Below are 57,671 nucleotides of genomic sequence, written 5' to 3'. Positions count from 1 at the left end.
TGGGCCTCGCACCAAAAGGGAACTCTTTTGCACTCCCTTTTTTTCAATCCCTTCTTTACCTTCGTGCAGTTTTAGGCTAATCTTGCGAAGTAACCTAGTGGTTTGAACAGAACCATGGTGCACATTTCTGCCAAAATAGCTCAGGGGTAGAGCAGCTCACTCGTAATGAGCAGGTCAAGGGTTCGACTCCCTTTTTTGGCTGAGGCGGTCCTTCGGGATCGCCTTTTTTGTCCCCAACACATCAACATAGGCCACTGGCCCCAAGATGAGAACCCCCAGGCTTCCTGCCTGGGGGTTCATACCAATTACTCGTAAAAAGATACAGACCTATTTCTTGCTATCCTTGGCAATGAGGGCAGCCTGGGCAGCAGCAAGGCGGGCGATGGGAACGCGGAAAGGAGAGCATGAGACATAGTTCAAACCAACCTGGTTGAAGAATGCAATGCTCTTGGGATCCCCTCCATGCTCACCACAGATTCCCAGCTTGATATTGGGGTTTGTTGACCTGCCAAGCTTGCTTGCCATGTCTACCAGCTTGCCTACACCATCAATGTCAATGGTGGCAAACGGATCGTAGTCATAGAACTGCTTGTCAATATCGTTCACATAGGGCCCAAGGAAGGAAGCTGCATCATCGCGACTGAAACCACAGGCCATCTGGGTGAGGTCGTTTGTCCCGAAGCTGAAGAATTCAGCTTCCTTGGCGATCTCATCAGCAGTAATGGCAGCTCGTGGCACCTCGATCATGGTACCGATCTTGTACTCTACATGCATCCCCTGCTCTTCGAAGATCTTCTCGATCACCTCAAGGGCTACCTTCTTGCAGAATACGAACTCCTTGTAGTTTCCTACCAGGGGAATCATGATCTCAGGATGGACCAGGATACCCTTTCGCTTCACGTTGATGGCAGCCTCGATGATGGCCCTGACCTGCATCCTCAGAATTTCAGGATAGATGATGGCCAGACGGCAACCACGGAAACCGAGCATCGGGTTGAACTCATGGAGTGAACTCGACTTCTGTGCAACTTCCTCAACGGTGATACCCATCTGCAGTGCCAGTTCATGGCGGCTGGTGTGGTCATTGGGAAGGAATTCATGCAAAGGAGGATCGAGCAGGCGAACTGTAGCCGGCCTACCATGCAATTCAATGAAAATAGCCTCAAAGTCGCCACGCTGCATAGGCAGCAGTTCAGCAAGGGCCTTCTCCCGTTCGACCACGTTGTTCGCAAGGATCATCTTGCGAATGGACATGATGCGGTTTCCGCCAAAGAACATGTGCTCAGTCCTACAAAGACCAATACCTTCGGCTCCGAGGGCAACTGCCATCTTCGTATCGTTGGGAGAGTCTGCATTGGCATAGACACCGAGGGTCTTCAGCTCATTTACATACCCCATGAAGATCTTGTAGTTCTGGAAGATGCTTGACTCGGACTCTTTCATGTTCCCATTGAGCACCTGCACGATCTCAGAGGAACGGACAGGGATCTTTGTGGCATAGATGGCTCCGGTAAAGCCGTCAATGGACATGTAGTCCCCTTCGCTGAGTCTGTGGCCATTCACCTCAAGGGTCTTCTTGGTTTCGTTGATATGCAGTTCTCCTGCACCGGAAACGCAAGGGCATCCCATGCCTCGTGCTACTACTGCTGCATGGCTTGTCATACCACCACGACTGGTAACGACGCCCTTTGCAACGGCCATACCGCCAATATCCTCAGGGCTGGTCTCAGAACGGACAAGAATGACATCCTTACCTTCTGCAGCCATCTCCTCTGCCTTGGCAGCGGTAAAGTAGATCTGCCCGGATGCTCCACCTGGGGAAGCATTCAGGCCACGGGTAACCTCTTCAAGGCCCTGGTCACGAATGCTCTTGGTGTCCAGGACAGGGGCAAAGAGCTTGCCGAACTCACCGGAGGGCACGCGGCTGACCGCAATCTCCTTGGTGATGAGCCCTTCATTAACCATGTCCACCTGGGTTTTCAGCCAGCTGAAGATGGTTCTCTTTCCGTTACGGGTCTGCAACATGTAGAGCTTGCCTTCCTGGATGGTGAACTCCACGTCCTGCATGTCATGGTAGTGGTTCTCAAGGATGCTGCGGATATCCACCAGCTGCTGGTAGACCTCGGGATTGACATCGCGGAGGGTTTCAATGGTCTTGGGGGTTCTGATACCGGCTACGACGTCTTCGCCCTGGGCATTCATCAGGTACTCACCATAGAACTTGTTCTCCCCTGTGGAGGGGTCGCGGGTAAAGGCAACACCGGTTCCGCTGGTATCGCCCATGTTTCCATAGACCATGCTCTGGATGTTGACAGCGGTTCCCAGAAGGCCCCTGATGTCGTTCATCTGGCGGTATTTCTTTGCCCTCTCATTGTTCCAGGAGTGGAATACCGCATTGGTAGCCTTGAACAGCTGGTCAATGGGGTCGGTAGGGAAAGACTCTCCGGTAAACCGCTTGTAGATCCTCTCGTAACGTACGATCACTTCCTGGAGGTTTTCGCTGCTCAGATCGGTATCCAGGCTCTTTCCTACGGAATCCTTCACATCCTGCAAGGCACGTTCGAACTCATGGTGGGGAACTCCCATGACAACATCACCGAACATCTGGATAAAACGACGGTAACTGTCCCATGCAAAACGAGCATTGTTTGTCTTGGCAATCAGGGCCTGTACGGAGGTAGGGGTAAGTCCAAGGTTGAGGATGGTATCCATCATACCAGGCATGGACGATGCTGCACCGCTGCGAACCGACACAAGCAAGGGGTTTTCGGAATCCCCTAGTTTGGCACCCATCAGTCTTTCCAGTTTGGCAAGGTTCTCAAGAACCTCTTCACGCATACCTTCAGGATATGTTTCCTTGTTTGCACTGTAATATGCACAAGCCTCGGTACTGATCGTAAAGCCCGGAGGTACTGGTAGCCCGATGCTGGTCATCTCTGCAAGGTTTGCACCCTTGCCGCCGAGAATATCCTTCATCTGGGACGTGCCATCAGCTTCTCCGGAGCCAAAAAAATAGACATACTTGGGTTTCTTTTTAGCCATAATTGACTCCTCTTTTCTCATTATTCATATTGACCTTGAAATCGTAGCTGTTAGGAGGAAGAGTGTCAATGAAAATCTTGTCCAAACCCATTTTTTGGAATTACAATTGCTTATTAGATAAATATTTGACTATTTTATTTTTGGAACAATATTTCAATTTTTAATTTACCGTAGATTCAAGAAATAGCCTCACTGTGCAATAGTATTGACTTCATAGATTATCATCGGTGATACCTTGGAAAATAGTAGTTTTTAGAAATGCAACAGAGGTAAAACTCAATCTAGCCATTTTACTGTACAAAGAATCAGCATAGCCCTATTCCATAAAAAATGCCTCCCTACTCCCCTGAAATCGAGGAAAGAGAGGCAAAAAAACCAATGCATGTACAGCTTATGGTTGCTTTCCGATGTAAGCCAGGATGCCTCCATCGACATACAACACATGGCCGTTGACAAAATCAGAAGCAGCAGAAGCCAGGAAAAGTGCTGGGCCTGTAAGATCCTCAGGGGTTCCCCATCTCTCTGCAGGGGTCTTGGCAATGATGAAGCTGTCGAAAGGATGGCGCGACCCATCAGCCTGCTTTTCCCGAAGGGGAGCGGTCTGGGGGGTTGCAATGTAGCCAGGTCCGATGCCATTGCACTGGATGTTGTACTTGCCATACTCACTGCAGATGTTCCGGGTAAGCATCTTCAGCCCACCCTTTGCAGCTGCATAGGCACTGACGGTCTCCCGTCCAAGCTCGCTCATCATCGAACAGATGTTTATGATCTTGCCACTTTTTCGCTCCATCATGGAAGGCAGCACAGCCTTGGCAACGATGAAGGGGGCGGTAAGGTCGATGTCGATCACCTTGCGCCAATCTGATGCAGCCATCTCATGCATGGGGATGCGGCGGATGATGCCGGCATTGTTCACCAGGATATCCACAGGACCCAGGTCGGAAGTGATGAGCGCGTTGGTCTTTACCACAGCCTCTTCATCGGTTACGTCGCAGACATACCCCTTCGCCTCGATACCAGCTTCCTTGTAGGCAGCAAGCCCTTTCCCGACCAACTCAGCGTTGATATCGTTGAAAGCAATCTTTGCCCCAGCCTGTGCATAGGCACAGGCGATGGCAAACCCAATTCCATAGGAAGCCCCGGTTATCCAGGCCACCTTCCCTTTCAGGGACAATAAATCTTTATGATCCATAGTTATACTCCTACCTCAAATCCTCGGTCTTGACCCAATCCATATCGGTGTAGGTGCGGTTTTCGCCACACATCGACCAGATAAAGGTGTAGTTGCTTGTCCCTACCCCACTGTGGATCGACCAGGATGGGTTGATGACAGCCTGCTCGTTATGCACTGCGACATGACGGGTCTGCTGTGGTTCACCCATGAAGTGGAACAGGGTCTGGTCGCTGGGGATGTCAAAGTAGAAATAGACCTCCATCCTGCGCTCGTGGGTGTGTGCCGGCATGGTATTCCAGACGCTGCCCACCTCAAGTTGGGTAAGCCCCATGGAAAGCTGGCAGGTATCGAGCACATCGGGGTGGATGTACTGGTTGATGACCCTGGCGTTGCTCAGTTCAGTCGACCCGGCCTTCACATGCTTTGCATCGGCAAACACAATGTGCTTGGCAGGGAATGCATGGTGGGCAGGAGTTGAGTTCATGTAGAACTTTGCGGGCTTCGAGGAATCCTTGCTGGAGAAGAGGACCTCCTTGGTACCCATGGGCAGGTAGAGGCCATCGAGGCTTACGATATCATAGGTAACACCGTCGGCCTCGACCAGGCCGTCACCACCAATGTTGATGATGCCAAGCTCACGCCTCTGCAGATAGTAGTCAACGCCAAAGTCAGCCATTGCGTTGATGTTCATAGCCAGGTTGAGCTTTTTCTTGACGGGCATTGCCCCCATGGTCACGATCCTGTCAATGTGCGAATAGACACCAGAAACATTGTCAGGCCTGAAAATATCTGTGATGAGAAACTCCTTGCGAAGTTCTTCGGTCGTCATTCTCTTGAATGCTTCCTTTCCGGTTGAATAGCGAATATCCATGTATATAACTCCTTAGTTAGTATTTTTTTCCTTTTCCCTGATTACATCAATAGCATCTTTCTTCATGGTTTTCAATGCATTCTGCAGATGATACATATCATTGCCAAGAATCAACATGTTGATTCCCCGCCCAATTGCGGCCTCTATGTTCTCCCTCGTACCAGGAACAACAGGGCACATGACGGCGATCCCTCTCTTCTGGCAACCTTTTGCAAGCTTGGTATAGGCATCAGCTACCCGAGGGTCCTCTGTTGCATATCCTACCTTGGCACCGATTGAGAGTGAATAGTCGATAGGCCCGAAATTGATACCATCGACGCCTGGGACATCGAGAATTTCATCAAGGTTGTCAGTAAACTCAAAATCCTCGTCCATTGGGATGACCAACGTCTCGGCATTGCTCTTTGCCACATAGTCTGACCATGAGAAAGTGGGGCCACCGAAGCCAGCACTGCGTACATTGGACTCAGCGCCCCTTCTTCCCAGAGGAGGGAACTTGGCAGCACGTACCATATCCTGGGCATCTTCTTTAGTCCTGGTATGGGGAACGACAATCCCTTCGGCACCCATTTCCAAAACCTTGCGTATCTCCACCTCATCGGTTCCTGTCACCCTGACCACAGCAGGGATATGTGCAAGCCTTGCAGCCATGATGAGCTTTTCCATATTGTTGGGACCATCAAGAGGACAATGCTCAAGATCGAGGTAGACAAAGTCATATCCCCAGTTTCCTATTGCTTCGACGGCACAGGCAGCTGCAGTAAAGCAGGTAATACCAAATACCGGGCCTTTTTTCATTCTTTCACGTAGAGTCATACTATCTCCCTCGTCATCCCATCAAGGATGGCAACCACATGCTAAAGGCAGGAACAAAGGTGATCAGCAGCAGGACAACAATGTTACAGATAATAAAGGGAAGGGCTCCCCTGAAAATCTCAACAATCTCCATATTGCAGATCTTGCTAGCGACGTTAAGGCACATTCCAACGGGAGGAGTAACCAACCCAATTGCAAGGCCCACGATGATGATGGCACCAAACTGCAGTTCACTCATGCCAAACTGCTGCATCACAGGCAACAGTATCGGGCTGATAAGCAGGATACAAGGCGTCACATCCAGGAAGGTACCCAAAACCAGGATGAGGATGTCCAAGAAAAGGAAGACCATCCAACTAGGGATATGGGAGTTCAACAAAAAAGAGGCAATTGCTACAGGAACCTGCTCAACAGCCAGAATCCAGGTAAAGATCATGGTGAATCCACCGATGATCATGATGGAGCTGGACATCATGAAGGTTTTCTTGAGGGCGTTGCCCACTTCCTTCCACTTTAGTTCCTTATAGACGAAGAACCCCAAAATAGCTGCATAGAGCACTGCAATTCCTGCAGACTCACTGGCTGTGGCAATACCAAACGAAACGGTGACAATAATCAGGACAGGCATCAGCATGGCCAAGGAACCATCCTTGGTAATCTTGATGATGCTCTTTGTATCAATCTTCTCCTTGACTGGATGGTATCCCCGTTTCCTGGAGATCACATAGGTCAGGATAAGCTGGGTAACACCTACCAGGATGCCTGGGATCAGGCCTGCCAGGAAGAGCTTTCCAACCGAAGCGCCGCTTACCATCGCGTACATAAGCATGGGGACACTGGGTGGAATGATCATACCGATCGTAGAGGACGCTACGGTAATACCAGCAGCAAACTTCTTGGGATACCCTTTCTTGACCATGTCAGGAATGAGAATGCTTCCCAAGGCGGAGGTGTCGGCAACTGAGGATCCTGAAATGCCCCCAAAGATCATCGATGCAACCACGTTCACCTCCCCCAGCCCTCCTCCCAGAGGACGGACAAGCAACATGGAAAAATCTATGAGACGCCGGGTAAGGCCACTGTGGTTCATCAGCTCACCGGTGAGCATGAAAAGAGGCATGGCGATGATGATAAAGCTCTCTGTCCCCGACCAGACCCGCTGGGGGAATGTCATCAGGAAAGTAGGGTTTGTCATCAACATATACAGAATTCCTGAGCTTCCGATCGCATAGCCTATTGGAACGCCAATGACCAACAACACGATCAGGGCAAAAAACATCATTGACAGTTCCATTAGGCTTCTCCCTCCAAACCAAGTTCGAAATCTTCCTTATATCCTTTTACGGGCTCAGCGATAGGGACATACAGTTTGAGTATGTTGACGATCGCATAGAAGATGGTGATGACAAACGAAACCGGCATGAGACCATAGTAGAATCCTCGGGGTATTCGAGTAGCAGGTGAAGGAACCTTCCCTACCTTCTGGATCATCCGGATACTGAAATAGATCATGAAAACAGAGACAATGATAATGAAAACCTGTGCAAGAATGCTGCAGACCCTCTTTGCTTTCTCAGGCATCTTGTCGGTAAAGCTGTTCACTGCAATATGCTCGTTTTCACGAAGCCCCAGGGCAGCACCAAAAAATGTCGTAGCTACAAAGACCATGGTAAGCAACTCTTCAGACGATACGAAGGCGATGGAGAATACATAGCGAAGGATTACCGAAATAATGACCCCACATGCAAGAACGCCAACCAGTGCCTTGCCAAAAATCGAAAGGGCCTTGTCGAGGCCAAGAATACATCTATTCATACAATCTCTCTTCCCATTCTCATGCAAAGGTAGCCCGCTCCAGGTAAAGAGCGGGCCCTTCATGCAGTTATTTACTTACAATTGCGCGCATTTCATCCAAGTCAGCCTGGGAGAAAATCCCCTTCTTGACAAAATATGCATATACGGGTTCGCAAGCTTTTACAAATTTCTCTACTTCGGCAGCAGTTGGCTTGTAGATCTGGACACCACCCTTCTCGATCATGTCGTAGTAGTAGTCGTTCATTTCCCTTCTGTACCTGTTCTGCTCGTCTGTGAAAATCCAAGCCCCGTCCTGAATGATCTTCTGAAGGTCAGCAGGCAACTTGTTCCACAGTTCAAGGTTGATGTCAATCGGCTCGGGATGGAACTGGTAATCGATCATGGTCATGTACTTCTGGACTTCGAAGAACTTCATGTCACCGATGTTTGCAAGAGGATTCTCTTCACCGTCGGCAACGTTGGTCTTGAGGGCCATGTAGGTATCACCATACGGGATCGATACTGGGTTGGCACCGAGGGCCTCCATGCTCTTGATGATGGATTCAATCGGTGGGGTCCTGATCTTCAGGCCTTTCATGTCAGCAGGGCTCTTGATCGGGCGGACGTTGTTGGTAAACTGGCGGGATCCACCATCACCGATGGCGAGCATCTTGATGCCGTATTGCTCCGCAGATTCCATAATTCTTTTGCCCAAGTCACTGTGGGAAACTTTCATCAAGTCAGCCTGTGTGGGGAAGAAGAAAGGCATGAGGTAGATTTCCAACATGGGGGACTGTGAAGCAAATACACCACCAACGAACATCTCAAGGGTACCAAGCTTCATGGCCTCAATCATGTCATTCTCGTTTCCGAGGGTTCCTGCAGGATAGATCTCAATCTTCAATCTTCCCTTGGATTCCTTTTCCACGTAGTCCTTGAAGGTCAGCAAGGCCTTGTGCCTTGTTGCTTCAGTAGTCGATGCATGCCCTACTTTAAGGGTATACACTTTGTCAGTTTTTGTTTCAGTCTGTCCGGCTGAGAACAAAAATGGGGTCACCAGCAGGACACAGAGTGCCAACATCACCAGTTTTTTCATCGATTCCTCCTATCTTTAGTCCCACAATGTGGAACTCAATACCAAAAACAATACACAAAACAAACAAACATATGAAAATCTAGTCATATTTTCATTTATATTCCGTATTGCGGAACACTATTTCATTATACGGCTCATTTAGGAGTTGTCAAGCGCTTTTAAATAGAATATATTGTCCAGTGAAGGAGGCCTTGTTGTGGCATCAGCATTAAAAGTACAGTCAGTTGACAGGACCTTTGATATTTTGGAATTTCTGGCCAATGAGCAGAACGGGTGTACCCTCGCACAGATATCGGAAAAGCTCGACCTCCCCAAAAGCACATCGCATAGGCTCCTGGGAGTATTGCTCCAAAGGCAGTTCGTGCGGAAAAACAATGAGAACAACCGATACCGGCTAGGACCTGGGTTCATTGCCCTCTGCAGCCAGTACCTCAACAGCCTCGAACTGAAAACCGAAAGCTCCCCATTCATGGAGGAGCTGTCGGTCAACACAGGGAACGTGGTATTTCTTGCCATTCGCCAGGATGACAAGATGGTCTACATCGACAACAAGGAACAGATCAACAGCCTGCGCAAGTATGCGATCATCGGCCAGACCAAACCCCTGTACTGCACATCTTTGGGAAAATCCCTGCTGATGGGACTTTCCGATGACCAGATCAGGATCTTGCTGAAGAACGAGAAGTATGAGAGACGGGGTCCCAATACGATCGGCAACATCGAAAGCCTGTTACAGGACATACGCGAGTGCCGAAGACGTGGTTGGTCCTTGGATGACCAGGAAGCGGAACCTGCCATCAACTGTGTGGCAGCCCCGGTGTACGACTACCGCGGCCAGGTCATCGCAGCGATCAGCACCTCCTGGGTCCTTGCCCAACACCCTGAGATGAGGCCTGAGGAGATGGCTGTGAAGGTCATGAAGTGTGCATCCAACATATCCTTCAACATGGGATACATCGGTAGCTCCACCAGAACCTGACAGAAACATGCAAGGGTTGGCGCAACCCAGTACATATAGGTTACAATATTGTACATGGAGATACAAAAAACCGGGCAGTCAGACTGTCCGGTTTTTGTATCTATGTTGATCACACCTCTAAAGGGTGTTGTTTACGCTATGTAGCTCTCAAGGATCTTGCTCTTCTGAGGGGTCTTCAGTCTTTCGAGGGCCTTCTTCTCGATCTGTCGGATCCTCTCCTTGGTAAGGTTGTAGATCTCCCCAATCTCCTTGAGGGACATGGGAATCTTGCCGTCCAGCCCAAAGCGAAGCTCGATGATCTCCCGCTCCTTGTCGGTCAGGGTGGAAAGGACCAGGTTGATATCCTCCTTGAGGGAGACATCCAACAAGGAATCCTCAGGAGAGAGGGAACCATCCTCGATGAAGTCGCCCACACTGCTGCTGCCGGTATCATTGAAGACCGGAGCATCGAGGCTGACCAGGTCCCGGCTGATGCCGAGGAGGTGATTTACATGCTCAGGATCGAATCCCGTGAGTTTTCCGATCTCTTCAGCAGAGGGGTCCTCTGTACTGAAGTCGCTCATCAAGGAGCGTTGTGCCTTCTGTATCTGCAAAAGCTCATTGGTCCTGTTCAGAGGCAGGCGGACCGCCCTACTCTTCTCGTTGATCGCCTTCATGATTGACTGGCGGATCCACCACACAGCGTAACTGATGAAGTGGTAGCCCTTGTCGGGGTCGAACTTTTCCAAGGCGGTCATAAGGCCGATGTTTCCCTCGTTGATGAGGTCCATCAGCGGGAGGCCCTGGTTCTGGTATTTCTTGGCAACATTGACCACAAACCGCAGATTGGACTCGATCATCCGCTTACGGGCAAACTCGTCTCCATCCACCACTCGCTTGGCGAGGCTGAACTCCTCTTCTTTGGTAAGCAAGGGAATCCTGTTGATTTCCTTCAGATATATGCTAAGGATATTTGCATCGTCGTATGCTGCGCTATCGGTACTGTTGTTCAACATAGTTCTCTTGGTCTTCATGAGCATCGCCTCCATGGGTTATGAAAAGGTAGATGCAACTTATGTGCCAACTATGTTTACTGTACAAGTATCTTATTATTGGAAATGAAATTAAAAGTTTCTATTAGTTTTGGTTTCAGAAAAACCATGGGAGATAGCCCAAAAGTTCCCTACTTTTGGTGTCAAAAGGATACAGAGAGGGAAAATCACTCAAATATAGGGTTAAAATGACCCTTTTGAGGTAATTGTCTTCAACCTATGGCGCAATCCGACCCATCATCCTCAAAACACCAGGGAAAATCGAGCTCCAAGGAGGCAAACCAGGATGCGAGGTTGTCCGTATGGAAGGGAAGCTCGCTCTCCTCAAGGGCCTTTCGGATCTCCTGGTACTCGGACTTCAAGAAATCATGGATCATGTCACCCTCGCACAACGAACAGCTTATCTGTTCCTTTCCCATCAGATAGATGGAAAACTGCCGTCTGAAGAAATCCAGCCAATCCTTATCCTTGCAGGTATGTGCCTTTCCCCGAATGAGAAACGCATCGGTGTAGCAACCCAAGGAGCTGACCAGGTTCTTCGTCCGTGCAAACAGGTATGCCATCTCATAGAAATACTGCCAAAGCTCTTCCAGTGTAGGTTCTGCACACAAAAAGGTTGCTTTGGATGGCTTCATAAGTTGGGTGTTCTCGTTTGTTGCACTGTCCATAACTAGGATGCCTCGTTCATCCAGACCTAATATAGTAAGGGCTCGCAATACCGGCAAGTGAAATAGCAACAAATTGCACAGTGCGCAAACCTTGCACACCGAGAGACATACCCACACTGTAGGAGGTGCTCAGAAGCAATGCTTCCCGGTTTTATGTGCGAAATCGGTATTCGCTGAAATAACCTTGCCTCTACAGTGGTAATTCACTATATTATCGGAAGCGAAGACAAACCTTCGCAATCACAAGTCATTCAATTGTTTGGAGGAAGATACGATGAAAATTAAGCCTTTGGCAGACAGAGTATTGGTGAAGATCGAAGAGGTGCAAGAAAAGACCGCAAGCGGGATTTACATTCCTCAGACTGCACAGGAAAAGACCCAGATCGGGACTGTCATTGCAGTCGGTGAAGGCACAGACAAGGTCAAGATGACCGTAAAGGTCGGCGACAAGGTCATGCATGACAAGTACACCGGTACCTCAGTAAAGGCTGACGGACAGGAATACCTGATTCTCAGCATGAAGGACGTGCTCGCTATCATTGAGTAGCCCATCCTCATTGAAGGACAAAAAAAGTGGAGTTGGCAACAACCCCACTTTTTTTGTCCTTATTTGCCTGCATAGAGAAAATTCTCGATCTTGTCGCAGATGCCAGCCGTCTCCGTATCGGGATGGAAGCTCTCAGGAAGGGCCCGCATCATATACTGGCCGTAATTCTTCTTTATCACACGGCTATCGAGGATGAGAACCACCCCGGTATCGACGGTATTGCGCATGAGCCTTCCAAACCCCTGCTTGAGCTTCATGGTTGCCTCCTTGAGGGAGAGCTGGTAGAAGCCACTGCCACCACTATTGTCTATGGCCTCGCACCTCGCCTTGAATACAGGGTCAGTCGGAACATTGAAAGGAAGCTTGACAATGACTACCATGCGAAGCGTATCGCCTGGGGCGTCAACCCCTTCCCAGAAGGAGGAGGTGGCAAACAGGGTGCTGTCCTTCTCTGCAATGAAGCGATTGAGCAGGGTATAGCGGTCCATGTCGCGCTGGCTGAAAAGGGTCAGACCCTCCTTATCGAACCTAGGCTGCAACCGTTCCTTCACCTTCTGGAGCATGGAGTAGGAGGTAAACAAAACCAAGGCACCCCCACCTGTGGAGAGGATTGCGGAAAATACCGTCTCACACATGTAGGAGACATACTCCTCTTCATTATCCTTTGCCAACATGGGGGCATCCATGGGGGTTAGCAACATCAGGCGGTTCTGGTAATCGAACGGGGAGGAATAGGTGGCGGTGAGATAGGGCCGGTTCTCATCATAGGGCAGGCCTACCCTACTTCCCCAGAAGGCAAAGGCATCGTTCAAATCCAAGGTTGCCGAGGTGCAGACCACCGTGGCAAGTTTCTTGAAGAGGGCCTCCACCAGGATCGGTGCGATGGATAGTGGGGTGATACAGACCTGTACCGACCGGGTATTCCTGAAGGATTCCGCATTGAACCAATGGATTTCATCCCCCCACAGCGAAAAATTGCAGAACTGGGTCAACACCTCGCTCATCTGGGCTATCCTCGTGCCACGGACCATCAGTTCGTTGACCTTGGTCGCAAACTCCTCAGGAGCCTTGGTGTGTTCGATGAAATACCCTATCTTCGCTGCAAGGCGGCCACTTGCCTGGGCCACCTTGGTCGCCTGTTGGGCAAACTCAGCTAGGCGGCTCTGCTGCTCGGCCTTGATCAGCACTGGCTGGAAGTCATTCTTCTGGAAGATTCCCAGAAGATACTGGTCCAAGGTCCCCACCTCCCCGCTCAGCAGATGGATGTCATCCCTGATGCGGTCGAACAGTTCAGGATCGGGGGAGAACTCCCCCAGCTGGTCAAGCAGGGATTTGGCGGCAAACCTTCCCGAACGCTGGATCCAGGAGATCTGACGGAGCATCTCCTTGGCGGTATATTCGGCAGTAAAGTAACTGGTGGCATTCTGCTCGATATTGTGGGCCTCGTCGATGATGAGCCGATTGTATGAGGGAAGCACGGCCTCCTCATCAAAGCCTATTGAGCTTTCGTGCCTGCTTTGGGCATCGGTGAACAACAGGTGGTGGTTGCTGACGATGATCCTCGCTTCCTTGATCTTCTGTTTTGCCTTGAAGTAGAAGCACTCATGGAAATACTCGCACTTGTGGGTGTTGCACAGGTCCCCATCGCAGAGCACCTCAGACCACAGCTCGCCGAGCTTGCCGGGGTAGTCGCTGCGCAGTCCTGTATCGGTGCTGTTCGCCCACTCGTTGAGCTGGTACAACTCACTTTGGGGGTCCTGGGCAAGCAGGGACACGTCGTTGCGAACGGCTACCAGCCTCTGGATGCAGAGGTAGTTTGACCTGCCGACAGCCAAGGCTGTCTTGCAGGAGAGGTTGAGCAACCTGAAGAGCATCGGTATGTCCTTCTCGTAGAGTTGCTTTTGCAGATTGATGGTCGAGGTGGCTATGACAGTCCGTTCATCCGGGTTCTGCATCGCATGGTAGAGGGCAGGAACCAGGTAGGCGAAGGACTTGCCGATGCCTGTCCCTGCCTCTATGGCAGCGATGGCATTGGTTTCGTAGCACTCGCGCACAAGGTCGGCCATAAACAGTTGGCCTTCACGATATTCATAGGAGGGGAAGTACTTTTCCAGGCTTCCCCCCTTGTCAAAGATCTCGTATATGTCATTCTTCGTCAATTTGGTATTCCTGTAGTTTTCTGTGCAGTGTCTTGCGTCCTATGCCAAGGACATCGGCAGCCTTGGTCTTGTTTCCCCCACACATGACCAGGGTGGAGATGATCAGTTGCTTTTCGGCTTCCTGCAGGGTAATGCCCACATCGAAGGAGAGCTGGGCAGACCTGTCAGATCTTCCCACCGATGGGGGAAGGTCGTCAAGCTCTATCATGGAAGAGCGGGACAATACCACGGAACTCTCGATGCAGTTGCGTAGCTCCCGTATGTTGCCCGGCCACTCATAGGCAAGCAAGGCCTTCTTTGCCGCATTGGAGAAACCTTCGATGGTTTTGTTGTTCTCCTGGGTAAACTGGGTAAGGAAGGATGTCATCAGCAAGGGGATGTCATCCTTTCGGTCACGAAGGGGTGGCACATCAAGATGGACGACATTCAGCCTATAGTAGAGGTCCTCACGGAAAGCTCCCTTCTCGATCTCCTTGAGCAGGTCCTTATTCGTTGCACAGACGACCCGCACATCGACGGTAAGGGATTTTTCTCCCCCTACCCGTTCAAAGGACCTCTCCTGCAACACCCTGAGCAGCTTTACCTGGGTAGCCGCGTTTATCTCCCCGATCTCGTCAAGGAAGATCGTTCCCCCGTCGGCTAGCTCAAAGCGCCCCTTCTTCTGGGCTGTGGCTCCGGTAAAGGAACCTTTCTCATGGCCGAACAGCTCGCTTTCCAGCAGCGATTCCGAGAGGGCGGCACAGTGCACCTTGATGAACGGACCCTTGGATCGGGTGCTCAGCTCATGGATGGCATCGGCTACCAGCTCCTTTCCCACCCCGCTCTCCCCGGTGATCAGCACCGAGGCCCTTGTTGGGGCTACCTGGGCCACGGTATCCATCAGCATGACCATCTTCTGGCTCTTTCCGACGATGCGGTCATACCGGTTGCGCGCCTTCAGGGCTGCAACCTCAGCCTTCAGCTTCTCATGCTCGGCATAGAGGTCCGTCGTGGAAAGTGCCTTCTTCACCACGAGGGAGAGGCGGTCAAGGTCAACCGGTTTGGTGAAGAAGTCTATGGCGCCACCGCGCATCGCCTCCACAGCTGTCTCGATGGTCCCATGGCCGGTGAGGATGATGACTGGTAGCCGGGGATAGGCGGAAGAGATCCTTTTGAGCAACTCACCTCCACTGAGGTTTGGCATCCTCAGGTCGGTAATGACCAGGTCTACATCCTTCTTGCCCATTAGGGCCCAGGCGGCAGAACCATCCTCGGCAGTGAGGGTCTCATACCCATCGAGTTCCATGGCCATGGCAAGGCCACTACGGATATTCTTCTCGTCATCCACAATGAGGATGCTACGCTTCATACAATCCCTCCTTAACAGGCTCGGTCAGGCTGAGCCTCTCGCTCTTGGGTATGGGGAAGGATAGGGTGAAGGTGGTACCCTCTCCCAGCTTGCTTTCCACAGAGATGTCGCCATGGTGCTCCTTCATGATCTTGTAGACTACGGTAAGGCCCAACCCGGTTCCCGTGGCCTTGGTGGTAAAATAGGGTTCAAAGATCTTCTGCAAGGTCTCGTCATCCATGCCGGTTCCGGTATCAGAGACCATTATCACTACATGGTTCCCATCAGCCTTTGCCTGCAGGCGTATTTTGCCTCCCCCCTCCATCGCGTTCATCGCATTCTTGATGAGGTTGAGCAGAGCCTGCTTGAGCAGGTTCTCGTCAAACTCCAGCCTGGGAAGCGAAGAGGAGAGGTCACAGGTGAGGACCACCTTGTGCTCGGCAAGCTCAGGCTCGACGAAAGAGCAGATATCGGAGAGCGTCTTGACGATGGAACCCATCCGCAGGCGGGTATCCAGGGGTCGGACCGCAAACAAGAAATCGACCACAATGCCATTGAGGCGGTTCACCTCTTCCTCAAACACATCCAGGTAACGCTCAGCATCCTCAAGGGTTAGGCAGTTCTGGCGTACAAATGCCTTCTTGAGGAGCTGCAGGTGGATTCCCATCGCTGCCAGGGGGTTCTTGATCTCATGGGCAACCCCCGCCGCCATGGTGGTCATGGAGGCAAGGTTCTCCGAGCGGCGCATCCTCGCTTCGTTTGCATTGTGCTCGGTGACATCGGTGAACATCAGCACATAGCTGGAAAGCCCCTTGGCCTCCTGCAACTTGTAGGTAAATACATTCACGGCAACCGTCTGGACCTTGCTGCCCCGTTGGAAAGTGAACTCATTGTCCAGGTCATCGGCGCGGTTGTAGACAGAGAGGACAATGTACCTGAGCACATGCTCGTCCTCGATGACCTTGGAGAGGGGTTGGCCCTCATAGTTGCGGCTACGCACCATGGGGACCAGGTTCGGGCAGTTGGAGTTGGCGTAGTTGATCCTGAGCTTGGAATCGGTGAGGATGACCCCGTCCTCTATCGATTCCAGCACGTTCTCCAACATCTCCACCTCCCTGGACTGGCTCTTCAGGATATCGACTATCTGGTTGGAATCAAGCTGGTCTATCTTCTGGATAGCCCGCAGGACAAAATTCTTCATGCAACCTCCATGAGTTTCAGGTAGAGGGCCTGGAGCATCAGCTTCTTGTTCTGGTTGAAAAGCGTTGCCTGGCTATAGCTGCTGGAGATGAGATCGGAAAGGGAGCTGGCCCGTTGCCAGGTGATCTCCCCCTTAGCGACCGAGCTTCCCAGAAAGGAGAGCAAGGTCTTCAGGACATACTCATAGCTACCCTGCTCGTCGACGAAATCGACCAGGGAGGAGAACCTCTCCTCGGAAAGATAGGTATGGTTGGCTATCGAATCCAAGAGGGTCTGGACCACCTCATCATGCTTGGCCAGGTCCAGCCCCCCTCCCTGGAGGAAGAAGGACTCAAGGGTTGCAAACCGTTCGGTCCCGAGAAAGAACGGGGAGAGCAAGGCATTGACCCTATCCTCCCGAACCGGGGGGAAGCTGTACTTGCGAACACGCGAGAGGATGGTCTGCATGATCCTGTTGGGGTATTCGGAGATCAGGAAGAAATAGACATCCGTAGGAGGCTCCTCCAGCATCTTCAGGAGGCTGTTCCTCGCCGAGGCGTTGGTCTGCTCCAGGCTCTCGATGATGATGAACCGCTTCTGTTCCCCCATGCTGGTCTGGTTGATCCACTCATCAAGGGCACGGACCTCGTTGACGGAGATGGTCGTATTCTTCCTGGATGCCGCAAGAAGTGCCTTCAATGCGGTCTTGAGACTCTGGCTGAGGGCCTTTGCACGCTTCTCGGCAATCTCGCCCTTCTCCTCAGAAAGCTCCATCAACAGGTCGCTTACCTGCGAGGCCGCATCATAGTTGGCACTCTGGGTTGCACTTTGCGAACTGCCGGACAGGGACGCATGGTACTGCAAAAGCAGGATCCTGACCGTCCTGATGAGAAAACGCCTGGAGAAATCCGAACGGAGGCGGACAAAGCTGGCAAGGGCTGTCTCGATGACACTCTCATGGTCACGCTGGCTGACAATGACCAGGTTTGGCATGGTAAGCAGGTCGAACTTTCTGCAGCTTGCGCAGCGGCAGGACGACAGGCCCTCCTCCTTGCAGGAGAGGACACGGGCACTTTCCAGTGCGCTGGTCATCCTCAGCGAGTAGCGGCTTCCCCCAAACAGGTTTACCTGGGTAAAGGTATTGCTCTCTATCTGCCTGGAAAGCTGGGCTGCAATGTCAGGTTGGCTCTTGGATAGTTCCTCAAACATGGGCAGCATTCACCGTAAGGGTAAACCAGTTGACCGTCTCAGGAACCATCGGGCGAACCAGGCGCAGGATGAACTGGCTCCTGTCCAGGACGGAGGAGAGGTCAAAGGCTGTCTGCAGTTCCAGCATGTAGAGGATGAGGGAGGAAAACACCACCACCTCAAGCACACCCCAGATGAAGCCCAGCAAGCCATTGACAGCCCGCAATCCTGTAACGTTCAGGGCCGTGTCAAGCAAATTGCCTATCACCCGCATCAGGACATAGCCTGCAAGGAAGAGCACCACAAAGGAGATGAGGCTGGAAACAAGCATGCCCAGGCCAAAGGATGCCAGCAGGACCTCGGAGAGGATCTTGGTAAACATCAGTGCAAGGAAGAATCCCACAATGAAGCCTGCCCTATGGGCGAAGGCATCGGCAAAACCCGTGAGGGTGTCTGCAATGCCACCGATGATGGCCAGAGCGAACACTATGATATCTATCGAATTAAAATACACCGACCCGATCGTCATTCCCCAATCCATACTATGCTCCTTATCGTAGGAGAGATGCAATTTTTACTGCACTCCCAGAAACCGCCAATGCTCTTGCATTTCCTGCAAGGATACCTCTTTTGTCAGGATTCTCCAACAGATATGCTACTTCCTGGAGAAATATCTCTTTCGAAACCTCACCGAACAGGGCATGGGCCGCCCCTTTGTCGACCAGACGCTGGGCGTTGAGAATCTGGTCTCCCCTGCTGGTGGCTGTCGAAAGGGGGATGATCAGCGAAGCACACCCAAAGGCCAGTATCTCGGCTATGGTGCCTGCCCCGCCACGGCTGACGACGAGGGTGCTCCTCCTGTAGAGCGAGCCGAGCTCAGGGCCCAGCAGCGGGATAGCTACATAGTTTTCATGGGCACTTCCCTGGTAGTCCGCACTCCCACACTGGTGTATGACAAACGCAAGGGCCGTAAGCGCCTCCAGGTTTTCCCGTACCAGGGCGTTTATCTCTGAGGAGCCTTGGCTGCCTCCCAGCACCAGCAAAACAGGCATGGTGGGCACAATGCCAAACCGGGAGATATCCTCATCGGAAAACAGGGCCTCACGGATGGGGTTTCCCGTCACCACCAGCTTTGCAGGGGGAAGGGAGCCCTCGCTTCCTGCAAAAGGTATGCATACGGTGGTTGCACAACGGCTGTTCAAGCGGGTTGCAAGGCCAGGGGAGGCATCGCTTTCATGGGTAACCACCCGTATCTTCAGCACCCAGGCGGCATAGACCGGGGGCACGGACACAAAGCCCCCTTTGGAGAAGAGGACCGTAGGGCGCATCTTCCTCAGTAGCTTCAGGGCCTGGAAGAAGGCTACTGCAAGGCGGAACAGGTCACTGATGTTTGCCAGGGAGGCATAGCGTCTGAGCTTGCCGCTCTGGATGGGATAGAAGGGAATGCCGGCCCCCTCTACAGCCGCCTGCTCAAGACCGTTGTGACGGCCGATCCAGAAGCAGCTGTAGCCAGGCTGAGAGGCCAACGCCTGGTGTACCGCCAGGGCGGGATAGATATGACCGAGGGTTCCTCCCCCTGTGTAGCAGACCAACATGGCCCGAGTATAGCATGTCGGAGGGTGCTCGCATAGCATATATGTATCATAATGATACACAGCGGGTATATTTGGCTCACTTTTAATGGAAAGGAAAGCTTTTCTCTGACAGCAGTTTTGAGTATACTTGGATGGGTGTGCCAAGGCATGCCAAATCCTGTACAAGAGAGTCATCATGGGAACATCACTATTCGCCAAGCTGTTCGGAACAAAACAAGATAAAGATTTAAGGACCCTCAGGCCCATCGTACACGAAGTAAACAACGAGGATGCCTGGGCAAAGGCTCTTAAGGACGAGGAATTCCCTCTCCAGACGGTCTTGTTCAGGAAACAGGTTGCAGAAGGGGCCTCGCTTGACAGCCTGCTTCCCAAAGCCTTCGCCCTTGCTAGGGAAGCGGCATCCAGGGTGTTGGGTGAGCGCCACTACGATGTGCAGATCATGGGAGCTGCCGTCCTGCATAGGGGCCAGATCCTGGAAATGAAGACCGGTGAAGGAAAGACCCTTACCTGCGTACCCTCGGCATACCTCAACTCGCTGGAGAACAAGGGTGTACATATCGTCACGGTAAACGACTACCTCGCCCGTCGTGACTCAGAATGGATGGGACCGATCTACGAGTTCCTCGGGCTCACCGTCGGGGTCATCCTCTCAGACATGGACACCGAGGCGAAGCGCAAGGCCTATAGCGCCGACATCACCTACGGGACAAACAACGAGTTCGGCTTCGACTACCTCAGGGACAACATGAAGTGGTCCATGCAAGAGAAGATCCAGCCCAAGCACCACTACTGCATCATCGACGAAATTGACTCCATCCTCATCGACGAGGCCCGTACCCCCCTTATCATCAGCGGCCAGAGCGAGGATGACTCAGCCCAGGTGATGGGGGCACAGAAGATCGCTGCCTTCCTCACCGAGTGCGAGAAGGACCCCGCCACAGGGGAGTACTACGAACAGGATCCTCTCGCCCGCTTTGAGCGAAATGCCCAGCCCTTTGAAGAGAGGGGTGACTACAAGCTGGACGAAAAGCAGAAGAAGGTCTCCTTCACCAACCAGGGGATGAACCATATGGAAGAGCTGCTCAACAAGAGCAAGGTCATCACCGGGTCCATCTATGACGACGAGAACTTCGAGTATGTGCACTATGTCACCCAGGCCGTCAAGGCACTGCGCCTCTACTCCGACGATGTGGACTATGTCGTCGTTGACGGACAGGTGCAGATCGTCGACGAGTTCACCGGCCGTATCCTCCACGGCAGGCGCTACAGCGACGGGTTGCACCAGGCCATCGAGGCCAAGGAGAAGATCAAGATCCTTGGGCAGAACAAGACCCTGGCCACCATCACGTTCCAGAACTTCTTCAGGATGTACGACAAGATCAGCGGCATGACAGGGACTGCAGACACCGAAGCTCCGGAATTCCTGAAGATCTACGGCCTTGATGTCGTGGTCATCCCCACCAACAAGCCCATCGTCCGCGAGGACCATCCAGACCTTGTCTACTACAACGAGCAGTTCAAGATACAGGCAATCTGCGAGGAGATCGCACGGGTACACAAGATTGGCCAGCCAATCCTTGTCGGCACCATATCCATCGAGAAAAGTGAGATGCTCTCCCTGCTCCTGAAGAGGATGGGCATCAAGCACGAGGTGCTGAACGCCAAGAACCATGCCCGTGAGGCCTTGATCATCGAGGAAGCCGGGGCAAAGGGTGCCGTCACGATCGCCACCAACATGGCTGGCCGTGGAACCGACATCAAGCTTGGGGGCAGCCTCGATGCAAGGGCCAGAAGGATCTGCGGTACCGAAGCCACAGCCGAGGAGTATGCCCAGGCCATCAAGCAGGTGACCCCTGCCTGGGCCAAGGAGTATGAAGAGGTCAAGCAGCTCGGGGGCCTGTACATCATGGGAACCGAGCGCCATGAGTCAAGGCGAATCGACAACCAGCTGCGCGGTCGGTCAGGCCGTCAGGGAGACCCTGGTACCAGCCGCTTCTACGTCTCCCTGGACGATTCGCTCATGCGCCTGTTCGCATCCGAGAACATCAGGGGAATACTCGGCAAGATAGGGATGCAGGACGGGATGCCCATCGAGCATCGCATGCTCTCCAATGCCATCGAAAAGGCCCAGAGAAGGGTTGAGGACCGAAACTTCGAGATCCGGAAACACCTGCTCGACTATGACGATGTGCTCAACGAGCAGAGAAACTACATCTACAGCGAACGTGACAGGATCCTCAGCGAAGAACATCTGCTGGAGCGTGTGCGCACCAGCTGCCATGAAATCGCAAGCGAGATTGTCGATGCACTTCCCAAGGAGATGAAGGATGAGGACATGGCTGTGAAGATCCTTGAGGAGATCCAGGCAGAGTTCCATCTCACCATCCCACCCCTAGAAGCTGGTGCCACCAAGGAAGAGTACAAGAACCACCTGAAAAAGAGCATCGATGAGGAGATTGACTCCAAGGTGATCCAGACAGGGGAGAAGCCGTTCAACGACTTTCTCAGGTTCAACTACCTTCGCCAGATCGACATCCGTTGGCAGGACCACCTCGAGGCCCTCGAGGACCTTCGCGACGCAGTGGGATTGCGCTCCTATGCACAGAAGAACCCCCTGGTCGAATACAAGGTCGAGGGCTTCGAGATATTCAACGAGATGCTTGAGGGCATCAAGCACTTCATAGCCAACACACTGGTCAGGGTACAGATCACCCGCTCCGACGACTCCTATAGCAGAAAGACCGCAGCGCACAAGACCGTCGAGTCCCATCGGCCACAGGCGGCCTTCGCCAATTCTGGCCAACCGGCAAGGGTGAGCGGCGGTGGGGATGTGGCTCCTGTCACGGTCAGGCGTTCCACAGCCAAGGTCGGGCGCAATGACCCCTGCCCCTGTGGTAGTGGCAAGAAATACAAGAACTGCCATGGGAAAAACGTATAGGCGGAGTCCCTACAGGAGAGGAATCTCCTTCGTACTCTGCCGTATCGTCAGGGAGGTGGGTATGTAGAGCTTCCTAGGAAGCTCATACAGCCCACTTACCCTACTCTTGAGGATGTCCACTGCATTCTGGGCTATGAACTGCATGGGAACATGGACGGTGGTCAGCGGTGGGGTCAGGAACTTCACCGAACTCTGATCGTTGAAGCCGACGATGCTCATGTCCTCAGGAACCCGTACACCTCTTTGGTCCAGTTGCGCAAGCACCCCCGTTGCGGTCGTATCGTTTGCACAAAAGATTGCGGTGGGCCGAGGATCACTCTCCAGAAGGAGCGAGGCAAGACAGAGGCCTTCATTGTAGGAGAGCCTCTCCCCTTCAAAGATGAGCCCTTCATCAAAAAGACCCTTGTCCTGCATAAACTCGATGTAACTCATCTTCCTCATGTCCCGTCCCTGCCCTCCCCTGTCTCCGATCACCTTGCCGCCGATATAGGCGATCTTCCGGTGGTTCAGGTCATACAGATGCTGCAGTGCCAGCCGGGTACCAAGTTCCGTATTGATGAGCAGGGAGTCGAAGCGGGTGGCATCGGGGCATGAATCAAGAAAGACAATGTGCTGGGAAAACTGGGCAATCTTCTCGATCTGGACCAGGTTGAACCTCCCAATGGCAATGATGGCATCGATGGGAGTATCCACTGAGGGTACGAACTGCCCGTCTATGTTGATGAACTTGAACATGTCGATGTTCTCTTTTGCAAGCTGCCGTTCCACTGTGGTCATGAGGTAGAGATAGTAGGGATCCTCGATGAGGGCAGGATACTTGTACCACTCGACAATGGCGAAGGTAAGCCTCTTGGCCCTCTTCTTCTTTTGCTTCCGCTGCTGGAGAGTGACGTATTCCAGCTCCTTGGCGGCGACAAGGACACGCAGTTTCGTCTCATCGGAGACACTGAGGGTGTCGTCATGGTTCAGGATTCTCGATACGGTTGCTATGGAGACATGAGCCTTCTTTGCAATGTCAGTAATGGTAGCCACGGCTTTTCCTCTGCAAGTAGTAAAAATTTACTTTCCAGTCTAACACTTTTTCTGAGGTTTTACACCTTGTTTCTTACAAATTGCGTATTTTGTAGGTAGTTTGCAGTTTTTGTCCCCCATTCTGAGGAGTATGATGGTAAAACTACAGCATATACTTAGTAAAAATTTAGTAAAAATTTCTTGACAGCTCCCTACTCCCACCGTATGCTACAGGTATATTGAAACACGAAAAGGAGATTGTGTTATGAAAAAATCCCTGTTGCTTCTCTTGGTTTGCCTGGTATTGGTCACCCCGCTGTTCGCTGGTGGGGCCAGCGAGACAAAACAGGCCGGACCCATAAAGATATGGGCTTGGGACCCTAACTTCAACATTTCCATCATGAACGAGGCGATCAGCCGCTATCAGGCAAAGCACCCCGAAGCTACGTTCGAGGTAGTGGAGCTAGCCAAGGCCGATGTAGAGCAGAAGCTACACACCAACCTGGCTTCCCGCACCAAGGAGGGGCTTCCCGACATCGTACTCATCGAAGACTACAATGTGCAGAAGTATCTGACCAGCTATCCCGGACAGTTTGCCGACCTTAGCAGTGCATTCAACTACAACGACTTTGTCGGGTACAAGGCTGATGTCATGAAACTGGACGGCAAGTACTACGGCGTCCCCTTTGATTCAGGCGTCGCAGGCTTCTTCTACCGCACCGACCTGCTCAAGAAGGCGGGTTTCACAGCCCAGGATCTGGAGAACATCACCTGGGATCGGTTTGCCGATATTGCCAAGGAATACAAGGCAAAGACCGGCCAGTACCTCATTGCAAACGACAAGAGTGACGGCGGGCTGTTCCGCATCATGCTGCAGAGTGCCGGCAGCTGGTATTTTGACAATGAAGGCAAGCCAGCTCTGGTTAACAATGCTGCCCTCATGGAAGCGATGAAGCTCTACAAGCGTTTCGTGGCTGAGGATCTTGCCCTTCCAAGCAACGGCTGGAACGAATGGGTGGGTTCATTCAATTCAGGCAAGGTTGCATCTGTCATCACCGGGGTGTGGATCATAGGGTCCATCAAGGCTGGAGTCGACCAGAGCGGACTGTGGGCTGTTGCACCAACACCCCGCCTGAGCCTGGACAAGTCGGTCAATGCCTCGAACCTGGGCGGATCCTCATGGTTCGTCCTGCAAAACGGGGCAAATCGTGACAAGGCCATCGCATTCATGCAGGAAATCTATGGGAACGACAAGGGTTTCTACCAGACCATCCTGATGAACAACGGGGCAATCGGCTCATACATGCCGGCATTCAGCGGCGATGCATTCAAGGCACTGGACCCATTCTTCGGGAACAAGGCCATCTTCACCGACCTGAGCAGGTGGGCATCCATGATCCCCAAGGTCAATGTCGGACAATACACCTATGAGGCCGATGCGGCTGTCATGGCAGTGATGGAAGACTACTACAATGGGAAGACAACCCTGGAACAGGCTGTCAAGAGTGCAGAAAACCAACTGAAGAACTCGATCCAGTAACCGTTCTGTTCCTGGTAAGCAGGAGGGATACCCTCCTGCTTTTTTGTAATGGAGAATGACCATATGGCTAATGAAAAACGACTGGATAGGATCGGCTGGTACTTCATCACCCCCGCCTGTGTACTGCTGCTCTTCTTTATCGTCTACCCTATCTTCTTCTCGCTCTACCTCTCCTTTACCTCAACAAAGGGGATCGTAAGCCAATTTGTGGGAGTGAAGAACTACCTCAGGATGTTCGGCGACCCCATGTTCTTCCTAGCCCTGGAAAACACCTTCCGCCTTCTTCTGATCCAGGTCCCCATCATGCTGCTGCTCTCCATCACCTTTGCCGCAATCCTGAACAACAAGAGCATCCGTTTCCGCGGTTTCTTCAGGACAGCCCTATTCTTGCCCTCAGTCACCTCCCTGATAGCATACTCCATCCTCTTCAAGATGCTGTTCAGCTATGATGGGTTGGTCAACAACACCCTCATCAAGCTCAGCATCATCGATGCCCCTCTGCAGTGGATGAGTGAGCCAAGGCTGGCCACCTTTGTCCTAGTCATCGCCATGATATGGCGTTGGACCGGCTACAACATGATCTTCTACCTCTCTGCCATGCAGAATATCTCGGAAGACCTCTATGAGGCTGCCTCCATTGACGGGTCGTCAAAGGTGCACAGCTTCTTTACCATCACCATACCCTTGCTGAAGCCCATCATCCTCTTTACGACGGTGATGTCCACCATAGGGACCCTGCAGTTGTTCGACGAGCCGATGAACCTCTCCCAGGGCGGGACGACTGCGAGCATGATCGGTCCCGACAACTGCTTCCTTACCCTCAGTGTCTACATCTACAACATCTGTTTCAAATATACCCCCAACTTCGGCTATGCTGCGACTGTCAGCTATGCCATCCTCATCATCATCGCCCTGCTTACCTTCATCCAGTTCAGGTTAAGCGGCGACAGGGAAGAGGCAATGAGGAAAACCCTGGAAAGAAAGGGAGGAGTACGATGAACATACGAAAGAAGGGGCAATCGCTCCTGCTCTACCTGTTTCTCTCTGTATCGGCATTCTTTTCGATATTCCCGTTCTTCTGGATCGTCATAGGCTCGACCAATACCGCAGTACAGATCCAGACGGGAAAGCTCTCCTTCGGCAACCAGTTGGGAAGGAACCTCCACAAGCTCTTCGGACAGTCGAACATGGGTGGGGCCCTCTTCAATTCGGCCAAGATCGCGGTTCTCACGGTAGTGCTCTCCCTGCTGGTAACCAGCATGGCAGCCTACGGCTTTCAGATGTACAAGTCAAAGGCAAGGGAGAGAACTTATTCCTTTTTCCTGCTTACCATGATGATTCCCTTCGCTTCCCTGATGATACCCCTGTTCCAGATCATCGTGGTCTTTCGCCTGCTCAACTCCCATATGGCCATCGTGCTGGTGGCAAGCATCAGCGTGTTCATGGTGTTCTTCTTCAGGCAGAGCTTCGTCAACTACCAGACCGAGATCCTGCAGGCTGCCCGTGTCGATGGGGCTGGGGAGGCCCGAATCTTCTTCACCATATTCTTTCCCAGCATGAAGAGCACCTATGCCGCCGGGGCGATCTACTCGTTCATGACCAGCTGGAATGCCTACCTATGGCCCCTGATCGTCCTGCAGTCCAATGACAAGAGGACATCCACGTTGCTGATCTCCTCCCTCTCCTCTTCCTACACACCCGATTTCGGGGTTATCATGACGGGGATAGCGTTGGCGACCCTGCCGGTTATCGTGGTGTTTTTCGCTTTCCAAAAACAATTCGTACAGGGTATGGTAGGCTCTGTCAAACAGTAAGGATATCCACTCATGCACTATGCACAATCCCTCGACCCGACGATATTTCAGGAGAACCGTCTCCCTGCCCACGCACGTTTCGCCACCCAGTCCAGCATCAGGGAGGTTTCTCTTGACGGACCGTGGCATTTCCTCTATTTCGACAGGCCAGAGGAAGCTTCCACCACGTTCCTGGAAAAGGAGAACCTCCATAGGATGGAGAGCATCACGGTCCCCTCACACTTTCCCCTGCAGGGCTATGGGGTAAGCCAGTACACCAACACCATCTACCCTTGGGATGGCCTCTCTGCGATCAGGCCCCCTCAGATCCCCGAGGAGAATCCCACTGGCTGCTATGCAAAAACCCTCACACTGGGAAAGGAGGATCTGCAAAAAGATCTCATCCTTCGTTTCGATGGGGTAGACTCAGCCCTCTATCTCTTTGTGAACGGCACCTATGTCGGCTACAAGGAGGACAGCTTCTCCCCAGGGGAGTTTTTCATCACGCCCTTTGTCAAGGAGGGCGAGAACCTCATCTCGGCCATGGTCCTGCGCTACTCGACCGGCAGCTGGTTGGAAGACCAGGATTTCTGGCGCCTGCCAGGGATCTTTCGCCCAGTGACGCTGCTTCTCTGTGAAAAGCAGAGAATTACCGACATCCATGTCCGCCCCACCCTCAATGAGGATTTTTCCAGGGGAGAGGTCACCTTCGGGGTAACCACCAGTGTGGAGGGACCATACTCCTACCACATCACCATGGGAAGCCAGCACGCCGTTACCCTGAGCCTTGAGATCGCCGACCCCCTGCTCTGGAGTGCAGAACAGCCGAACCTCTATTACTACACGCTCGAGATGAGACAGGGCAACAGGGTCCTTGATACGGTTACCGGACATTTTGGCTTCAGGAAGATAGAGATCAAGGGCAGGACACTGCTGCTCAATGGCAAGAGGCTCATCCTCAGGGGGGTCAACCGCCATGAGTTCGACCCCCATGCAGGAAGGGCCATCGGAGAGGCCCTGATCGAAAAGGACATCCTGCTGATGAAGATGCACAACATCAATGCCCTGAGGACCAGCCACTACCCCAACCATCCCTATGTCTATGAGCTGTGCGACAGGCTCGGCATCTACATGATGGACGAGATCAACCTGGAGACCCATGGCACCTGGATGGTCGCAGGAAAGGCTGAGAGGAAGTGGTACACCCTTCCCGATGACAAACCACAGTGGAGGGGTGCCGTCCTTGACAGGGCACGCTCCATGACGATGAGGGACAAGAACCACCCGTCCATCCTCTTCTACTCATGTGGAAACGAAAGCTATGGGGGGTCGGTCATCCATGATGTGGCAACCTATTTCAGGTCCCTTGACGACAACAGGCTTGTCCATTATGAAGGGACATTCTTCGACGCTCGCTATCCCGATACCAGCGATGTCGAAAGCCGGATGTATGCGAAGGTGGAGGATGTCAAGGCCTACCTTGCAGAAGGGCAGAAACCCTTCCTGCTGTGTGAATACGCCCATGCCATGGGCAACAGCGTAGGAAACCTTGATGAGTATGTGGCACTTGAGGACGAAGGCACCTCCTATTGTGGGGGCTTCATCTGGGATTTTGTCGACCAGAGCCTCATCATCGGCGACAGGGTGATGGCCGGCCTTGGGTTCAGCTTCCCGACCGATGGCTATTTCTGCATCAATGGCCTTGTGGATGGGTTGCGGAACCCCTCTGCAAAACTAGAGCAGGTAGCACACTCGTACAGCCCGGTCACACTCTCCATCACTGAGAAGGCCATCTTCCTGAGAAACAAGAACGTATGGATATCCACGGAGGGGTATGCATTCACCTACCGCTACACCCTCGATGGCATTGAGGTTGCCCATGGGGACCTGGATGCGCATCTGGGCCCACTTGAAGAGACCTCCATCGCCATACCTCCCATGGAAAAGCAACTGGAAGGAGAATACCAGCTCATCGTAGAGGTAACCCTCAACCACGATGAGCCATGGGCAGGGAAGGGCCATACGATCGCAAGGTATGGAAAGGTTATGGAGAGAGTGCACAAGCCTTGTCAGAAGGAGGCGTTGCCCTCTGCCCTGATCGCAGGGGACATGCATACCGGCCACCGGTACCAGGATTTCTCCTTCCTCATACACCACCATTTCGGAGAGCTTGTCGCCATCCAGCACAAGGGACGAAACTTCCTCACCAGCGCTGTCAGGCTGGAGTTCTGGAGAGCCCCCACCGACAATGACCTTGGGGCCAACCCGATACCGCCCTCCATGGAGTGCAAGCTAGCCTCGCTCTACCAGAAGGCGGTGAGCTTTCGCCTGGAGGGAGAGGTTGCCTATGCAACCATCCTGTGCGGCACTTTCCTGGTGGACCTATCCTACAGGTTCTTCGAAAACAGGGTGAGGATCGAGATCGAACCTCCCCTCTTTGATTCCTGCATCCCCTGCTTTGGCCTCTCCTTCTCCCTCGACCGCTCCTTCAATCGTGTCTCCTACTACGGCAACGAGATGATGGAGAGCTATCGGGACAGGAAGGGAGGAAATGTACTGCGACAGGTCGAGTTTGACCCGTACAAGGACCAGGCCTCCTATCTCCACCCCCAGGAGTACGGAAACAGGGTCGATGTGAGGAGCCTTGCCCTTAGGGACAAGAGTGGCAAAGGCTTGGCCATCAGGGCAAACAGGCCCTTTGAGTGCTCAGTCATCCCCTATAGCTGCCATGAACTGGAACAGGCAACCTACCCTCATGAGCTACCCGCGACCGACAACCTCCACGTCCGTATCCTGGAAGGACAAAGCGGTGTAGGTGGTGATGATTCATGGGGTGCACCGGTGCATGAGAACTACCGGTACAAGGGACCAACCGAAAAGTGGGTGGTCGAATTCGAGGCCTTAGAATAACATCCCCCCTCTGGAATCCTGTTTCTCTGCAGAGCCCATGGACAGACCATCCATTGGGCATGGATTGTAGAGAGAGCTGTATCAGTGGGATGGAGTGATTACCTGTAGACCCTAGAAGAACTGGGAGGGGTCAAGGGCTATGCCTGACTGCTCGATGCTGAAGAAGAGTGTCGGCTTCTCGTATGAGGTGCCACTGGTACCGATGCTGCCGATGACCTCGCCCTTGGCAAGGGTCATGCCGATCTTGACCTCGACGTTCTCCAGGTGGCAGTAGGTGGTACGGTACCCTCCCTCATGGCTCAACTCCACAAACCTGCCCCTTCCCTTTACCTCATAGCCAGCACTCACGACGTTCCCTGCAGCAGCTGCAACAACAGCCGATCCCGGGCTTCCCACGATGAGGATGCCATTGAGTGATTCGGTCGTCCCTGTGGCAGGGTTGGCAAGGGGTTGGCCGAAGAGGGCTGTGATGCTCCCTGTAGCCGGTTTCTGGAACTGGATGGGTGCAATGTCCGCCATCTGTATCAGCGATGATGAGGAGGTATCGGGAATGAATAGGCGTTGGCCTACGACGATGTTCTCACTTTTCAGCCCATTGAGCTCCTGCAGTGTCTTCCATCCCATGTTGGGGCTGTACTTGCGGGCGATGGTAGAGAGCATGTCCCCATCCCTGACGGTGTAGAGCTGGCCATCGCGGTCGGGGATCTCCAGGCTGATGCCTGGCTTCACTGCCTGGATGTTCCGTATCTGGTTGATGCTGATTAGCGTCTGGGTCTTGAGGCTGTACATTGCAGCGATGGAGTTGAGGTCCTCCCCTTCGGCTACCAGGTGCTTTGCATACTGGATGGTCTTTGAGCTGCCCTGGCTGAGGCTCTTCGCTTCGCTGAGGGAACGGGCCTGGTTTTCTGCAACTGGGGCGGTAACCACCGGTGCATTGATGGCTGTAGGGGGGAGCACAAGCGGGGCATCGACCACAACCTCGACACGCTTTGCACTGTCGGAGGCGACAATGAGGGCGCTCTGGTCGGGGGAAGGCTGGCTGTTCGGGAAAAACTGGTACCATACGATGATGACGACAACACAGATGGCTATGCCCAAAGCAATGGTCCAGATCAAACCCTTGGAAGGTCTGTCATGATACCCATCCTTTGAAGCCCTCCTTTGAGGTCTATCAATCATATCATCATAGTTGTCTTTACCCATAACTCGACATTACCTTTCCTACATAGTAGTATAAAAAAATCATGGATACCAGTCCAAATCGTTCATTTTACCGGTTCTTCCTCCTGTTAACCCTGCTTGCACTGCTTTTTTTGCTTGTCAGGATCGGGTTTGTCATCCATAGCCAAAGCCCGGAAAGGAAAACCTACAACAACCCCCAAGTAGCCACCCAGGTGGTCAGGGGAACCATCTACGACAGGAATGGCAAAATTCTTGCCATACAGACCCCCTATTGGGGAGTCTATTTCCACCTCTCGAAGATCAGCGACCTGGCATTGGTCTCGGAGGTGGTGGCACCCTTTGTCGGCATGAGCCCCACCCAGATAGAGCAAAGGGCGGCCAAGTATACCACCTACGCCCAGATAGAGAAAAAGATGGACCCGAACCTTGTCCAGCCACTTGAAGACGAGCTGGCCCGAACAGCTCTGGTCAACCAGGTCTCCGTGGTAAAGAGCATGGGGCGTGACTACCCTGCCTCTTTCCATGCCTCACAGACCCTGGGCTTCACCAATGTGGACAATGAGGGGATCGAGGGGATGGAGCTTACCCAGGAGAGCTTGCTGAACCCCTACCCGCAGCTGGGGGAGATAGATACCACCTATGGAGATGACATCACCCTCACCCTTGACATAGACATCCAGTACCTGCTGGATGTGCAGATGCAGACCATAGCTGATGAGGACAACCCCGACTATGGCATAGCCATCGTCCTCGATGCCCAGAACGGGGATATCCTGGGCATGTCCAGCTACCCCTGGTACGACCCGAACTCACTCTCCAGGTCGACCGACCAACAAAAGCGCAACCATGTGACCAACTACCTCTACGAGCCGGGGTCGGTCTTCAAGATCTTCAGCCTTGCTGCGGTGATGGAAATAGGAGAGGCAGACCTTGCTGAGCCTTTTCTCTGTGACGGCTCCTATACCTTCGACATGGGAAAGGGCAATATGGCAACAATCGTATGCACCTCCCCCCATGGCATCGTTGACCCCGACTCCATGATCGCGAAATCGTGCAACGGGGCCATCTCGCACTGGGCGATGCAAACAGACCCCGACAAGTTCTTTGCAATCCTCAATAGGTTTGGGTTCAATTCCAGCTACGACATCGACCTGCCTTCCAAAAGCAGGAGCATCATCGCCCCACCCTCCACCTGGTCCGGGAGGTCTGAGGCAACCATCTCCTTCGGGCAGGAACTGTCCACCACGGCGTTGCACATAGCGACTGCTGCAACGGCATTTACCAACGATGGGAAGATCCTCGTTCCCCATCTGGTACTGAAGCGCTCTGGGCAAGATGAGCGGGAACGGACTGTTGGGGAACAGGTAATCTCCGGCGAGGTTGCCCAAGCAATCCTGCATGCAATGGAAGAGGCTACGCAAAGCGGGGGAACCGCCACGAAGGTAGCGGTCAAAGGTGTCCGGGTAGGGGCGAAGACAGGCACTTCCCAGATCATAAACCCGGTGACCAACAGCTATGAGGAAGGGACCATCCTCGCTTCGACACTGGCGATCGTACCCCTGGACAAGCCCAAGTACATCATCTATGTGGCTGCGGGGAATCCCAAGGGGGATGCCCAATGGGGAAGCAACATCGCTGCCCCTGCAATCGGGAAGATCATAGGATCGCTGGTAAGCCAGGGAAAGTTGATCAGCGAGAGGTCAGAGAAGCGGTGAGATCTGGCTATCGCCAAGGGTAGAGAAATCAAGGCTGAAACCCTTCAGATAGGAGAGGATAACCTCATTTGTAGCCTTGAGGAGGTTCTCAGGAACCTTCTGTCCATTGGTGAAGAACAGCAGGGGAAGGCCTGTTTCCTTGCTTACGCTGAGGATGTTGCCAATGTCCTCGGTCTCATCCAGCTTGGTCACCACCAGGGACTGTAGGGGATAGGAGGAGAAGAGGCTGACAAACCGCTTGAGGTCGCGGCTCTTGTGGGAGGCGCTGACGGCAAGCGAATAGGTGCATCTCTCCTGGGGAAGTACGGTAAGCAGGCTCTTCAGGTGCAAGGAGAGCTCACCCTGGTTCGCACTCTTGCCCATGGTGTCGACGAGCACCAGCGAATATGCATCCAATTTCTTCAGCAGGCGGGAGAGCTCCTCCTCGCTGTGGGCATGGTAGAGATCGAGGCCAAGGTCCTTGGAAAACTGCTCGATCTGGTTGGAGGCACCAGTCCGGTAGGAGTCCAGGGAGAGCAGGGCAACCTTCATCGGGGACGATTCTTGCACGATCATGCCGTAGAGCATAGCCATCTTCACCAGTGTGGTGGTCTTACCCACCCCAGTAGGCCCAAGCAGCACAAAATAGTGCTGGGGATGGGCGTACAGCTCATGGTTGATGCTCACCGACTCGATGATGTATTCAAGCAGCCTCATCTGAAGCTCCTCGTTCGAAGCATCCTTGGAGTCTTCTGCCAAAGCCTTGATGGCCAAGTCCACATATTCGTCAGTAAAATCATTGGCCTGAAGCAGTTCAGCTATGAAGAGCTGCTGGTCCCCTACAGGGTCCTGAAGCTTGGCCCGCGGCTCAGGTTGCTCTATTGCTACCTGAGGCTCCTGTTCGGCAGGCTCCTGCTCCCTGACGAGATAGAAGGTGATGGCGCAGCGCCGTTCCCTCCTCAGGCCCTTCTTGGCAGTGTAATCCTTACGGGTGTGCACACGTACGAGAGAGCCGTACAGGGCACGGGCCTCCTTGAGCGCTGTTTCGTAATCGAGTGCATCAATCGTAAGGAATTCCACTATATCATCTCCCCTAAAGGATGAACTTGGAGAGGTCCTGGTTCTGGAGCACCTCGCCTAACCGCTCATCCACATACTGCCTTGTTATCGTAATCTCCTGGCCGCTGAGCTCGTCAGCGCTGAAGGAGAGCTCCTCCAAAAGTTTCTCCATGATGGTGAAGAGCCTTCTGGCACCGATGTTGTCATTGGTGTTGTTCACTTCATAGGCTATGTCGCTCAAACGCCTGATGGCCTCATCGGTAAACACAATAGAGACTCCTTCGGTCTTTAGCAACTCCCTGTACTGCATCGTGATCGCATTTGCAGGTTCGGTCAGGATCCGGTAGAAGTCGTTCGAAGTGAGGTCATCCAACTCAACACGCAAGGGAAAACGACCCTGGAGCTCAGGGATGAGGTCACTGGGCTTGGATACGTGGAAGGCGCCGCTGGCGATGAAGAGGATGTGGGTGGTGTCGATGACCCCCCATTTGGTCGAGACACTGGTACCTTCGATAATCGGAAGGATGTCACGCTGGACACCCTCTCGGGAGACATCCGGGCCGCTGGAGGAAGAGCCTCCGGTCCGTGCCACCTTGTCGATCTCATCGATGAATACGATACCCATCTGCTCGACCCTCTCCTTGGCCTCATCGACAGCACGGTCTGTGTCGACTGCCTTGTCGGTCTCCTCCTCGGTGAAAATCTCCCGAGCCCGCTTGATGGTGAGCTTGCGGCTGTGGCCCTTGCCATTGCCAAAGATGGAGCCAAGGCTCTGCATCGCTTCCTGCAGCTCGTCCATGTTGGCCTGTCCCAGGACCTCGATGCCAACCTTCTTGCGGCTCTGTACATTTACCTCGACCTCACGGTCGTCGAACTTGCCTTCCTGCAGCATCTTGCGGAATTTTTCCCTGGTTGCATATTCGCTGTCGGTATAGCTTGTACCGGCGGCGATCATGACAGCACCGTTATTTTCGGAAGCTTCCTTGGTAACGGAGGGAAGCAGGAGGTCCAGAAGCCGTTCCTCAACACGGGCCTGTACCTTTTCCACCTGTGCCTCGGCAAGCTCGGTCTTCACCTGCTGCACCGCTATGCTCATCAGGTCGCGTATGATGGACTCGACATCTCGTCCCACATAGCCGACCTCGGTGTACTTGGTCGCCTCCACCTTGATGAAAGGTGCGTTGGAGAGCTTTGCTATACGGCGGGCTATCTCGGTCTTCCCTACCCCTGTGGGGCCTATCATGATGATGTTTTTTGGGGATACCTCATCACGGATATTGTCAGGAAGGCGCTTGCGCCGGGTCCTGTTTCGGATGGCAACCGCGATGGTTCGCTTTGCCTTCTCCTGGCCGATGATATATTTGTCCAGTTCCTCGACTATCTGAGAGGGTTTCATCTCGTCGAGCTTCTTTGTCGTACTGTATGTCATGACTGTTATAGTTCCTTGACGATGATCGAGTCATCGGTATAGATGCAGAGTTTTGCGGCGATCTCCACACTCTTGACGGCGATCTCCCGGGCGGTGAGCTCAGGAGCCGTATCCAGATAGGCCAAGGCTGCGGCGAGGGCGAAGTTGCCTCCACTGCCGATGCCGATGGCATCCCTTTCGGGGTCGACGACATCACCGGCCCCATTGATGAGAAAGATCTTCGTCCCGTCACTGACGAGCATCATCGCCTCAAGCTGGCGAAGCTGCCTGTCTGTCCTCCACTGTTTGGCCAGCTCCACAGCCGAACGGGTAATATCCCCGTTGTACTGCTTCAGCTTAACCTCGAACAGCTCGAAAAGGGTGAAGGCGTCTGCAGTGGCACCTGCGAACCCAGTGATGATCTTCCCATCAAAGAGGGTCCTCACCTTATGCGCATTCGACTTGAGGATTGTATCTCCGGCTGTGACCTGGCCGTCTCCGGCTATGGCAACCTTTCCATTCTTACGGACAGCGACTATCGTCGTTCCCTTAAAACTACTCATTCTGTTTCCTTCCATGCGGATGGCAGGAGGCATACACCTTTGCCAACCGTTTCTGTGATACATGGGTATATATCTGGGTGGTGGAGATGCTCGCATGTCCGAGCAACTCCTGGACCAAGCGGATATCAGAGCCATTGTCCAGCATATGGGTGGCGTAGCTGTGCCGCAACACGTGCGGTGTAAAGCTCTTTTGCCACCCAAGGGTCTGCTTATACCTTGCAAAAATACTACCAACGGTGCTCTGCGGCAACTGTTTTCCGGAATCTGAACAAAACAAGTACTCTGTCCTTCCGAAACGGGCATGCTTTACGCTGAGATAGTAGGTGATCAGGCGCTGGGTTCGCTCGGTAAAGAATACATAGCGAACCTTTTTGCCCTTGCCTGTGATGCGGATCTGCCTTGAGCCGTTCTGCACATCCTCCTCACTGACTGAGAGCATCTCGCTGATCCGGCAGCCACTGTCATAGAGCAAGGAGAAAAGCAGCATGTTCCTGGTCGAGGGAAAATCTTCATAGCTGAGGGAGAGCAAGGCTACCACCTCCGCAACCGTCAGGACGGTGGGCAGGGTCGAACGGCTCCGCCTCAAGGAGATGAGGCTGAATGGATTGACCTTGACCAGCTCATGCTTGAGGGCATAGGCAAAGAAGGAGCGAGAAGAGCTGAGCATGCGGTTGACCGAGGACTCACTGTAGGTGTTCTCCCCGGTAAGATGGCGCACATAGAGGCGCGCATCGGCAGGGGCCATCTCCATGAGGTCCAGATCCATGGTTTGCAAAAACTCCTTCAGTCTTGCCAGGTCGCTTCCATAGGCCAGGATGGTCTTCTCGCTCGAGCCCTTGATGTGCCTGAGGTATGCAAAGAATGCCTGCACAACCTGGTCCGTATCATTCGTCGCCATGGCTGATACTATAGCATGAGTTGCCATAACGGTACACTGCACCAACGCCCCCTGCCAGGCTGACGACACGGCTATGGGGGTAGTGCAATGCTGAGGCTATCTCTGCGTAACCCGACACCACAGGGGCCCCATCCTCCGCCAATTGGCGGCTGCCTGCACTCCAGGGCAGGTCATTGGTCCCGCAGGAATGGACAACCACTTCCCTACCCATGTCCAGGGCCATGGAAGCACAGTGCAGGGCGCCCGACTTCAAGGGGGCCTGGACTACCACCAGCAAAGGGGAAAGGGCCGCGGTGAGCACATTGCGGCTTAGGCACCGGAACCTGTGGGCCCTATCATCGGGTTCGTAGCTGGAGATGAGGTTCATCCCCTCAAGCAGCCTATTCTCCCTGATCCTGGGGGTGTCGAGCCCACAGTCGCAGGGAACAAAGCCGCAACCATGCCCATCGCGTATGGCATAGAGGGCAGATCGGTCGATGCCGGGACTGTGGCTGGTAACCAGGGCCACCTGGTTGGCCCCTGCCTCGAGGGCAAGGTGGTAGGCGGCCTGTTCGGCGCCCAGGGAGGAAGAGCGCGTCCCGCACAGGGAGAGCAGCCTCTCCTCCTTCCCTGGGAGCCTTCCCCGATAGAGGAGTCGGAAGGGAGGGTTCTCCTCTTGTGCAAGCAGGGAGGGATACTCCTCCATCCCCAGGAACACGATGTGGTTTTCCTTACCCTGATGGAGGAAGGAGAGCATCCTTTCGACCCTGGAGGGCTGCCAATATTGGGGGAACCGCCTCTGTATCTCCCTAGGGCTGGGGTTTTCCCGGGCAAGGGAGAGCATCTGCCTGCCTCTGAGGGGCAACAGCGAGATAGCAAGCAACAAGGAGAGCTTCATATCACCCTAAGGCTGGGAAAGTCCCAGCTTGCTTCAGAACAGGCCGAATGTGGAGGCGACCACCTTGAGCAAAAGCAGGGAGAGGACAAAGAGCATCACAGGCTTGACGACCTTCACCCCACCCCGGATGGCCAGGCCACTGCCGATATACCCACCTATGATGGCACTGACGGCGCAGGGGATGGCTATGGCGTAGTTGATGCTCCCGAACCGGATGAACGTGGCCACTGCCGCGATGTTGGAGGCAAGGTTCACGACCCTTGCAGTCCCGCAGGCCCTGAGAAGGTCAAGCCCGATGACCGAGGTAAAGATGATGGTAAGGAACATCCCGGTCCCAGGTCCGAAGAATCCGTCATATAGGCCGATGGCCAGGCCCATCACGGCCGAGAAAGGGATGGCAAGCCTGGCCTCCATGGGTTTGGCCTGCCCGAAATCGGGTTTGACCATGATAAAGACGGCGATTGCAGGAACCAGGAATATGAGCAGGTAGTGCAGGTAGGTATCTGCATAGATGGTGGCCATGTAGGAGCCCACGGCAGAGCCTGCAAGGGAGGTGAGCATCGCAATGCTGCCGACCTTCCAGTCGACCTGGTCATTTCTGATATACCGGTAGCAGGCGATGGCAGTGCCGCTTGCCGAGGCAAACTTGTTGTTTCCCAGGGCCACCTGTGGAGGAAGCCCGACGGCCACATAGGCGGTAAGGGTAATGAGCCCGCCACCGCCTGCAATGGCATCGACGATGGCCCCGATGGCAATGATGGGACAGAGAATGAACAATACACTCATTTCTGGTTTTCTTCCTCAAGGGTGTGGTACGCATCATAGGAACGCTTCAGCTCTTCGGTCTGTACATGGGTGTAGACCTGGGTCGTCTGGATGTCGCTGTGGCCGAGCAGCTCCTGTACACTGCGTAGGTCTGCACCACCGCTGAGGAGGTGGGTCGCAAAGCTGTGGCGCAGGGTGTGGACCTTCCCCTCAAGCCCCAGAGGCCTCGCATACTCCTGGAACCGCTTGAAGATGGCCTGTCTGGTAAGCTTTCTTCCCCGTCTTCCCACAAAAAGGGCCTGCTCAGTAGAGCGGGCCTTCACCAAAAGGGGCCTGACCTCACCTAGATAGGAGTCCAGGCAGGAGGCAGCAACCTCCCCCACGGGGATCATGCGCATCTTGTTGCGCTTGCCCAATACCCTCAGCGAATCCCTGCTGTAGTCGCCTACCTTCAGGTCACACGCCTCACTGATGCGCAGCCCGCAGGAGTAAATCAGTTCAAAGAGCGTTCGGTCCCTCCTGCCCAGAAGATCCTTCTCGTCGATGCTGGAGAGCAAAAGGTCGACCTCCTCGACGGTGAAGAAGGTCGGGACATCGGGGGGCAAGCGGGTCGAGGTCATCAGCTCCACAGGGTTGTCTTCGCGAATCCTCTCCTTCTGGAGAAACCGGAAGAACGAACGCAAGGCACAGAGGTTGCGTGAGACCGTGCGTGCAGAAAGGGTGCGCTGCCTGGCACTTTCGACCAGATAGGCTTCCACCTCGGAGGACCCTATGGTGGAGACGTCCGCTGCGATCGCAGAAAAAAAGAACCCGATTTCCTGACGGTAGACAAAGATGGTAGCCTTGGCCAACCTTCTCTCCAGCATCAGGTAATCGGTATAGTCCTCAAGCAACTGCCCATCGGTTTCCTTGGACATTCCTATTTTTCATCCGGCTTTCGAGTATAGCGAAGGACAGCGGGGATCGAGTAGTCGTTGTCCTTTCCTGAGGGGACCTTGTTGATCTGCTTTTGCAGGTCCTGCCAACGGTTAACCTGGATGGAGCCCACGTCCTGTTCTCCCTTCTTGGAAGCTACCTCTGTAGGTTCCTCACCCTTCGTCGTGGAGGCGTAGCGGCGCTTGACCATCTCCATTTCGGAGACCTCTGCCCCTGTTACCTCCTCCCTTCTCTCAAACCCTGTGGCAACCACGGTAACCTTGATCCGGTCACCGAGTTCCGGGTTGTAGGCCTGGCCGGCAATGATGAGGGCATCCTCTGCACACTTCTCGGTGATGATCTCCACAACGTCCTGGTACTCCTGCAAGGTGAGGGTGTCACTGCCGGAGAGGTTGACCAATACACTCTTCGCACCTTCAATGGTGGCATTCTCCAGAAGGGGGTTGCTTATAGCCTGTCTGGCTGCATCTACAGCCCTGTTGGAACCCTCCCCGAAACCGATGCCCATCAGGGCATCACCCTTGCCTTTCATGACGGTACGCACGTCAGCGAAGTCTATGTTGATCTCCCCAGGCTCGGTGATGAGCTCACTGATGCCCTGGACACCCATGTAGAGTACCTCGTCGGCCATGAGGAAGGCCTGCTTGATCGGGGTATTGTTCTCCACGACTTTCAGAAGGTACTGGTTGGGGATGATGATGAGGGTATCTACCTGCTTGCGCAGCTTCTCGATCCCAGCCTGTGCCAACAATAGCTTCTTCTTTCCTTCAAAGGCGAACGGGGTGGTGACTACGGCGACGGTAAGGGCATTGCAGCTCTTGGCGATCTCAGCAACCACAGAGGCCGCTCCGGTTCCCGTACCACCTCCCATGCCTGCGGTAATGAAGACCATGTCGGCGTTCTCCATCTCGCGACGGATATCCTCCTTGCTCTCCTGGGCAGCCTTCTCCCCTACCTCAGGAATCCCTCCGGCTCCGAGGCCTCCGGTGAGCTCCTTTCCGATGGGAATCCTCACCTGGGCATTGGAGCGTTGCAAGGCCTGCATGTCGGTATTCATCGCCACAAAGGAGACCTTCTTCAGCCCGCTGGCGATCATGCGGTTGACCGCATTTCCCCCAGCGCCTCCGACACCGATGACTTTGATGACCGTTGCAGAGACCTGCTCGTCATGCACCATATCTTCCACTTCAAACATTCCGAAATCCATATCAAAATCCTTTGCCACCAGGCTCATCAAAACAACGTCCTAAAGAAACTCTTGATCTTCGAGGATGCACCATCCTCCTTGCGTCGAGGCCGTTCCTTATGGGCTTTGGCCTTGGGAGAGACCTCCCTGACCTTTTTCGCCTCACTTTTGAGCAATCCCAATACAGTCGAATACATCGGGCTTATGTAGGACCGGTCAAGTCCCCCGATCGCTTCAGGGAATCCCAGCCGGGCGGGCAGGCGGAATATTTCGCTAGCAAGCTCGGTGACCCCACTGAGCAGGGCACCGCCGCCGACCAAGACGACACCACCACCGAAACCACCCTGGACATTTGCCTTCTCCAGGTCGTTCTGCAGGCGGGAGAAGATCTCCGCCATGCGTGGCTCTATGACCTTGCTCAGTTCCTTCTTGGGCATCCGGATGGCAGGCAATCCCCCAACCTGGGGAATGATGACCATATCCTCGCTGGATACCGAAGGCACATAGCTGTGTCCTGACTCGCACTTTATCTGTTCAGCTACTGCCCTTGTCTTGTTCAGGATGTAGGCGATGTCGCCGGTAACTGCCTCACCTCCCAGGTTGACTCCCCCTGTATAGACAGGAGAGCCATGGCTGTAGGCTATGATGTCGGTCATGCCGCTACCGATGTTGATGAGGATGGTTCCCATCTCCTTTTCTTCGGAACTGAGGACCACCTCAGAATCGGCCAGGCTCTGCAATACCAGACGCTGCACACCAAGGCCCGACCGCTGGATGCATTTCCGCTGGTTCTGGCAGATGGCAGAACTGGCTGTGACAATGAGTACCCTGCTTTCCAGCCGGTGGCCAAGCATGTCGATGGGGTCCTTGATGCCTACCTGTCCATCGATCTGAAAATCCTGGACAAGGGTGTGCAGGATCTCCCTGTCCTGGGGAAGCTCAAAGGCACGGGCAACCTCCAGGGAGCGAAAGATGTCCTCGCGCTTGATCTCCTGGTCCTTGCTGTTGATCCCCACCACCCCGGTGCTTGGGATCCCTATGATATTCTCCCCACCAATTCCGATGATAACCTCGGCTATCTCAGCCCCAGCCTGGAGCTCGGCCTCGTTGATCACCGACTGGATGGTCTTAAGCGTCAGCTCTATATTGACGATTGAGCCGGAACGGACACCTTCGCTTGGCCGTTCACAGATGCTGTCGACCATGAGCAGGCCTTCCCGGCTCACCGACCCGATAACACACCTGGTCCGGCTTGAACCTATATCCAGCCCCATCAGCATTTTTTCACCAGCCATTAACGCAACCCCCTTGGTCGGTCCTACTTCCTGCGTACCATGGCCCCTTTGTAGAGGTCATATCGCAATATGTGTGAACTCAGGAAAGAAAGGGACTCTTTCTGGTCCTCCTGGACCATCTGTATGGCTTGGGAAACCTGTGCAGAAGAGACAGGCTCCCTCAACCAAATCTGGGCATGTAAAGCGGAGAGTTCCAAAATCATCTTTCCAAAGCTGTTACTACTATTATTATCGTATTTTATGCGAGTTATCAAGGTAGTATTTCCCTCAAGAGAGGCCACAAGGTCCATAACTTGCTGAAAACTCCCGTCAACACCATATTTGGCCATCATCGAGGCATACCCCTGGGGAATCTCCACCTTCAGGGTGCGGCCCTCAAACAAAGTCCAATCCTCCTTGTCCAGGGCCAGCAAGGAGGTACCCTGCAGGACATAGACGGCGGTGACGACTTCGTCCTCATCATGGGCATAGACCAAGGCTGGGGGAGAGAAAAGCGTAACATCCACCAACAGAGTCGAGGGAAGCTTGCGCCTTGCCTCTGCCTGTTCGACCAGGGCCAGCTCTTCCAGCTCCCTTTCCACCGTGGCAAGGCGAAAGGAAAACAGGGAGACACCCCTATACTGGGCAAGGGCACGTTTCAGGGCATAGGGGGTATCAAGGCCGACATCGGATATGGTCAGCTTGATGGAATCAACATAGAAGGCGGGGATGTGGCAGAGCGAGAAGAGCGTGAGAGGGAGCAGGACCAGCACGAGGACCAGCACAATCTTCATCCCGATACGCATCTTCCTCATAGTTGGTCCTGGTCACTGCCGAACAGGATCTCCTCACGCACCTCCTGGGGGAGGCTGCTCTTCTCAAGAGGGATTCGGCCACTGCTGATAAGCAGTATCCTGTAGAGCAGGGCACATAGGCAGATCACCACAAAGAGGTTGGTGCCCCCCTGGCTGAAGAAAGGAAGGGGGATGCCGGTGGGAGGGAGCATGCCGGTAACCACCGCTATGTTGATGATGGCCTGAAAGACGATCATGGTGGTGATGCCAAAGGCTGTATAGCTGAGGAACCTGTCACGGCTGCGCATCCTTGCATAGGCGTTGTATCCAAGGATGGCAAACATCGCAAAGAGGACCAGCATCAGGGCAATGCCGAAAAACCCGATCTCCTCGCAGATGGAGGCAAAGATGAAATCGCTCTGCACCTCGGGTATCAGGCCAAGCTTGTAGCTTCCGTTGCCCAGCCCAACCCCAAACAGGCCCCCCGACCCAATGGCCTTGAGGGAGTTTACGATCTGGTAGTTTATCCCAGCAGGATCAACTTCGGAGAATACAAAGGAGAACACCCGCTTGACCCTATAGGGTTCTGCCAACATGAGGGTTACAGCAGGCACGACAAGAAAGGCAAACGAGACCAGCAAAGTGGAGACCTTCATCCCTCCGACCAACAAGAGCGATACACAGAGACCCAGGTAGAGGATGGTGGTCGAGTAGTCCTTCTGGGCCAGGATCAGGACGGAGAATAGCAAGGTAATGATGAGAGGCAGTGCAAACCGTTTCCAAAACGGGATGCTCCCATCCTTCTGGCTGAGGAACTTGGCAAAAAAGAGTATGGTGCTCACCTTTACCAGTTCCGAAGGCTGCAAGGATGGCAGGCTTCCCACCTGAAGCCATCTCCTGCTCCCCAACCGTGTCTGACCGTAGTCAGTGAAGAGGGTGACCACCATCAGGCCAAGGCAAAGCAGCAGGAGGGGCATCGCAGAGTGGCGTATCCAGGAGAGCGGCAAGAATCGGATGAAGACAGAGCAGACCAGCGCAAGGGTGGCAAACATCAGCTGGCGCTGAAAATAATAGTAGTGGGGAAGGTTGTGGATAAGTGCCTCGTTGTAGGAGGCACTGTAGAGCATGATGAGCCCGAGTGCAGTCAGGATGAGCACCACACAGAGGAAGGTGAAGGCACTAGCATTGCCCCCGGTTTCCGTCAGCGTCCTTTGGGAAATCCCCCTCTGGCCTTCCCAGTCATCAAATGGTCGTAATCTATCCATATTCCACCCCTACCTCATCACCAGGAACAACAGCAGACCAACCATCGCGAACAGCCAGGAATAGAGGGTGAAAGAGCCAACAATCTTGGTCTCCTCCACACCCTTCAGCTCATAGGCATGGTGCAAGGGAGCAATGGAAAAGACTTTTTTTCCCGTGCTCCGTATGACGATGATCTGAATCAGGCTTGAGGAAAACTCCACAAGAAACAGCCCGCTTGCCACAAGCAGGGCCACTTCGGTCTTGAGCATGAGGGCCGAGAGTGCAATATAGCCCCCTAGGGCAAGGCTGCCGCAATCCCCCATGAAGTATTGTGCCGGTTTGTTGTTGAAACGCAGGAAGGCCACCATCGAGCCTATCAGGGCCGGGGAAAAGGGTGTGCCTGAGGAGAGGGAAAAAAAAGCCAACAGAATAAGCAGGGGAAGGGACGACCCTCCTGCAAGGGCGTCCAGACCATCGGTAATGTTTACTGCATTCACAAAGTACATGAGGTAGAACCAGGCAAGGACCAGGTAGAAAGGCCCAAGCTCAAACCCCTGGCGTCCCAAAAATGGCAGCCGCAGCGTGGTGGTGAGGTTTCCGCTTCGACGAAGGACAACAAGCAACAGGGCGGAAGCCAAGCCCTGCAGGACAAGCTTGAGGAGGGATGGGATGCCATCACCATTGGCCTTATGCACCTTGGCCAGGTCATCGACCAGCCCTATGGTGCCAAACAAAAGCAGGCTGAGAAGGGGGAGCAGGAGGGAGCTTGCAAACCGCTCAGGCGAGAGCAGGGTAACTGCTGTGGTGCCAAGACAGAATGCAAGCCCCCCTGTGGAGGGGGTTCCTGTCTTCTGGGCCTGCACACTTTCGAGCTCAGGCTTGATCGAGCTTCTCATCATCGGGATGTAGCGGATGAGCACCCTTGAGATACCATAGGTGAGAAAGAAGGCCATGGCCAACTCGAACAGCAGTGTTGTCACTCTCTCCATAGCTCTACCCTACCCTGCCTGGCTTATGGAAGGGATCAGCCTCTCCATCGCCATGCTTCGTGAGGCCTTGAGCAGATAGAGGTCCCCACAGCGGGTCTTCTCCACAATGCTCTGTTCCAACTCGGAGAAATCATCGGTATAGAAAAGTGGGCTTGCATAGCCCAGTTGCCTGAGCAGGTCATAGGCACCCTTCATCTCGGGTCCGTACAGATAGGTGTTTCCCATAGGGGAGGCAAACAGTTGCCTTGCAACCTTGGCATGGGCGCCCCTGCTCTCCTTGCCAAGCTCCTTCATGGATCCCAGGACAACCTTCTTGCTGCCCTTCCACTTCAGACCGGCCAGATAGCCAAGGATCGAGGTGGTGGAGTCGAGGCTTGCGTTGTAGGAGTCATCGATGATGGTGACACCGCTTTTGTGCACATAGCTTCTACCCTGCATCGGCAAGAATCCCTCGAGGCCCTGGGCTATGTCTGCTTTGTCTGCACCCAAGGCAAGACCCACTTGGATGGCACCGAAGACATCGCTGAGCAGGTGTTTTCCGACACAATTGACATGGAAGCGCTCCCCTTCAAAGGTAAGGTCCCACCCGTCAAGACCCTTGTCCACTGCCTGTATATCCCCCATGCCATACCGTTTGAGGCTGAGTTTGGAGCGCATTTCCAGCACCTTGGCAAACGGACAATCCTCAGAGACGAAACCCATCTGCATGGCGGGGTGGAAGAGTTTGCCTTTTTCTGCAAGGATCGTTGCCCTGCTGTTGAACTTCTCCAGGTGGGAGATGCCTATGTTGGTCAGAAGCCCTATGTCAGGCTTGAGCATCGAGACCATCCTATCCATCTCGCCGACATGGTCGATCCCCAGCTCAAAGATCCCGTAGCGGGTATCACCCTGCAACTGGAGGATGCTCAAGGGCAGGCCTATCTCGCTGTTGAGATTTCCCGGTGTCTTTACGGTATTGCCCAAAGTTGAGGTGATGGCTGCTATGGCTTCCTTGGTGGTGCTTTTCCCACAGCTGCCGGTAATTCCCACTGCTGTAACCTGAGCAAAGAGCTTGCGGTATTCCCGTGCAAGGGTCTGCAGGGCAGAGAGGGTATCCCTGACAGCGATGACAGCACAGGGGTAGGAGCCTACCATCTCAAGGGCGCGTGTGGTGTCAGCGTGGCTCACCACCACGGCACTGCAGCCCAGCAGTGCTGCCTTCCCTACATACGAGACGCCATCTGCATGTGCCCCGGGCAGGGCAAAGAAGAGGGATCCCCGGCTACAGAGCCTGGAGTCGATCTGGACATCCTCAACCAACTGGGAACCTTGTCGCATGACAAAGCCGCCACACATGGTGGCGACGTGCGCGACAGGATACCGCTGGCTGGAAAATCCACCGACTCTAGCCATCAGAGCCCCCTACCGACCATCAGAAGATGGTCTGCATCGATCTGCTGGAACTGGATGTCCTCTTTCCAGGCCCCTTCAGAGAGGGCCTCGGGCATGGTTTTCTGTGCTATCTGGGAGCGAAGCAACCTGTGCTGCTCCTCAAGATCGCCAAGGGAGGCGTTCAGAATCCTATATTCGACTTCAAGTGAACGATTTACGGCACTTTGCCATACAGGGATGGTCATGCTGACCATGACGACAAGCAACATGCCAAGAATTGATGCATGCCTGACCTGCACCAGCTTGTGGTCCATCTTTTTGGGTATTTCCCTCAGATCAGAAGTGTACCAGTCATCTCCCATACCAATCACCTTTTCCTATATCTTTTCGACAATCCTCAACTTTGCGCTTCGGCTGGGAGGATTCTCCGCACTCTCGGCCTCTGAAGGTATCAAAGGCTTTTTGGTCAGGATCCTGATGGTTGGGCTATCCTCTTCCACCAGGCCCTTGAAAAGCCACTTCACCCTCCGGTCTTCCAACGAATGGAAGCTGATCACCGCAAGACGGCCACCACTTGCAAGGGCCTTGATCGCCCCCCGTATGGCTGGCTCGATCCTGTCCAGTTCCCGGTTCACCTCAATCCTTATGGCCTGGAATGTCCGTGTTGCCGGGTGTATGTGTCCGTAGCGGTACCCTGAGGGAACCGCCTTGTATATGATCGAGGCAAGCTCGTCACTTTGCGTGATCTTGCCGGTCTTCCGTTTCTCCACTATTGCGCGTGCTATCCTACGGGAGTAGCGCTCCTCCCCAAACTGGTAGATGACATTTGCAAGCCGCTCTTCCTGATAGCCGTTGACCACATCCAGGGCGCTGATGGGGGCACTCTCGTCCAGACGCATGTCCAGAAGCTCCCCGCGCTTGAAGGAAAAGCCTCGCTCTGATTCCTCGTAGTGGTAGGAGGAGATTCCCAGGTCAAAGAGCACAAGGTCGAGCTCAGGGCCTTCATACCTCGCGAAAAACTCATCAAACCAGATATTTTCCGGGGTGAATCGGTCGCCAAACGCCTGCATCCGCTCAATTGCCTTTTCCTGGATGAGGGTATCACGGTCAAGGCCGGTCACCTGCAGCTGTGGGTAGGTCGAAAGGAAGAGATGGGTATGCCCACCCTCCCCACACGTACAGTCGACCATGTAGGCCTTCCTGTCCAAAGGAGGGACGAGGTAGTCCAGGATCTCACTCTTCATTACCGAATAGTGTACGTATTCCATCAATTCTTCTCCCTGATCAGATCACTGAGCGACTGTGCCGCATCCAAAAACTCATCGTTGCTGAGTTGCATGTACCGCTCGTACTCATCCTTGTTCCAAAGTTCAAGATAGTTGCCTGTGCCGAGCAGCACGCTCTCCTGCTTGGCCAGCAGCAACACACTCTCCCGCAATTTGGGAGGGATGTTGATCCTTCCGACCTTGTCTATCTCACACAGCTGGGCAGGAGCTATCATGCCACGCTGCAGGTTTCGCATCTTCCGGTCGAACATGGCCCCAGGGCCATCGACTATCATCCGTTTCAACTCTTCAAACTGGGAGGGAAGCATAATCCAAAGGCAATTTTCCAACCCCCGGGTCACGTACAAGGCATCGCCTTCGAGGGCGTTGCGTAGCCGTGAGGGGATCAGGATCCGACCTTTGTCGTCTATGGTGTTGTAGAATTCACCAGTCAACATCTCCCATACTCCTTTAGAATCCACAGTTTTTTTGGGATTTCTTCCCACACTGTCCCATTAATGTACACTTCTTACCACTGGAACACAACCGAGGGTTGCACCTAATTTGTGCTGTGATGGGCACCTACAGAGGACAACAGCTTAACAGGTGTAGACCTTTGCAGAGATTTTCAGGTTTTTGGGCAAAAAAAAAGCCCCTTCCTCAGAAAAGAAGGGGGTGCCGGTGGTAAGGTCTGTCGCCTTACCTCTGCGGATTGAAAATGTTGTAATCGATGTCCGGGAAGATGATGTCCCGCTTCTCTGCCTTTACCAGCCATTCGGTGTTCACCGCATTCTTGCACATGTTCCCATAGACCACATTGAAGTTTCTCAGATGGTCTGTAAGGCGCTTTTGCGCATACTCTGAACTTGTCTTGTTGTAGAGGATGAAAGGCCAGTCGCTTGCCATGGAGAGCAGCACCTCACGGGCTGCCTGGTTGAGGAACCTCTGCTTCAGGCTGATCTGGTCGCTGAAACGGACAGCGAGTTCCTCCATGCGTTCGATGGACTTGTGGATGTGCCGATAGATCCATGCATTGGAACCATCGAGCCATACCGAGCTGTATCCACCCTGGCCCCAAGAGGAGAAGGCGGGGCGCACCACCTGCAGGTCATTTTCCGTAGCCAGGAACAGGGAGGGGGTAACAAGGGTCACCTGCTCCTCTTCCCTGGAACTGAGGCGTAGGACCTGGTCAAGCCAGTCCACACCCTCAAACCACCAGTGGCCAAAAAGCTCAGCATCAAAACAGAGAGTATAGAGAGGGTCCTCCCCCATTGAAGCGGAAAGGACATCCCCTTTCATTTCCAGGTTATAGAGGAAATTCTTGGCATGCTCGGCAACCTTGCTCTGGGCAAGGCTGCGGTCATAGGGCTGCTTCTGGTCAGTAGGGCCGGTAATGGCCCAATACTTGAAGCCTGTAAAGACGCGCACTTCAGGTTGGTGGATATACTCTCCGATATACTCCATCGGAAGGTCATAGCCGATATCCCTGTAGAACTCGCGGTAGTTGCGGTCACACGGGTAGCCGCTTGTGTTGGACCAGACCAGGCTGGTCGCCTGATAGTCCCTTGGGAAGGCCGCCACCCCATTGGGGCAGCGTACCGGGCGATAGTCACCAAAATTGACCTTTTCGGGAGAGAGCAACATGCTCTGGCTCGCCACCTGGAACCAGGTGATGCCATGGTACTTCAGCGTCTCCTCAAGGCCCGGGTAATATCCACATTCAGGGAGCCAGAATCCTTTTGGGACGTGGCCGAAGGTGGTGAGGAAGGATTGGACTGCAAGCTCGACCTGTGCGTTGATCGCTGTCGGATACTCTTTGTACAGCGGCAGGTAGGCATGGGTTGCCGCGGTGGTGATCAACTCAAGGTGACCGCTTGTCTCCAGGCTCTTGAAGCCTTCCAGGATATTGCATCGATAGAGGTCATTGAAGTCAGTGAGGTTTTGTTTCAGCTGCTCAAGATAGTACTCGGCCATCTCCAGAAACTCGGGCTGCTCGGTGCGGCAGCGGACCAGTTCCTTCTCCCCCAGCTCGCGATGCAACTCCAGGTATGAGTTGAAGCGATTCTGCAGGGCAGGATCGGTGAGCATGCACAGGATGGGTGGGGAGAGACTTACCGTAAGCTTGTATGCAACCTTGTCTGCCCTGAGCTTGTACAGCATGCGCAGCATGGGAAGGTAGCTTTCCGAGATCGCCTCAAACAGCCAGTCCTCTTCAAGGAAGCGTGGATACTCGAGATGACGGACATAGGGAAGATGAATATTGAGGACAAAGGCTACGGATTTCTTGGACATCAAAGCACCCCCCCACTTAAGGTCTGTGCTATTTCCTGCAGCACGGCATTGTCGACAATTTCCCCTTCCTTGGTCACCAAGGAAGAAAAATGAATGTTGAAGAGTTTGGAATCCATAGCCATCTCCTCATAGTGGTTTACCCAGTATGAGGGATAGGAAGAGACCTCAGAGCTTTCGGCAAGGGCCATCTCCAGACCCTTCTTGTTCTTGTAGCAAAGGGTTACCTTGTAGGAATTTCCCATCGCCGGGAGGTTGATGTTCCACTGGGTATCCTCGACGCCGACAGCGATGTCGAAGGTCTTCTCCTCGTAGGTGAGCAGGTCAAGGGAGAATACCCGCAAAAAGAGGGATCCTCCAAGCTGCTCATCCTCACCGAAGACCTGGATCTTGGTGGCAGGGGAAAGTGACCAATAGGCATAGGCCCAGACAGGATCCCGCATCAGGAGGTGTATCGAGGTTTCCGCATATACATCAGGAAGGTCCTCGACACCAGGCAACCCGTTTACATCCTGCTTGTTCCCTCTGAAATCGGTAAGAGCATTGCAGAATCGCTTGCGACCACCCTTCGACTTCAACCAGGATGCGGTTATCTCGTCATCCTGTTCGCCGTAGGTTTCCTCAAGTTCATCAATCAGTTCTTCTCGTTCTAAAGTTTGCCAGTTCTCCAACCCTTCTTGCTGTGCTATGTACTGCAGTTCAGTCGTGGACAAGGAATCAATGTTGATCAGAATCATGCTTGCTCCCAGAAACGTATTCAAAGCGATAGGTTTGTTGCACCAATCGTAAAAGAAACGCCTAGGTTAGTCAACTGCGTGCACTTTGGCCTTCAATCGAAGAGGGTCTCAAGCGCAAGGTCGATCATGGCATTGAAGGTGGTCTGCCTCTCCTTTGACGGGACCTGCTCTCCGGTGACCATCGAGTCGCTCACACTCAAAAGTGTCAGTGCCTCGACCCCTTTCAGGTGGGCAAGGGTGTAGAGTTCACTCGTCTCCATGTCGACGGCAAGGGTGCCCAACGAGCGTGCTAGCTCATTTTTCTCCCTGCCTTTCAGGTCATAGAACTGGTCAGTGGTGAAGACATTTCCCACCCTGAAGCCCAAATTTGATGCCAGGGCAATGGTGTAGGCCTTCTGCAACAGGGAAAAGGATGCCGTCGGTGCATGTTGGTAGAGGCTAAACCGTGAGACGTTCATCCCACTGTCACAGTCCGCGCCCTGGGCAATGAGGACATCCCTCAGCCTGAGCTTCTCGTCAAGGGAACCACAGGTTCCTACCCGAACCAAGCGCTTGACCTTATAGGAGTCGATCAGTTCGTTGGCGTAGATCGAGAAGGAAGGCATTCCCATCCCCGTCCCCTGGACTGAGACCCGGTTGCCCTTCCAATACCCTGTATATCCATACATCCCACGGATCTCGTTGTAGCAGACCACGTCGGTGAGATAGGTCTGTGCTATATGCTTGGCACGCAAAGGGTCCCCAGGAAGCAGGACACTCTCGGCTACACTGCCCTCGTCTGCAACAATATGTATACTCATGCTCTGTTCTCCTTTCTTCCATATTCGGCTATAACCCCCAGCTTGGCAAGCCAAACATCCCTGATTGGCCTATCATTGCCATACAATCATATGATATACTCATCCCTGCAATATGAATAAGATACAAAACACAGTGAGTGACCTGATCCTCCATGGTCATTTTTACCAACCTCCCAGGGAAAATCCCCGGACAGGAATTATAGGAAAGCAGCTTTCCGCCACACCATATCCTGATTGGAACGAAAGGATCTATGCCGACTGCTACAATGCAAATGCCCATTCCCGCTATCTTTCGGGGGTCAGGCGCATCGTATCGATGACGAACAACTATGAGTACATCAGCTTCAATTTCGGCCCCACCCTCTTGAGTTGGCTCAAACGAAACCACCCTGATACCCACGATTCGATCATCCAGGCGGACAAGAAGAGCGTAGAACGGCTTGGCCATGGCAACGCCATGGCGCAAAGCTTCAACCACTCTATCCTCCCCCTTTGTACGGAAGCCGAGGCAAGGGCCCAGATCGCCTGGGGCTTGAAGGACTTCTCCCTACGCTTTGGCAGGGAAGCCGAAGGGATGTGGCTTCCAGAGACCGGCATCAACCCCATGGTCATCGACCTGCTCGCTGAGTATGGCCTTTCGTTTGTCATCCTCTCCCCCTGGCAGTGCAAAAGCATCGAGGACGAGAACGGGCAGATGGTGGATCTCGCTGGCAAGAGTGCACCCTATGGCAAGCCTTTCATCCTTACAGGGGAGAAAGGGCGTACTATCAGTGCCTTCTTCTACAACCCCAGCCTTGCTGAGGGAATAAGCTTCGGCCACCTTCTGCAGGATGCCGACAACCTCTATGCCCGGCTACTGACCATCAAGGCTGAAGAACAGCAGGACCTCATCCATACTGCCACCGATGGGGAGATCTACGGCCATCACGAACCCTACGGGGACATGGCCCTCGCTGCCCTCATCAGGAAGGTCGAGGAGCGGTCGGACTTCCGTCTGACCAACTATGCAACCTACCTGGAAAAGCATCCTGCCACACTGCATGCCCAGCTGCATGAGGGTGAGGCGGGCAAGGGAACCAGCTGGTCGTGCGTGCATGGTGTTTCCCGATGGTACAAGGATTGTGGGTGCCATACAGGCGGCGACGAGTCGTGGAACCAGAAGTGGAGGACTCCCCTTCGCGAGAGCTTTGACAATCTCAGCAAGAAGATCGACACCTGCTTCCAGCAGGAGATAGCCAGGATATTCTCCGGTAGCCTTGAACCCCAGCCACTTGTCGAGTCATTCGGGCCTGTCATCTCGAAACTCATCTCCATGGAGGAGTTCCTCGACTCGATAGGCAAGGAATATCCGTTTGCCCAGGAGGAGAGGACCAACCTTGCGTCCCTCTTGCTGGGAATACAATACAGACATTTTGCCTATACCAGCTGCGGTTGGTTCTTCAATGACCTCTCGGGCCTAGAACCGAAGCAGAACATAGTCTATGCCCTGATGGCGGTGGAGCTGTATAAGCGCTTCAGCGAAGAAGACATGTTGGAGTCCCTCCTTTCCGACCTGAAGCTGGCCATATCCAACCGCAGGCAGGATGGGGATGGGGAGGATCTCGCCCTGGAGGCCCTTGATATCCTTCCCGGGGAGGTCGAGGCTACCCTCTTCTTCGTTCTCAACAGGAGAATTGCCCTGAAAGAGGACCAGGTGGACTCCTATGGGTGGTTCAGGCTGGAGAAATATGACTACAAGAGCGAACAGACCCAGATACTGGAGATCTCCAATACCTTCTCGTTGATCCGTTACCAGTGTTCCGTTCTCGACCCGGCCCCGGGGAAATCGGAGCTGACCTATACGCTGACCATCAGGGATATGAGAAATGGGGAGATCCAGAGCTATTTCATCGATAGTGAGGATATCCCATCCAGAATGCGTGACCAGCTCTTTGTCCAGATAGACAATGGGATCTGCCGGCTGGAAAGCAGGGAGATCAAGAAGATCGCCCGTGAGATCCACCACTATGCCTCGCTTGCAAAGGCAACACCCTACCTCCCCATGGGATCGCTCTACCAGGAGAACATAGGCTCGTGCCTCAGGGCGATGAAAAGCCTGTTCAAATACGGCACCCTGCCGATGTGGGATGAGTTCAAGGAGTCGTTCATCATCCTGCTGGGGTTTTTTGTGAAATACGCAAAAACGACCGACCTGGACATAATCAGACGGTTGTTCAACAGCGAGATGGAGTACCTGGCTGAGAAGATCCAGGCCTTTGGTCTGTACGACAAGAACATCCGGTTCATCCTGGAATTCTTGCAGATCGTGCGGGACCACGCGTTCCAACCGGACCTCACCCAGATCCAGAATGCTGTATACCCGTATTTGAGCATGGAGAAGAAGCCCCACAAGGATACTGACATAGACCTGATAAACGCGTTGGGAAAAGCGCTGAACTTCGATATTTCCATCCATTAGCCACTAACGAACAAAGCCTCCTGCATCTGTAGGAGGCTTTTTCTTTCCCTAGTGGGAACTATCCCCTAGGCTTCATCATCCGAGAGCACGTCCTGGTAGTCGGGGTTCTGTATCATGACCCGTTTGGCATAGGGGCAGAGAGGAATTACCTTCAGGTTCTCCTTTCTTGCCTTCTCGATGACCTTGCGTACCAGCATGCCCCCGACACCCTGCCCTCGCAAGGTGTCCGAAACAATGGTATGGTCGATGACTATCGTCTCTTCGTCCCTGAAATAATAGGATATTTCGGCAAGGGGCCTGGAGGCATCTTCACCAACATAAAATCCCTGTTCTTTACTCTTGCATTCATGCATGATGACTCTCCTTTACCCTTGGGCGACAGTATCCAACATCTGCTTGGCATGGACCAGGCTCACCTCACTCTCACCATCGCCGCTGAGCATACGGGCAATCTCCTGCTCCCTTCTATGGCCCTGTACCTCATCAATATGGCTGAAGCTCATCCCGTCTGAAACCTCTTTTGAGACGACCAGGTGCTCGTCTGCCTGGCTTGCGATGGAAGCGAGGTGTGTTATTACGATGACCTGGTGGCTCCTGCTCAGCTTCTTCAGCTGCTTGGCAACCGAAAGGGCGACACTGCCGCCAATGCCAGCATCTACCTCATCAAAAATCAGGGTACCCACACTGTCATGATGACTCAAGGTGGTCTTAAGTGCAAGCATGATACGTGACAGCTCTCCCCCACTCGCCACATCCTTGATGGGCCGGCTTTCCAGTCCTGGGTTTGCACAGATCATGAAAGCTATCTCATCCCCTCCACTGGCTGAAAGGGCGGTAGGGTTGACTTCGATGGTAAAGAGGGCTTCCCTCATCCCCAATGTCCTGAGGGTCTCCTCAATCTCTTTCTGTAAGACGAGGGCGGACCGTAGGCGAACCTGGTGCAACACCTGTGCAGCCTTTTCCAATTCGCCGAGAGTGAGCTTCAGTTTCTTTTCCAGATCTATCAGAAGTTCCTCACCATGTTCGCTCTGGTTGAGCTTTTCTTCACTCTCAGCCTTGTAAGCCAGCATGGAGGCAATGGAGTGCCCATATTTTTTCTTGAGCCTCTGCAACAGGGCTAGCCTTCCCTGGAGGCGGTCAAGTTCCTCTTCCGAATAGGACATGGAGGAGAGGTAGTCTCTCAGGCTCTCGTAGATGTCCTGTACCTCGATGAAAGAGCTGTCAAGCCGTTGGTACAGGTTGGTAAGGCTGGGGTCGCTTGAGCTGGCGTGCTCTATGAGCTTACCCGCCTGATGCAGCGATCCAAGGAGGCTGGACCCATTTTCCGAGCCATGCAACAGGTTGGTTGCAAGGCTAAGGCTGTCATGGATCTGCTCATACGCCGAAATGGTCCGTATCTGCTCGGTAAGCTCATCGTCCTCTCCAGGTTTGGGATCAGCTTTTTTTATCTCGTCAACGGCAAACTTGAGAAACTCAGCTTCCCGTAGGGAGCTTTCCAGGTTTTTCTTGAGGGCATCCTTCTCCTGCTGAAGGGCCTGGCATCTTCTGTACAGGCTTTGGTAGCTCTCCTTCACCCCAAGGCAGTTGCCGAATGCGTCCAACACCTGAAGCTGGTTGGCAGGAGAAAGCAGGCTCTGGTGGTCCCGCTGGGCACTGATGTCCAACAGCTCTTCACTGATGGCGCTCAGGTCGGTCCGGGTCGCCGCACGGCCCTGGATGGAGATGGCCGATCGCCCATTTGTCTTGATGCTCCGGGAAAGCAGGAGGCATCCTTCGTCGAGGCCAAGGTCATTCTCCTCAAGATAGTGGGCGATTCCAACGGGAATCCGGTCACCCAGAAAAAAGCTGGCACTGACGGTAGCAACTTCACAGCCGCTACGGATAGCCTGGGCATCGGCCTTTTCTCCAAGGAGCAGAGAGAGGGCTCCGAGGATTATGGACTTTCCGGCTCCAGTCTCTCCGGTTATGACGGAAAACCCCTCACCGAAATTGATGGAGACATCATCGATAAGGGCATAGTGGTGGATGTCAAGGCGCTCAAGCATGGAAACCTCCTCCGGACCAGTTGAGTTTATCACGTATTACTTCGATGTAGTTACGCCTTTCGCTTGTGACAAGGAGAGCCTTGCTCCTGGATTTCTCTACAACGATGATATCCTCCTCCTCCAAGGTGCAGGTCTGTTGCCCGTCTATGGAAAGCATCAGGCCTGTACGCTGTCCCTTGAGGATGCTGATGGATATCTTCGATTCCCCACTGATGACCAGGGGTCTGTGCGATAGGGTGAAGGGACAGATCGGGGTTATGATCAGTGAGGAGAGGTCCACATCGAGGATGGGACCGCCTGCGGCCAGGCTGTATCCGGTAGACCCTGTCGGAGTTGCCACAATTATGCCGTCAGCACGAAAGTACCCGGCGTCGGTCTTGTCGATGGCCAAGGCGAGGTTGATGACCTTGCTGATGCCACTGGAGGTTACTACCATCTCGTTGAGGCCATGTCCGGTAAAGACCTTCTTTCCTCCCCTGAGGACAGCGACGCGTACCATGAGCCTGCGGCTGATGGAATTCCTTCCCATCAGGTAGTGCTCAATGGCCTCCTCCCACTCATCGACGGAGATCTCGGTGATGTAGCCGAAGGTCCCCAGGTTGATAGCGAGTATCGGGATACCAAGGTCCTGCAGATACCGCGCACAGTAGAGCACAGTCCCGTCACCGCCAAGGCAGATGACCAAGTCTGTCCCCTCCTCCACCACAAGGGGCTCGCTCTCTTCGCAGGTCCTGAAGATGGTGGAACGTATCCCACGCTCCCCAAGGTATCTGGCAATGGTCTCGGAGAGTTGATGGGAGGCTGTCTTCTTCCAATTGGCAATGATCAGCACGTTTTCCAATGTTCTTTTCTTCATGACAACTCCTAGGGAAGATGGGATAGTACTTTCATCAGCATCTCTATGTCACCTTGCTTGAGAAATGGGTAGGTTGGAAACGAGAGAGCCCGCAGTAGCGGTGGCACAGCATGGGGGAAGAGGTCAAATCGTTGGGAATGGAGGCTACCCAAGCTGTCCTCAAATGTTTTTTTGGCCGATACCTGATATTTGTTTGCAAACTTGATGGCATCCTCAGCCTTGGAGTCGAGTACGACACAAAAGCCATATCCATTTGGCATGAAATCGATATTTCCTATCCCAAACAGCTTGTGGGCTGTCTTGAGCAGGGATTTTCTGTATAGGTTGTAGAGTTCTGTCCGTTTCGCCACCTGGGCAGGGAGGTTTGCCAGCTGGATGATGCCCAAGGCGGCATTCATGTCCGGCAGTTCCTCGTAGTTCCTGACCTGCCTGTAGAGGTGTTTCAGTGGGGCACTGAAGGCATGGTCGTTGAATACCAAGGCAGCCCCCCCACCGGTGGAGACAATGCAGTCCTCCTCAAAGGCACAGACAACCAGATTCCCGAAGGAGCCAGCTTTTGTCTCTTCGTATACGCTCTCCAGGCTCTGGGTGATGTCCTCCACCACCTTCACCCCTAGCTGTCTGTAGTCACACCCATAGGGAATCTGGCACATGGGCTCATGGATAAGCAGAGCTTGTGCCCCCTCAGAGACAAGCCTGGTCGCCTCGGACAGGGAAAGACAGCCATGCTCAGGATCGATATCACCGAGAAGCACCTTTGCCCCAAGGTTTTCTATGACTGTTTCATACAGGGATGGGGAGAGGATGCTTACCCCTACCAGGCTCCCTTCCGTGATGCCACAAAGCTTCAGGGCCGTGGTCAGCGCATCGACATAGCTGCGCAGGGCAATTCCCTCCTGCATGCCGACAAGGGTACAGAACTGGCGGAGAAACTCACCGGTACGTTCTCCAGGCCCAATCTTCTCATCGACCATTGTCTGCAATACAGCATCCATATCTTTACGGCGAATAGTAGGTTTATAGAATCGGATCAGTGCCACAAGCTCCTCCTCTCACCAGTATACTCGCTATCGCAAGCTGTTTCCACTCAATAGGGAGAAAGAGAGAAAAAGTACAGGAAAATCCAGAGTCCAATTTACCGTTTTCTTTCGCAAAAAACATGATTCAGCGGCATATTTCAAATCCCATAAAAAAGGAAAAGCGCACTCCAAAGAGTGCGCCACCAGAAAAGGATCCTGTTGCCAGGAAAAAGAAAAAGGCCCGGCGGCTACCTACTCTCCCACGGAAAACCGTAGTACCATCGGCGTGAGGGCGCTTAACTG

49 protein-coding genes and 1 tRNA gene are annotated in these 57,671 nt (G+C 53.6%); 10 read left to right on the top strand and 40 right to left on the bottom strand.

Going from position 1 to position 57,671, the window contains the following annotated elements:
• Window positions 1-129: 129 nt before the first annotated feature.
• A tRNA-Thr gene (locus ROJ03_RS10525) sits at window positions 130-201 on the top strand.
• A gap of 126 nt (window positions 202-327) precedes the next feature.
• Here ROJ03_RS10525 and ppdK read toward each other — a convergent pair.
• The 7 genes from ppdK to ROJ03_RS10490 all read right to left on the bottom strand — a co-directional run bounded on the left by ppdK (window position 328) and on the right by ROJ03_RS10490 (window position 8,793).
• Entirely contained in the window at window positions 328-3,042 is a 2,715-nt protein-coding gene (ppdK, locus tag ROJ03_RS10520; protein ID WP_313727013.1) for a pyruvate, phosphate dikinase, read from the bottom strand.
• A gap of 391 nt (window positions 3,043-3,433) precedes the next feature.
• Window positions 3,434-4,234, bottom strand: coding sequence for a gluconate 5-dehydrogenase (locus ROJ03_RS10515; protein ID WP_313727012.1), 801 nt, complete (start codon window positions 4,232-4,234; stop codon window positions 3,434-3,436).
• 10 nt (window positions 4,235-4,244) lie between these two features.
• Window positions 4,245-5,087 (bottom strand): 5-dehydro-4-deoxy-D-glucuronate isomerase, encoded by an 843-nt coding sequence (kduI, locus tag ROJ03_RS10510; protein ID WP_313727011.1) that lies wholly within the window; start codon window positions 5,085-5,087, stop codon window positions 4,245-4,247.
• A 12-nt stretch (window positions 5,088-5,099) separates the two neighbouring features.
• Complete coding sequence (locus ROJ03_RS10505; RefSeq protein ID WP_313727010.1) at window positions 5,100-5,903, bottom strand: aldolase/citrate lyase family protein; 804 nt, start codon at window positions 5,901-5,903, stop codon at window positions 5,100-5,102.
• A 13-nt stretch (window positions 5,904-5,916) separates the two neighbouring features.
• Window positions 5,917-7,197 (bottom strand): TRAP transporter large permease, encoded by a 1,281-nt coding sequence (locus tag ROJ03_RS10500; RefSeq protein WP_313727009.1) that lies wholly within the window; start codon window positions 7,195-7,197, stop codon window positions 5,917-5,919.
• Window positions 7,197-7,718, bottom strand: coding sequence for a TRAP transporter small permease (locus ROJ03_RS10495; protein ID WP_313727008.1), 522 nt, complete (start codon window positions 7,716-7,718; stop codon window positions 7,197-7,199). The genes ROJ03_RS10500 and ROJ03_RS10495 overlap by 1 nt, the downstream gene beginning before the upstream one ends.
• Before the next feature lie 67 nt (window positions 7,719-7,785).
• Complete coding sequence (locus ROJ03_RS10490; RefSeq protein ID WP_313727007.1) at window positions 7,786-8,793, bottom strand: TRAP transporter substrate-binding protein; 1,008 nt, start codon at window positions 8,791-8,793, stop codon at window positions 7,786-7,788.
• Between the two features lie 196 nt (window positions 8,794-8,989).
• Between ROJ03_RS10490 and ROJ03_RS10485 the strand changes: the two genes are divergently transcribed.
• A complete protein-coding gene (locus ROJ03_RS10485) occupies window positions 8,990-9,772 on the top strand; it encodes an IclR family transcriptional regulator (protein ID WP_313727006.1) in 783 nt (260 codons plus the stop codon).
• 131 nt (window positions 9,773-9,903) lie between these two features.
• On the opposite strand, the gene ROJ03_RS10480 is transcribed toward ROJ03_RS10485, so the two are convergent.
• Both ROJ03_RS10480 and ROJ03_RS10475 read right to left on the bottom strand, forming a co-directional pair.
• A complete protein-coding gene (locus ROJ03_RS10480) occupies window positions 9,904-10,785 on the bottom strand; it encodes an RNA polymerase sigma factor RpoD/SigA (protein WP_313727005.1) in 882 nt (293 codons plus the stop codon).
• A gap of 230 nt (window positions 10,786-11,015) precedes the next feature.
• On the bottom strand, window positions 11,016-11,471 hold the full coding sequence (locus tag ROJ03_RS10475) for a hypothetical protein (protein ID WP_313727004.1): 456 nt from the start codon (window positions 11,469-11,471) through the stop codon (window positions 11,016-11,018).
• Window positions 11,472-11,745: 274 nt separating this feature from the next.
• Here ROJ03_RS10475 and ROJ03_RS10470 point away from each other — a divergent pair, with 274 nt between their 5' ends.
• Entirely contained in the window at window positions 11,746-12,018 is a 273-nt protein-coding gene (locus tag ROJ03_RS10470) for a co-chaperone GroES (RefSeq protein WP_313727003.1), read from the top strand.
• A 59-nt stretch (window positions 12,019-12,077) separates the two neighbouring features.
• Here ROJ03_RS10470 and ROJ03_RS10465 read toward each other — a convergent pair whose 3' ends face one another.
• Genes ROJ03_RS10465 through ROJ03_RS10440 form a run of 6 tightly spaced genes read right to left on the bottom strand, consistent with a single transcriptional unit; the run spans window position 12,078 to window position 19,466 of the window.
• The gene (locus tag ROJ03_RS10465) at window positions 12,078-14,177 is read right to left on the bottom strand and encodes an ATP-dependent DNA helicase (protein WP_313727002.1); all 2,100 of its coding nucleotides are present in this window, start codon (window positions 14,175-14,177) and stop codon (window positions 12,078-12,080) included.
• Window positions 14,164-15,525, bottom strand: coding sequence for a sigma-54 dependent transcriptional regulator (locus ROJ03_RS10460; protein ID WP_313727001.1), 1,362 nt, complete (start codon window positions 15,523-15,525; stop codon window positions 14,164-14,166). The genes ROJ03_RS10465 and ROJ03_RS10460 overlap by 14 nt, the downstream gene beginning before the upstream one ends.
• Window positions 15,515-16,705 carry a two-component system sensor histidine kinase NtrB gene (locus ROJ03_RS10455; protein ID WP_313727000.1) on the bottom strand — a complete coding sequence of 397 codons (1,191 nt, stop codon included), beginning with the start codon at window positions 16,703-16,705 and terminating at the stop codon, window positions 15,515-15,517. Before ROJ03_RS10455 ends, ROJ03_RS10460 begins: the two co-directional genes overlap by 11 nt.
• Window positions 16,702-17,892: a hypothetical protein gene (locus ROJ03_RS10450; protein ID WP_313726999.1), complete on the bottom strand. Its 1,191-nt coding sequence runs from the start codon at window positions 17,890-17,892 to the stop codon at window positions 16,702-16,704. The genes ROJ03_RS10455 and ROJ03_RS10450 overlap by 4 nt, the downstream gene beginning before the upstream one ends.
• Window positions 17,885-18,412 (bottom strand): CvpA family protein, encoded by a 528-nt coding sequence (locus tag ROJ03_RS10445; RefSeq protein ID WP_313726998.1) that lies wholly within the window; start codon window positions 18,410-18,412, stop codon window positions 17,885-17,887. The genes ROJ03_RS10450 and ROJ03_RS10445 overlap by 8 nt, the downstream gene beginning before the upstream one ends.
• Window positions 18,413-18,422: 10 nt before the next feature.
• Window positions 18,423-19,466, bottom strand: coding sequence for a UDP-N-acetylglucosamine--N-acetylmuramyl-(pentapeptide) pyrophosphoryl-undecaprenol N-acetylglucosamine transferase (locus ROJ03_RS10440; protein ID WP_313726997.1), 1,044 nt, complete (start codon window positions 19,464-19,466; stop codon window positions 18,423-18,425).
• 175 nt (window positions 19,467-19,641) lie between these two features.
• On the opposite strand from ROJ03_RS10440, the gene secA reads away from it, so the two are divergent.
• Window positions 19,642-22,404: a preprotein translocase subunit SecA gene (gene secA / locus ROJ03_RS10435; protein ID WP_313726996.1), complete on the top strand. Its 2,763-nt coding sequence runs from the start codon at window positions 19,642-19,644 to the stop codon at window positions 22,402-22,404.
• Window positions 22,405-22,413: 9 nt separating this feature from the next.
• Here the strand turns inward: secA and ROJ03_RS10430 are convergent, their stop codons facing one another.
• Window positions 22,414-23,436: a LacI family DNA-binding transcriptional regulator gene (locus ROJ03_RS10430; RefSeq protein ID WP_313726995.1), complete on the bottom strand. Its 1,023-nt coding sequence runs from the start codon at window positions 23,434-23,436 to the stop codon at window positions 22,414-22,416.
• Between the two features lie 244 nt (window positions 23,437-23,680).
• Between ROJ03_RS10430 and ROJ03_RS10425 the strand changes: the two genes are divergently transcribed.
• The 4 genes from ROJ03_RS10425 (at window position 23,681) to ROJ03_RS10410 (ending at window position 29,658) form a co-directional block, all read left to right on the top strand.
• Window positions 23,681-24,955, top strand: coding sequence for an ABC transporter substrate-binding protein (locus ROJ03_RS10425; protein ID WP_313726994.1), 1,275 nt, complete (start codon window positions 23,681-23,683; stop codon window positions 24,953-24,955).
• 63 nt (window positions 24,956-25,018) lie between these two features.
• Window positions 25,019-25,954: a sugar ABC transporter permease gene (locus ROJ03_RS10420; RefSeq protein ID WP_313726993.1), complete on the top strand. Its 936-nt coding sequence runs from the start codon at window positions 25,019-25,021 to the stop codon at window positions 25,952-25,954.
• A complete protein-coding gene (locus tag ROJ03_RS10415) occupies window positions 25,951-26,769 on the top strand; it encodes a carbohydrate ABC transporter permease (RefSeq protein ID WP_313726992.1) in 819 nt (272 codons plus the stop codon). Before ROJ03_RS10420 ends, ROJ03_RS10415 begins: the two co-directional genes overlap by 4 nt.
• 12 nt (window positions 26,770-26,781) lie before the next feature.
• On the top strand, window positions 26,782-29,658 hold the full coding sequence (locus ROJ03_RS10410) for a glycoside hydrolase family 2 TIM barrel-domain containing protein (RefSeq protein WP_313726991.1): 2,877 nt from the start codon (window positions 26,782-26,784) through the stop codon (window positions 29,656-29,658).
• A gap of 111 nt (window positions 29,659-29,769) precedes the next feature.
• Here ROJ03_RS10410 and ROJ03_RS10405 read toward each other — a convergent pair whose 3' ends face one another.
• Complete coding sequence (locus ROJ03_RS10405; RefSeq protein ID WP_313726990.1) at window positions 29,770-30,837, bottom strand: peptidoglycan DD-metalloendopeptidase family protein; 1,068 nt, start codon at window positions 30,835-30,837, stop codon at window positions 29,770-29,772.
• 65 nt (window positions 30,838-30,902) lie between these two features.
• On the opposite strand from ROJ03_RS10405, the gene ROJ03_RS10400 reads away from it, so the two are divergent.
• Window positions 30,903-32,555: a penicillin-binding protein 2 gene (locus tag ROJ03_RS10400; protein ID WP_313726989.1), complete on the top strand. Its 1,653-nt coding sequence runs from the start codon at window positions 30,903-30,905 to the stop codon at window positions 32,553-32,555.
• On the opposite strand, the gene ROJ03_RS10395 is transcribed toward ROJ03_RS10400, so the two are convergent.
• The 19 genes from ROJ03_RS10395 to deoD form a co-directional block, all read right to left on the bottom strand.
• Window positions 32,541-33,614, bottom strand: coding sequence for a hypothetical protein (locus ROJ03_RS10395; protein ID WP_313726988.1), 1,074 nt, complete (start codon window positions 33,612-33,614; stop codon window positions 32,541-32,543). The two genes, ROJ03_RS10400 and ROJ03_RS10395, sit on opposite strands and share 15 nt — an antisense overlap.
• A gap of 13 nt (window positions 33,615-33,627) precedes the next feature.
• On the bottom strand, window positions 33,628-35,022 hold the full coding sequence (hslU, locus tag ROJ03_RS10390; RefSeq protein WP_313726987.1) for an ATP-dependent protease ATPase subunit HslU: 1,395 nt from the start codon (window positions 35,020-35,022) through the stop codon (window positions 33,628-33,630).
• Between the two features lie 5 nt (window positions 35,023-35,027).
• Entirely contained in the window at window positions 35,028-35,564 is a 537-nt protein-coding gene (gene hslV / locus ROJ03_RS10385) for an ATP-dependent protease subunit HslV (RefSeq protein ID WP_313726986.1), read from the bottom strand.
• A complete protein-coding gene (gene xerA, locus ROJ03_RS10380) occupies window positions 35,557-36,462 on the bottom strand; it encodes a site-specific tyrosine recombinase/integron integrase (RefSeq protein WP_313726985.1) in 906 nt (301 codons plus the stop codon). The genes hslV and xerA overlap by 8 nt, the downstream gene beginning before the upstream one ends.
• Complete coding sequence (locus ROJ03_RS10375) at window positions 36,449-37,339, bottom strand: DNA-processing protein DprA (protein WP_313726984.1); 891 nt, start codon at window positions 37,337-37,339, stop codon at window positions 36,449-36,451. Before ROJ03_RS10375 ends, xerA begins: the two co-directional genes overlap by 14 nt.
• Window positions 37,340-37,372: 33 nt before the next feature.
• Window positions 37,373-38,125 carry a TSUP family transporter gene (locus tag ROJ03_RS10370; RefSeq protein WP_313726983.1) on the bottom strand — a complete coding sequence of 251 codons (753 nt, stop codon included), beginning with the start codon at window positions 38,123-38,125 and terminating at the stop codon, window positions 37,373-37,375.
• Window positions 38,122-39,021, bottom strand: a complete 900-nt coding sequence (locus ROJ03_RS10365; protein ID WP_313726982.1) for a tyrosine-type recombinase/integrase — start codon at window positions 39,019-39,021, stop codon at window positions 38,122-38,124. Before ROJ03_RS10365 ends, ROJ03_RS10370 begins: the two co-directional genes overlap by 4 nt.
• A 2-nt stretch (window positions 39,022-39,023) precedes the next feature.
• Window positions 39,024-40,247 carry a cell division protein FtsZ gene (gene ftsZ / locus ROJ03_RS10360; RefSeq protein WP_313726981.1) on the bottom strand — a complete coding sequence of 408 codons (1,224 nt, stop codon included), beginning with the start codon at window positions 40,245-40,247 and terminating at the stop codon, window positions 39,024-39,026.
• 26 nt (window positions 40,248-40,273) lie between these two features.
• A complete protein-coding gene (gene ftsA / locus ROJ03_RS10355) occupies window positions 40,274-41,521 on the bottom strand; it encodes a cell division protein FtsA (RefSeq protein WP_313726980.1) in 1,248 nt (415 codons plus the stop codon).
• A gap of 23 nt (window positions 41,522-41,544) precedes the next feature.
• Entirely contained in the window at window positions 41,545-42,315 is a 771-nt protein-coding gene (locus ROJ03_RS10350; protein WP_313726979.1) for an FtsQ-type POTRA domain-containing protein, read from the bottom strand.
• Entirely contained in the window at window positions 42,312-43,559 is a 1,248-nt protein-coding gene (locus tag ROJ03_RS10345) for a putative peptidoglycan glycosyltransferase FtsW (RefSeq protein WP_313726978.1), read from the bottom strand. Before ROJ03_RS10345 ends, ROJ03_RS10350 begins: the two co-directional genes overlap by 4 nt.
• 9 nt (window positions 43,560-43,568) lie before the next feature.
• Window positions 43,569-44,528: a phospho-N-acetylmuramoyl-pentapeptide-transferase gene (mraY, locus tag ROJ03_RS10340; RefSeq protein WP_313726977.1), complete on the bottom strand. Its 960-nt coding sequence runs from the start codon at window positions 44,526-44,528 to the stop codon at window positions 43,569-43,571.
• A 9-nt stretch (window positions 44,529-44,537) separates the two neighbouring features.
• A complete protein-coding gene (gene murF / locus ROJ03_RS10335; protein ID WP_313726976.1) occupies window positions 44,538-45,920 on the bottom strand; it encodes a UDP-N-acetylmuramoyl-tripeptide--D-alanyl-D-alanine ligase in 1,383 nt (460 codons plus the stop codon).
• Window positions 45,920-46,261 (bottom strand): hypothetical protein, encoded by a 342-nt coding sequence (locus ROJ03_RS10330; protein ID WP_313726975.1) that lies wholly within the window; start codon window positions 46,259-46,261, stop codon window positions 45,920-45,922. The genes murF and ROJ03_RS10330 overlap by 1 nt, the downstream gene beginning before the upstream one ends.
• 15 nt (window positions 46,262-46,276) lie before the next feature.
• Complete coding sequence (gene rsmH, locus ROJ03_RS10325; RefSeq protein WP_313726974.1) at window positions 46,277-47,167, bottom strand: 16S rRNA (cytosine(1402)-N(4))-methyltransferase RsmH; 891 nt, start codon at window positions 47,165-47,167, stop codon at window positions 46,277-46,279.
• Entirely contained in the window at window positions 47,167-47,622 is a 456-nt protein-coding gene (gene mraZ, locus ROJ03_RS10320; protein WP_313726973.1) for a division/cell wall cluster transcriptional repressor MraZ, read from the bottom strand. The genes rsmH and mraZ overlap by 1 nt, the downstream gene beginning before the upstream one ends.
• Before the next feature lie 241 nt (window positions 47,623-47,863).
• Window positions 47,864-49,456 (bottom strand): 1,4-alpha-glucan branching protein domain-containing protein, encoded by a 1,593-nt coding sequence (locus ROJ03_RS10315; RefSeq protein ID WP_313726972.1) that lies wholly within the window; start codon window positions 49,454-49,456, stop codon window positions 47,864-47,866.
• Window positions 49,456-50,190 (bottom strand): DUF4912 domain-containing protein, encoded by a 735-nt coding sequence (locus ROJ03_RS10310; RefSeq protein ID WP_313726971.1) that lies wholly within the window; start codon window positions 50,188-50,190, stop codon window positions 49,456-49,458. Before ROJ03_RS10310 ends, ROJ03_RS10315 begins: the two co-directional genes overlap by 1 nt.
• 92 nt (window positions 50,191-50,282) lie before the next feature.
• A complete protein-coding gene (deoD, locus tag ROJ03_RS10305) occupies window positions 50,283-50,990 on the bottom strand; it encodes a purine-nucleoside phosphorylase (RefSeq protein ID WP_313726970.1) in 708 nt (235 codons plus the stop codon).
• 112 nt (window positions 50,991-51,102) lie between these two features.
• Between deoD and ROJ03_RS10300 the strand changes: the two genes are divergently transcribed.
• On the top strand, window positions 51,103-53,448 hold the full coding sequence (locus tag ROJ03_RS10300) for a DUF3536 domain-containing protein (protein WP_313726969.1): 2,346 nt from the start codon (window positions 51,103-51,105) through the stop codon (window positions 53,446-53,448).
• Between the two features lie 65 nt (window positions 53,449-53,513).
• On the opposite strand, the gene ROJ03_RS10295 is transcribed toward ROJ03_RS10300, so the two are convergent.
• The 4 genes from ROJ03_RS10295 to ROJ03_RS10280 are packed head-to-tail and all read right to left on the bottom strand — an operon-like array spanning window position 53,514 to window position 57,389.
• On the bottom strand, window positions 53,514-53,801 hold the full coding sequence (locus tag ROJ03_RS10295) for a GNAT family N-acetyltransferase (RefSeq protein WP_313726968.1): 288 nt from the start codon (window positions 53,799-53,801) through the stop codon (window positions 53,514-53,516).
• Window positions 53,802-53,813: 12 nt separating this feature from the next.
• Window positions 53,814-55,493, bottom strand: coding sequence for a DNA repair protein RecN (gene recN / locus ROJ03_RS10290; RefSeq protein ID WP_313726967.1), 1,680 nt, complete (start codon window positions 55,491-55,493; stop codon window positions 53,814-53,816).
• Complete coding sequence (locus ROJ03_RS10285) at window positions 55,486-56,349, bottom strand: NAD(+)/NADH kinase (RefSeq protein ID WP_313726966.1); 864 nt, start codon at window positions 56,347-56,349, stop codon at window positions 55,486-55,488. The genes recN and ROJ03_RS10285 overlap by 8 nt, the downstream gene beginning before the upstream one ends.
• 8 nt (window positions 56,350-56,357) lie before the next feature.
• Entirely contained in the window at window positions 56,358-57,389 is a 1,032-nt protein-coding gene (locus ROJ03_RS10280; RefSeq protein ID WP_313726965.1) for a DegT/DnrJ/EryC1/StrS family aminotransferase, read from the bottom strand.
• Window positions 57,390-57,671 lie beyond the last annotated feature (282 nt).

This window comes from Sphaerochaeta sp. PS (assembly GCF_032144095.1).
Classification (GTDB): domain Bacteria; phylum Spirochaetota; class Spirochaetia; order Sphaerochaetales; family Sphaerochaetaceae; genus Sphaerochaeta.
The sequence above is the reverse complement of the archived record's forward strand: the minus strand, read 5'-3'. Positions and strand labels throughout refer to the sequence as shown.

Excerpts from the sequence above, each read along its gene's own strand:
- ppdK (WP_313727013.1), bottom strand. The coding sequence starts at position 3,042 with ATGGCTAAAAAGAAACCCAAGTATGTCTATTTTTTTGGCTCCGGAGAA.
- ROJ03_RS10515 (WP_313727012.1), bottom strand. The coding sequence starts at position 4,234 with ATGGATCATAAAGATTTATTGTCCCTGAAAGGGAAGGTGGCCTGGATA.
- kduI (WP_313727011.1), bottom strand. The coding sequence starts at position 5,087 with ATGGATATTCGCTATTCAACCGGAAAGGAAGCATTCAAGAGAATGACG.
- ROJ03_RS10505 (WP_313727010.1), bottom strand. The coding sequence starts at position 5,903 with ATGACTCTACGTGAAAGAATGAAAAAAGGCCCGGTATTTGGTATTACC.
- ROJ03_RS10500 (WP_313727009.1), bottom strand. The coding sequence starts at position 7,197 with ATGGAACTGTCAATGATGTTTTTTGCCCTGATCGTGTTGTTGGTCATT.
- ROJ03_RS10495 (WP_313727008.1), bottom strand. The coding sequence starts at position 7,718 with ATGAATAGATGTATTCTTGGCCTCGACAAGGCCCTTTCGATTTTTGGC.
- ROJ03_RS10490 (WP_313727007.1), bottom strand. The coding sequence starts at position 8,793 with ATGAAAAAACTGGTGATGTTGGCACTCTGTGTCCTGCTGGTGACCCCA.
- ROJ03_RS10480 (WP_313727005.1), bottom strand. The coding sequence starts at position 10,785 with ATGAAGACCAAGAGAACTATGTTGAACAACAGTACCGATAGCGCAGCA.
- ROJ03_RS10475 (WP_313727004.1), bottom strand. The coding sequence starts at position 11,471 with ATGGACAGTGCAACAAACGAGAACACCCAACTTATGAAGCCATCCAAA.
- ROJ03_RS10470 (WP_313727003.1), top strand. The coding sequence starts at position 11,746 with ATGAAAATTAAGCCTTTGGCAGACAGAGTATTGGTGAAGATCGAAGAG.
- ROJ03_RS10460 (WP_313727001.1), bottom strand. The coding sequence starts at position 15,525 with ATGAAGCGTAGCATCCTCATTGTGGATGACGAGAAGAATATCCGTAGT.
- ROJ03_RS10455 (WP_313727000.1), bottom strand. The coding sequence starts at position 16,705 with ATGAAGAATTTTGTCCTGCGGGCTATCCAGAAGATAGACCAGCTTGAT.
- ROJ03_RS10450 (WP_313726999.1), bottom strand. The coding sequence starts at position 17,892 with ATGTTTGAGGAACTATCCAAGAGCCAACCTGACATTGCAGCCCAGCTT.
- ROJ03_RS10445 (WP_313726998.1), bottom strand. The coding sequence starts at position 18,412 with ATGGATTGGGGAATGACGATCGGGTCGGTGTATTTTAATTCGATAGAT.
- ROJ03_RS10440 (WP_313726997.1), bottom strand. The coding sequence starts at position 19,466 with ATGTTGGTCTGCTACACAGGGGGAGGAACCCTCGGTCATATCTATCCC.
- secA (WP_313726996.1), top strand. The coding sequence starts at position 19,642 with ATGGGAACATCACTATTCGCCAAGCTGTTCGGAACAAAACAAGATAAA.
- ROJ03_RS10425 (WP_313726994.1), top strand. The coding sequence starts at position 23,681 with ATGAAAAAATCCCTGTTGCTTCTCTTGGTTTGCCTGGTATTGGTCACC.
- ROJ03_RS10420 (WP_313726993.1), top strand. The coding sequence starts at position 25,019 with ATGGCTAATGAAAAACGACTGGATAGGATCGGCTGGTACTTCATCACC.
- ROJ03_RS10415 (WP_313726992.1), top strand. The coding sequence starts at position 25,951 with ATGAACATACGAAAGAAGGGGCAATCGCTCCTGCTCTACCTGTTTCTC.
- ROJ03_RS10410 (WP_313726991.1), top strand. The coding sequence starts at position 26,782 with ATGCACTATGCACAATCCCTCGACCCGACGATATTTCAGGAGAACCGT.
- ROJ03_RS10405 (WP_313726990.1), bottom strand. The coding sequence starts at position 30,837 with ATGATTGATAGACCTCAAAGGAGGGCTTCAAAGGATGGGTATCATGAC.
- ROJ03_RS10400 (WP_313726989.1), top strand. The coding sequence starts at position 30,903 with ATGGATACCAGTCCAAATCGTTCATTTTACCGGTTCTTCCTCCTGTTA.
- hslU (WP_313726987.1), bottom strand. The coding sequence starts at position 35,022 with ATGACATACAGTACGACAAAGAAGCTCGACGAGATGAAACCCTCTCAG.
- hslV (WP_313726986.1), bottom strand. The coding sequence starts at position 35,564 with ATGAGTAGTTTTAAGGGAACGACGATAGTCGCTGTCCGTAAGAATGGA.
- xerA (WP_313726985.1), bottom strand. The coding sequence starts at position 36,462 with ATGGCGACGAATGATACGGACCAGGTTGTGCAGGCATTCTTTGCATAC.
- ROJ03_RS10375 (WP_313726984.1), bottom strand. The coding sequence starts at position 37,339 with ATGAAGCTCTCCTTGTTGCTTGCTATCTCGCTGTTGCCCCTCAGAGGC.
- ROJ03_RS10370 (WP_313726983.1), bottom strand. The coding sequence starts at position 38,125 with ATGAGTGTATTGTTCATTCTCTGTCCCATCATTGCCATCGGGGCCATC.
- ROJ03_RS10365 (WP_313726982.1), bottom strand. The coding sequence starts at position 39,021 with ATGTCCAAGGAAACCGATGGGCAGTTGCTTGAGGACTATACCGATTAC.
- ftsZ (WP_313726981.1), bottom strand. The coding sequence starts at position 40,247 with ATGGATTTCGGAATGTTTGAAGTGGAAGATATGGTGCATGACGAGCAG.
- ftsA (WP_313726980.1), bottom strand. The coding sequence starts at position 41,521 with ATGGCTGGTGAAAAAATGCTGATGGGGCTGGATATAGGTTCAAGCCGG.
- ROJ03_RS10350 (WP_313726979.1), bottom strand. The coding sequence starts at position 42,315 with ATGAGGAAGATGCGTATCGGGATGAAGATTGTGCTGGTCCTCGTGCTG.
- ROJ03_RS10345 (WP_313726978.1), bottom strand. The coding sequence starts at position 43,559 with ATGGATAGATTACGACCATTTGATGACTGGGAAGGCCAGAGGGGGATT.
- mraY (WP_313726977.1), bottom strand. The coding sequence starts at position 44,528 with ATGGAGAGAGTGACAACACTGCTGTTCGAGTTGGCCATGGCCTTCTTT.
- murF (WP_313726976.1), bottom strand. The coding sequence starts at position 45,920 with ATGGCTAGAGTCGGTGGATTTTCCAGCCAGCGGTATCCTGTCGCGCAC.
- ROJ03_RS10330 (WP_313726975.1), bottom strand. The coding sequence starts at position 46,261 with ATGGGAGATGACTGGTACACTTCTGATCTGAGGGAAATACCCAAAAAG.
- rsmH (WP_313726974.1), bottom strand. The coding sequence starts at position 47,167 with ATGGAATACGTACACTATTCGGTAATGAAGAGTGAGATCCTGGACTAC.
- mraZ (WP_313726973.1), bottom strand. The coding sequence starts at position 47,622 with ATGTTGACTGGTGAATTCTACAACACCATAGACGACAAAGGTCGGATC.
- ROJ03_RS10315 (WP_313726972.1), bottom strand. The coding sequence starts at position 49,456 with ATGTCCAAGAAATCCGTAGCCTTTGTCCTCAATATTCATCTTCCCTAT.
- ROJ03_RS10310 (WP_313726971.1), bottom strand. The coding sequence starts at position 50,190 with ATGATTCTGATCAACATTGATTCCTTGTCCACGACTGAACTGCAGTAC.
- deoD (WP_313726970.1), bottom strand. The coding sequence starts at position 50,990 with ATGAGTATACATATTGTTGCAGACGAGGGCAGTGTAGCCGAGAGTGTC.
- ROJ03_RS10300 (WP_313726969.1), top strand. The coding sequence starts at position 51,103 with ATGAATAAGATACAAAACACAGTGAGTGACCTGATCCTCCATGGTCAT.
- ROJ03_RS10295 (WP_313726968.1), bottom strand. The coding sequence starts at position 53,801 with ATGCATGAATGCAAGAGTAAAGAACAGGGATTTTATGTTGGTGAAGAT.
- recN (WP_313726967.1), bottom strand. The coding sequence starts at position 55,493 with ATGCTTGAGCGCCTTGACATCCACCACTATGCCCTTATCGATGATGTC.
- ROJ03_RS10285 (WP_313726966.1), bottom strand. The coding sequence starts at position 56,349 with ATGAAGAAAAGAACATTGGAAAACGTGCTGATCATTGCCAATTGGAAG.